Here is a 57,671-nt window from a genome sequence, read left to right on the forward strand (position 1 = left end):
AGGCCCGGTTGGAACTGCACAGGATTCATGGCCATTGCGCATCACCTCGGTATCCAAGATGGCGCTATCGTCCGCCGAGGGCGTCGCAGATCATGCGACAGGCGGCTGAGGGTCGGGGCTAATCAGGTCAAGCCATGAGATGATCCCGCGCATCGCGGCGTCGGGTGCAAGCCGAAACGCATCGGTAAGGCTTCGTGCGAGGTGCAGAACTGAACCGTTCTTTCCAGCATCGGGCAGCTCTAAGAGCTTTGCGTGAAAACGACCGGTGGGCGCCGATGTATCGATTTTAAGCATCCCGATTGACTTCCGCCTCCCGGCAGCTGTCTTCCAAAAAACGCTCACGCCAGTCCTTGCTGACACCATCTGTCTGCCGCATGGTCATCGGGACGGTGATAGCGCTCTTGGGGTTTGGCTGGATGCCCATCGCCCTGAGGACAGACGTCACCGTACTAAACTCAGGCTCGAGTAGATCTTCGTAGAAAATTCGTATTGGATCGGTTCCAGTGATACCAAAGACGCTCTCCCAAAAACCCTTCTGTTCTTCGACCGAACGCAGGCAGGCCTTGATATGCTCGTAGTCATAGTCAACAGCAGGCGCGTCGGGTACGCCACCGAACCATATTCGTGAGCGCTGAGCCCTCGAATACGATATGGCTTGACCCACTTCATCCCTACGCGTCAGATAGACAACGTAGTTGGGTGCTATCTGTTGTAGAAATTCGGGAAATTTTTTGGAAATCTCGTAGTAGTTCGAAGCAAACATCTTGTATCCGAACATGCCATTGGGGGACGTGCGAAGCCTTTGCACATCCGACCAATAAGCTCCCACTTGACTTGAAGGGATATGACCATCTTTGTCCGGTCTATATCCCAGCCTCTGGAACAGGTCGCCCATAATCCGAAAATTAAGGTACTCCATCGGCGCACCCAGCAAGCCAGTTTGCCAAAGTCGAATTGCACAAAAGGTGCTACCCGACCGGGGCAGTGTAGCTAGCATGTATGTGCCTATAGGAGCGCGGCCGAAGCAGTTAAAATCCGCATCCGCGTCATATAGCGTACGGATAACGTGACGACCGCGTGACCTCTTCACTATTTCAACCGTTCCAGCATCCAACTCGCAATCCTCCATGCTGCGCAAGCATGTCTATGGAACTGGGGTAGCATAAGTCAAACATGGTATGGGCTGAGTTGACAACTTCGGTGAAGTTGTAAAATGCCGTTTGAACTCTTGCCATGCCCAAGTATTGGCATTTTCTATTTGCGCTTGACTGAGGCTAGCCTTCGCATCCTGCGCCTGAGATTTTACTAGGTCCAAATACTGGCCAGTCGCACCGAACTCCAATAGACGATTTGCCCTGTAGACCGTGAAAGGCGATCCAATGATTGGCAAATTTACCAGTCTGCCCGCGCCTCCATGGCCGACGCTCTCCGACGGGATGGTCAATAACTGAACTACCCGCCAGTCGCCTCGGGCAAATGCCTGCTTCATATACAGTTCGGCCTTCCCTCTATACAACGCCGATTCCTTATTCGAGGAGGTCGACCACTGGCCCTCTACGTAGCATATCTGCGCGTCCTTATCTCCCGCGCTGGCAGCCTCTACGGTCGCATCGCCATATCGAGCTTGCAAAACCTGCGGATCCTTGCTGCAGGCGACCAAATTCGACTGAGTGCCTGTCAATTGAATTTTCGCATCAAGCTGTTTTTTTCGATTGGCGCATTCCTGCGGATCTGCTTTACCGTAGGCTTTCGAGTTGCAGATGGTGACGTCGTTGTTCAACCGCTCGACTTCCACACCTGATTCCAGGCATCGCTTCGCTTCATAGAAAAGCTGGCTGTACACGCCTCGTTGAAACTCAGATGTCCCGGCCTGAGATGACCCAACCACCATTACGGCGCTTATGCCAGATTGTCGATCCTTGCTCGATGCTGAGTCCGCGCTCGCTGGAGTCGTCATAACTATCGTCGATATAGCGATGATCAGATTCAACTTATTCACTGTAGTGAGCATTTTTTTGCTCCATTTCCAATCATGGTTTTGGAAGGAAGACTCGTATTTGCTTATAGGCCCGCGCATTTTGCACCGTTGTCACTTTTGTAGGCGGCTTCTGCCTGCACTCCGAGTGCCTGTGCGCTGGATTCGTTGGCGCTCTTTATTGCGTCTGATTCGCCAGCGACATCATGATTTTGGTGATACCACTCATGCGCTAGAGTTCTTACCATGTCTGCGACGGTGGTGTAGCTCGCCATATATATGTCGGTTCTTAGCGGTGTTTGGTCAACATATGTACTCGCACCTATGATCAACCAACTACCTCCTCCAGGGGGGATTTCACTAACCGGCGGTGGTGTGTCAGTTGTGGTGGTGAGGTGCTTCGCTGGCAAGCCCGTACTATAGTCGGAAGTCCATCCGTAATCAGATGTAAAATTCGTTTGAAACCCCGATTTTGGCAAAATATTCCCATAAATTTTCGCGCAGTTTTCGAGATGGGTTTGTTCCTGTATGCCTGGAGCGGCGGGACCGCCGCCGCCGCCATCACTTGGCGGCGGAGCTGAATCAGGAGGTGGGGACGATGGTGGCGGCGCAGAGGAAGATGGTGGCTGACTTGACGGCGGCGGGCTCGCTGTCACGTGGCATGAATACGCACCGCAGGACCCATGACTACTCGGCTGCGAGCTGCCGCCGGTCATGTAGTTTGATCCCATGACTAATTCAATCTCGTGGGGCGTCAGTGCTCGCATAGGTTGATGTTGCTTGCAGGCGTTCAAGCCCGGCTCACTCGTACATAAATCGTCAGGCGCCATTTGCATCAGCGATGCGTCTTTAGCATTCGCAGCATTTGGCGTCGAGCTCCCCATTCGAACAACCAGCTTTTGATTGATGGGCTGCGCGTAGGTGTATAGCGCAAACGTTGTTAGTCCTGCTCCCGAAAATGCGCGAATGACGGACGGCGAGAGGCATCGAAATCCCATGTCAGGTCTCCTGATGGTCATTAAATATCAAGCCATATCCAAAGCGATTGCAGACGTAGCTCCAAATTCAGATTTAAAGCATCACATTGAATGTGCGTTTGGGCAATTGCTAAAATGCAAACCGATCCCGACAAGCTGAGCCATGAGATTTACCGGATCCTTGTGGTGCATTTTCAAAAACGGGACAGCATGGATCGCCGGAATCGACCGGGGCCAGAATCGAGGCGAACATCGCCGTACACTCCGGCGCAGCCACCAAAGTCTGAGAACACGATGAGTGGCGCAAAACGGAAAGAGACACGAAGAGAAGCGATCGGCGGGCCGCACGCGGCGAACGTCCACGACTTCCTGTCGGCAAAACGACATCCCTGACATCAACGGTTCCCCCAGGTGGCTGGATGATCTAGGTCAGCATCATGGCGCGGCGCTTTGACATTCTCGTTTCAGGCGGCGCGTCGTTGTCAACAAGCAAGTTTTTGCGGCGACGTCTTTGCTTACCCAGCCGCGTTCACTCCGCGGTACGCCGTGGTCCCGGTGCGCGGATGGCGCCGCAAACGAAAACATTGAATGCTTCCTGTGCTTCGCCGGCGAAATGGTGAATGTCCTTCAGACCCGAATGATCCGTGGCACAGAGTCGCGTCTCTCTACGGTTCTGCAGTCTCAACTTCTCCGCAACTTCTCGAGCGAAATGGTTGATCTGGGACTTCCCTGAAAGTACTTTGGTCTGGCAGCTAAGCTGCCCTTGCGAGCTCGGCGACGCCCAGGCAAGCGCGAAAGACAGCGGTCGACGGCAGACTAGACTGAGAGGATGAGGGGAGGCCCGATGAAGCTGATGGAAATGACACGGCACGTTCATCAGTTGGACGCCGCTCAGACGATTTACGTGAAGAAGCCATGGACTCCGGACTCTGAGGCGGAAGTGAGGCTGGAAGAGCCTGGAGAGCTGTTGCCATCGAACCTGGTGCGAGACGGTTACGAGTACTTCCTAGAAGTCGATATCGCACACGACGTCGTTCCGGCACTGTCCCGTGACGAGCCCTCATACGCCACTGGAGCAGTGGTGCATCAGGCTGATCAGCTACGCCGAGAACGATGCCTAGTTAGATAACCTGGCGGTGTCCGCTCCCGACGGCGGATTTAACCGATCGGCGCAACACATTGCCGATAGCGTTCGGCACGTGTTTCGTAGCTTAGTGTTTTCCTCGGACGTTCATTCAACTGTCGAGCCACTACATCGAGTTTGGCTTGTGACACGTTCGAGAGACTCGGGACTCGCTAGTGGACTGCGCGCTGCTCGCGCAGGCTCGACCGCATCGCGCGCCAGCGGGCATATTGCGGTGCCTTTGCGGCGTCCGAGTCTTCCAGGCCAAGCAGCCAAAAGCGGAACCAGTCCAGGTTGCGCGCGTACACGGCGAGCTTGTGTCGAGGCTGGAACTTGTTGTGCGGCTCGTTGGGAAAGACATAGAGGTCCGCGCGATTGCTCCGCATCAGCGGGATGGCGTAGTCGAGTCCGTGCATGTATTCCTGCTCAGGAAACTGCATGAGTATCGGGGTGTGGATTTTTCCTAGGTTCAAGGTCGGCGAGATCTTCTGCCACTGCGCCGGCGTTTCGTCAGGAGTACCCAGTTGCCAGTTCGTTCGCAGCAACGAGAGGAACGGTTCACCGATGTTGCTGCCCAGCAGGTAGTACATCGATGACGTGGTGGGCGACGCCATCGACGCCGCTGCTACCACATCGGAATGGATGAGTGTCCACATCGTCACCTCGCTACCGAAGCTGAGCCCGCCCATCCCGATCTTCGTCCTGTCGATCCTGCCTTCCGAAGCGAGCTCCTCGACCGCGCTCTCGACCGCCGACTGCCCCAGCTCATAGCGTTCCTCGGCATTGGCCGAGAACCAAGGCGCGTTGATGCAAAGGGTGGAGATGCCCTGCTCCGCCATCGTGGCCAACGGCCACTCGTCGCCCGATCCTCCCCGCACGAAGCCGACGCATCGGTAGTAGGTGACGAATAACGGCGGCGGCATGTTGCCCACTCGGCGCGCCGAATAGAGCTGGCCGGTGAACGTCGTGCCTTTCGCGTCGGTCCAGCGCAGCAGTTGCGCTGGAATCTTGGAGAGGTCCTGGGCCAGCACATTGTTAGGATCGAACAGCACCTGCCGCGCGCCCGTCTGCAGGTCGACCCGTTCCAGCCGTGGCGGCCGGTTGGCTTCGGCCGTCACGCAGGCCAGCGCCGCGGACGATACGCCGCAGGTGCCCGGCCCCCAGCGCCCTTCCCCGCCAAACAGGCCGCTGGACGTAGCCACCGGATACACCGCACCCGTGTCGACGTTCCAGCGATAGATCGACTGGGCGAAGCCCTTGTCGTAGGGCGTCACGGTGAAAATCACCTCGTCGCTCCCGGGGCGCCACTGCACACCGCTGATCTCCTTGCCGGTGCACGCCTCCACCACGCATGTCGCCAGGCGGCGTGTACCGCGCGCCGGCAACATCGCCAGTTCGATCCGCGGCTGGCCCGGCGTTGCCTCCGTGCGCGTCAGCAGCGCTATGCGCCCGCTCTCGCGGTCACGCGCGAGTTTCCAAATATGACGCACCTGCTTGGCGAGATCCGACGCCGCCAGCACCGCAGGTGGTCTTTCGGATGGCGTGAGATCCCGCACCACTCCGCTCGCCAGATCGATCGCCGTCCAGCGATCGGGCACATCGGCCGTCAGGTCGACCCGGTTGAACATGAGGCCCAGCCGCTGCGTTGCCAACCGCCCCTCGGTATCGCCGGACCGGAACAGGGGCTGCCCGAGAGGCGTGGCGCGATCGACGCGAATGCCGCGGTCGTACTCGGCCTGCTCTGCCGCGATTACCTCTTCGCGGGTCGGCCCGACGCTGTACTTCAGCACCTTGCCGTCATCGCTCAACGAGAAGTCGCGTACGTCGGCCCCGCCTCCGGTCAGGCGTTCGGCGACCGCGCCGTCCACCGTTGCGCGCCACACATCGATCCGACCGTCCAGGCGGGCGCGGTAGTAGATTTCGCGTCCGTCCGGCGACCAGACCGCCATGGCCGGCAAATCGACGCCGGCCGAATCGCGCAGGGGAACACCGCCATCGCTCACGCGCCGCGGCGGCGACGATCCATCCATCCGCTGGACGTACCAAGCGGTGTCATAGGTGTTGCGGTCGATCGATGCTCGCATCACCCGGAACGCGACCCGCTCACCGTTCGGCGACACCACGGGACTGCTGAAGTCCGCTATCTCCACCATCTGCCGCGGCGACACCGCGAATGCGGGAGAGACGGCGGCAGGCGCGCCCAACAACACGCCCACGCACACGACACGCCGGACGATCGCGTGGAAAGAAACGAACCTCATGACCTCGCTCCTGTATCGGTAGGGCAATGCAATGCCTGGTTCATGGCGCGGCATCACCAATGCTCCGAAACGGAGAGGCTGAGATAGCGACCGATCGCCGAATAGTTCGTCGAGTCGAACGGCGCATACGTCCGCGAGGTGACGGCGTACAGAGGCGGCGCCCGATCGAGGGCGTTCTGCATCGACAGCTCCAGCGCCAGATCGGACCATGCGTCTTTGCGCGCGCCGGTGTCGTAGCGCAGCGTGGCGTCGAAGGTGGTGAACGAGGCGCCCTTCCTGCCGCGCGCGGTGTCGGTCACGCCGCTCTTGTGGTTGCCGAACAGCGAGGCCGTGAAGCCGCCCTGCTGCCACACCGCACCGATCCGGCTGTTGAGCCTAGCGGGATAGAACAACGTGCCCGCGAGATCGTAGGCCGGCTGCGCCGACGACAACTGTTGCGTGCTGTGCAGCCAGCTCGTCGAGCCGCGCACCGTCAGCCGACCCGCAGCCAGGTCGAACCGGTACGACCCCGACGCGTCCAGCCCTTTGGCCCGTTGCCGCGAGGTGTTCATGAACAGGTTGGGCGCGATCGCCACCACCTTGGCCGGGTCGTAGGCCGCTCCGGTGGCATTGGTGAAGCGGAAGGTCCGAAGCAATTCCGCCAGCTCGGCCGCGGAGGGCGCAACACGGATGAACGATGCAAAGGCCGGGTTGCTCAGTGCCTGGGCCGGTACCAGCGGCTGCACGACACGGTCGGTGTAGCCCACGTCGAACCAGGTCAGCTCCGCCTCCAGGCCATCTAGGGCCTCGGGATGGAACGCGAGCGAGGCACTCCGGGTTCGCGCCCGTTCCGGATGCAGGTCGGGGTTGCCGCCCGTGAGGTAGAGCACTGTCGCGCCGCGCGCGTAGCCGGTGCCACCCAGCGCCGCCGCGGGGAACAGATAGGCATCGCGCGTCAGGTATTGCTGCAACAGCGTAGGCACCTTGAATGACTTGCCCCAGGACGTCTTCACCGTGAAGTCCGCGTTGGGGCTGTAAATCAGGCCCAGCTTGGGCGTGGTGACCCCGCCGAAGCTGTCGTAGTGCTCAGCCCGGAACGCGCCGGTCAGAGCCAACCGTTGCACGCCGAAGACGCCCTGCTCCGGACCGATCAGCGGCAGGTTGAGCTCGGCATATCCAAAGCGGCTGCCGACTTCCCCGTCGACCTGCGTGTAGCCGCTGATCAGGTTCCGGTACAGGAAGGCGTTGCTCCTATAGCCGGCACCGACCGCGAGGCGCGCATCGCCACCGGCCAGCGAGAACAACGGCCCCTCGGCGCCGATCTCGTAGGCCCGGCTTCGATTGCGATAGCCAGTACGCGAGAGCCTCGACATCCCGGTGGTCGGCGTCACCACCGCGTAGTGGACATCGGTGTTTTCCCGGCCCCAGGTGCCGCCGATCGACGCGGTCCAGTCGCCGGGTAGGAACAGATCGAGGCTGGGCGCAATCAACGAGGTGACCGTCTTCGGCGCGTTGTGCTCGTAGTTGGTCGCATACGCCAAGTCCGTGGCGATCTCACGCTCAGTCCTGAACGTATCCAGCCGAAACTCGCCAATATCCCCCAACGCCTGGTGCGCGCTGAGCAGGCCGCTTCGCAGCTCGCCCGCCTGATACAGCGTGGACGGGGCATACATGTTCTTCGCGTACCCACGCTGGCTCGCGTAGATCGGATCGTTGTCGCTCTGCTTCCATGTCGCGATCAGCCCACCGGTGGACCAGGTGGTGCCGCCCGTGGCGGTGTATTCGCGGGTGGTCAAGCCGCCGTCCGTGGCGCTGCCATAGCGGGCCCCGACCGTCACACCGTCGAAGTCGCGACGCAGGATCACATTGCCCACGCCACCCACCGCATCGGAGCCATAGATGGCCGATGCGCCGTCGGCGACGATCTCGATGCGATCCACCGCCTCAACCGGAATGGCACTGATGTCCACCATCTGGGTGAACCCACCGTAGGACATCCGCCGGCCGTTGAGCAGGGTCAGCGATGCATCCTGGCCGAGGCCGCGCAGGTTCAGGCCCGAACCTCCGGTGATGTTCTGGTTGCCCTGCCCGCCTCCCGTGGCGCCCGCGGCGATGCCGGGGTTCTGACCGCCCGAGAAGTTCTGCGGCACGCTGCGGATCACCTCGCCGAGGTCCGCGAAGCCTTCCTGCTGGATCTGCTCGCTGCCGATCGTGATGACCGGCGATGGCGTAGTGCCGCCGCGGATACGTGTGCCGGTGACGGTCACGGTCGAAAGCTCCGACACCGCCGGCGCTGCGGGTTTGTCGGTCGATTTTTTCGGTGGCGTCTTGGCCGGCGCCTTGGTCACCGGCGCCCTACCCTCCGTGGTCGTGTCTGTCGTGGCGTTCTGGGCCACGGCCCACTCGCTCGCGCCGGGGGCGGCGACGAGCAAGGCGATGGAAATGGCGTTGCGTAAAGTGCTTGTCTTCATGCTGCGTCCTTTGCTTTCCCCTGGGTTGGCCCGCTTTGCGTGACGGTCCGGCGGTGTTCCGGAGCTGGCACGGTCGTCGGGCGAGATCTGTCTCGCGTCTGGCTTGCACAGGCGGAGGCACGGCATCGCCGGCCAAAAAAATCTACTCAATCGATCAAGCCGATTGCGGCAATGACGCCACAATGTTACTTATACAGTAACAGACAGAACGAAGGCAAGACTGCATGCTGGCTTTACGATTCACATCCCAGTGGCACTCCTTTGGACGACGCCCGCCTCATCTTTGCCAACCGCTTGCGCGCAGCCCGACTGGCGGCGGGCCTGACCCAGGAAGCACTGGGTGTAGCTACTGGGATCTTGGCTGAAGTGGCACGCACGCGGATCAACCGCTACGAGCGCGGAGTCAACGAGTGCGACCTGCGCACCGCAAAGAAACTCGCAGACGTGCTCGGAATGCCACTCGCTGCGCTGTATGCGGATACAGACGAGATTGCAGAGGTGATCGTTGCGTTCGCAAAGCTACCGCGCGCGGAGCAGCGGACAGTAGTGAACGAGCTAAAAGCGCGCGCTAAGAAGCGATAGGCTGCCACCGCTGAAGTGGCACACGCGGATCAATCGCTACGAACGCGGTGTCAACGAATATGACCTGCGCACCGTGCGTGCAAAACGCCGTTCAACTGCCCACCTTCGCTTGCAAAACTGACCATGGCCGGCGAGCACGCTGCCCATTATCGCCATCGCGTTGCCCATTCCTGACGTCGAGCCCAACTACCATCGTCAGTCTCATCGAACCGGACATGTAGATCTCCCGCATCCGGCTCTCGGACAAAAGATCACGCCTTCGTCCACGGCACGTCACGCCCAAGTGCGGAAAGACGCACGAGACCGAAGTACCCGTAAAGATGCGAGAGTGGATAGCTCCCGCCCTTGCGTCGCCTCACCTTGTGCTTGTGGCGCAACCGCCAGCGTAACCGCGCAGCGGTGTGACGCGCATCACCGAAGGCTTCAACGATTTCGTTACCTCCACCGTTGCTCCGGTTGCTTCCGGCTGGAGCGGTGGCCGGGTGGGATTTGCACCCACTGGAAAAGCGCCGCCTTTTCACGGCGCACGCCACCAGCTGCCGTTCGTTAGAGGCGGGCCGGATCGAGCGCGCCAAGTCCATCACTCACCGAACCCTGTCCTCTCGTCATCGCGTGGTTGACGTGGACTAAGTGAACCTGACCCCGCTCCCGGATCCAGATCATCGAGCTGACGGGCGAGTCGATGCGCAAGAAAACCCCGCACACCACCCTCACCGAGGAAGACAAACCCGACCGAGAAATCTAGACTGCAATCCCCACGCCCAACCGGCCGCTGTTACTGACTTCCCATGTTCCTGATCGGTGGCTTCTCATGGGCGGAATATCCACAGATGGACTGCGCGCACCTGATTTTCGAGGTTGAAGGCGTAGAACAATGGCGCCTGCAGCGCCGGCTGCCGTCCCATCATCGTGTCGGTTCCTGCTCGATCGATGAGGTGACAGTGGACCAGCTTTACGACGCCACATCAACCGAGGTTTTCAACAGAATCGGCCAAGAGTCGACTATCCTGCCTCAGGATCGCTCTACCACCTCGCGTACGAAAGATGCGATTGCAGTCTTTGCACGTTGCGCCGAAGTCGGCGAATACACGAGGCGAGCGTTGGGATCTGCGCCGGCTTCCGGATTGTCGAATGCGTGGTGCGTCTGTGTATAGAGTTCGAAGCGCACATCATTGCCTGCACCATCCATCTCAGCGATGACAGCAGCAATCGTCTCCATCGGAGACACTTGATCCTGTGTGCCCTGCAGGATCAGAACCGGTGCATTGATGCGAGTGTTCATTTCCTTTGAGGCGGTCTTCAGCAGGGCTGAGCACAAAATGATCCCGGCGATATCGGCGCCACTGCGGCCATAATCCAACGCCACCATTCCACCGGCGCTGTACCCGAGACACACCAACGGCGTGCCGAAAGGAATCTCTGACCGCAGTCGATCCACACAAGCGGCGAGCGCGGTGACCCCGTGGGCTCGGCGGTCGATCAACCGCTTCACCAACGGTCCGACCTGATCTGGGCGGTCTGGGCTGAAGCCATCTCCGTACAGGTCAGCGATCAACGCTACGCATCCCAATGCAACGAGGTGTTCCGCATGAGCGCGGGCCAGAGCGCTCTGTCCGCGCCAATCCGGCAACACGACAATAGCGGCCTTCACTTCCAGATTCGGGGCTTTCAAGAGCAGGCCGCGATAAGCCTGACCATCGGCTGTGTATTCAAATCCAGTTTCAATCATGCCGCTCATAGCTGACTTCCTCGTCGCATTGAATTCGTGTCAGGCGGTATCGATCTGCTGAAAGCTCAATGACCGAAATGGGTCGACCTCCGCGCATCGCGGCTTGCCCGGGCGTCATTAGGTCAGCATGGGCTACCTTCGTCGAAAGCGGACATCGAACCAAAAAGTGATCTCGCCGTGTTCATATCAGCTGTGTCTTAAGGTTCGAACCGCACTTAGCGCAGTGTGTACGGAAAGGTCCCGAGTTGAAGGGTAGGCCTAGCGGGGCGTTCCACTGCAGATTTATGGCCGCCCCGCACTTCTGGCAAATAATTCGCTTGAGAAAGATAGGAGCGATAAGAAGCCACCAACCGAAGAAAGCGATAATGAACCAGTTGGATAGTTCGATCATGATTGCGCCAAAGACAAGAGCAACGCCCCCGGTCCACATCCAGGTCAACGCGTTTTTCGTAAATGTTGTCACTCGCTAGCCCCTGTGCTGTCCGCTATGGGTCGGCGGATTCAACTGCTCAATGCAACACACTGACGACTGCAAGGGCAGCAGAAATGTTGCATCGACCGGTTGAGACCGCCGTCGAAAGCGGCCACCCACCCTATCCTAGATAACATGGGCGAATCACTTATTCATCTGGGCTGGCGGATTGTTCACTGCGTCCTTGGGTGGCTCTCGATGGTGCGGTCAATCAATGACCGCGATCGCATCAACCTCGATCAAGTAGCCGGGGGACAGCGACGTTACGCCGAGTATCACGTCTGCTGGCTTGTGATCTCCAAACAGTGTTTTCCTGGCTTCTTCGATAATTGGCAAGCATTCGTCACGTTCGTAATTGACGACGTAAATTGTGATTCTTGCGACTTCCTTGGGTTCGGCGCCGGCAGCAGCAAGTGCACGGCCGAGATTGGCGTACACCTGGCGCGCCTGAGCCGCGAGATCACCATGGCCAACAAGATTGCCGTTGATGTCTTCGGGCTCCTGGCCCGCGACAAATACCAGCTTGCTTCCCGTCGCAACGACGACCTGCGTGTACGTTTGCTGAGGCGGCAGATTACTGGGATTGATGCATTTGAGCGTCATTGATCTCGTCTCCTGGCAGCGGCGGGAACCGGGTAGCCATCTAACGTCTTTGATCTAAGGTGTCCACACGACTTTTACGAACTTTCGAGCAAGGACGAATGCTAGATGATGAAGCTGCTGCTGCGGGAACTCGACCGACGTGATGCCCAACTCCGATCAGCATGGCGATCACGCTGGAACCTGCAAAGGTTCGACTAATCAAGAGTTCCCTTCCACGCCAAAATTTGTCCCTGACTCCTTGTTTCACGATCAGATGCGGCCGCCACGATCGACGAATTCCCAGACCTTCGATATCACCACCGATCCCTCGCCGACGGCCGAAGCAACGCGCTTGACCGATCCGCTGCGCACGTCGCCCACCGCAAAGATGCCCGGCAGCGAGGCGGCGAAGGGCGAGCTTGCGCCTGCCGCCTCGCCGGTGAGCACGAAGCCCTTGTCGTCCAGCTTGACCAGATCCGTCAGCCAGTCGGTATTGGGGGCGGCACCGACCATGATGAAGAGAGCCCGGGTCGGCACCGTTTCTTCGCTGCCGCCCGCGGTGTTGCGGATCGTCACGGCCTCCAGGTGGTCGCTGCCGTGCAGCGCGCTGACTTCGGCGCCGTATTCGATCGTGATCGTCGGCTCCGCTTCGAGCCGGCTCGACAGGTAACTCGACATCGATGCCGCCAACGATCGACCGCGCACCAGTAGGCGCACCCGGCTCGCCGTTCGGCTGAGGAACATCGCCGCCTGGCCGGCCGAATTGCCGCCGCCAATGATGATCGCCTCCGTCCCCTTGCTGTAGCGGGCCTCGATTTCGGTCGCCGCGTAGTAAACACCGGCACCCTCGAACTCGATCAGCCGCTCGATCGGCAGACGGCGATATTGCACGCCGGTCGCTACCACCACCGCCCTGGCCCGGATCCGCTTGCCGTTATCGAAAGTCGCGCAGAAGCTGCCGTCCCCCAGCACCTCCAGCCGCGCGACCCGGCGCGGCATGGCGAAGCGCGTGCCGAACTTCATCGCCTGAACTTGGCCGCGCCACACCAGATCGGCACCGGAAATACCGGTGGGAAATCCCATGTAGTTTTCGATCCGGCTCGACGTACCCGCCTGGCCGCCAATCGCGATGTCCTCGGTCACCAGCGCGCAAAGCCCCTCAGCGCCCGCGTAGACCCCGGCCGCCACGCCCGCCGGCCCGCCGCCGACGATCAACACGTCGAAATCCTCGTCGTCGACCAGATCGAGGTTGAGCCCGAGCAGACGCGCGACCCTGTCCGGCGTGGGATCGACGACGATCGTGTCCCGACCGAAAATGACCGCGGGACGACCGGGCGCCAGCGCACACGTGACGGCCACGGCGTTCGCCTCGGCGCTGCCAAGCTCGAACGAGCTGTAGGGAATGCGATTGCGCGTGGCGAATTCGGCGATGCAACGGACATCGCGGTCGAGCTCCTCGCCGATCAGCACCAGGGCACTGTCGCGTTGCTCGATCTGCCGGCGGCGGCGCGCAGAGAAAACGGTGATGATGATGTCCGACATCTCGGGAATCTGTGACATCAGCGTCAGCATCGTGGCACGCGGCACCTCGATCACGGTCGTATCCCGCACGGCGCGCAGCGGCATGGAGAAGGTGCCGCCGTTGAGGAACGATATCTCGCCCATGAACTGGGTCGGCCCCAGCGTCGACGGCAGATGACGCTCATCGGTGTAGGCGTTGACGACCTCGATTTCGCCATCGACGACATAGACGAAGCGATCGGCCAGTTGCCCCGGGCGCGCGACATAGGTGCCGGCCGCGTAGACTACTTCCGTACCCGCCTCACGCAACGCGGCAACGTGCGCAGGGGCCAGCGGGGTACGCTGCATGACTCGCAAATCGTCGCCGATCGATTCCATGGAATTCCGCCTTTGCGATGCGTTCCAGCACGTCGCCAACCGAATGGACGGCTCCCGGGGAAATCACATGGGGGCGATCATAACGCTGCCGATGGGGATGACGCTCGGCAGCTTCTGGCTCTTGATCAGACTTCTCTGAAAAGAGCGGGCCACGATGAGCCGCCGTTCTACCCGAAGCCCCTGTGCAACGGTGAGCCGGGGGCGACAGGCCGCTCGCCAGTCAATGAACCTGGGCCTTTTCGCCCAAAGTGCACTCCGCATTCTGGCTCCAGTTCTGGTCGCAGCTCGTCGACCTGTTTCCCAAGCCTTCAACCCGCCATAGCGCGCTGATCCAGTTCAAGCTGTGGCTGACCTCATTCCCTCCCCTTTGACGCCCCTGTTTTGGACCCCCGTTTTGGTATGCGGGCGGCGGCCACACGGAACGTGACGCGCTGTCCACCACGGGCAAACGCACTCGCTCGGCACCGCCCGACACGGTATACAGCCGCTCTTCGCCCACGCCGGTTTGCGAACCGCGCGCCTGCGCTAGCCTCTGCGATTCCACCTGGCGGATGATCGCGCGCACTGCCCTCGCGTCGTTGAAGATGGCATCGCCCAGCACCCTAGCTCACAACTGCTGGATCAACTGGGTGTGCCGGCATGAATTCGTGGGGAAACCTCGGGGTCAGATTGAGGTGGCCCGGATTTTTCGGGCACGTTAATTAAGCACTCATGGCCTCGTCGTCGACAACCATCAGTGTTCGATATTCGAGCATCGTTTCAAGAAGACCGAAGACTCGCTGTCAGAACTGTTCGCCCCGACAATCACGTAATTCGTTCTTAAGAACGGGATCTGAAGAACGGAATCAAATTCGCGCCCTTGGTGAAATTATCTAAACCTGGCCCCGCTCTAGCGCGCAATCAGGCCGCGTGCAGTTCTTCGCGAATCAGCTTGCGAAGGGTTTCCAGCGTCACCGGCTCGCCCTGCAGGCTGGCGCGCAGGGCGCGGTTGATCTCGGTTTGGTAACCCGTGCCATCGATGGCGGCGCGGGCGCGGAATCCAGCAATCACGTCGTCGTCCAGCATGATTGAGATGCGTGTTTTGCCCGTGGCAGCTGCCGCTTGCAGCTTTGCCAGGTGCGGCACATCCTTCGCACGCTTGGCCTTGCTGAAATCGTACTCAGTCTTCATAGCTCGCCTTCTCCCGTGCCGCGGCCTTGCGGGCCGCCAGCGGCAAGATCACCGCTGTGGTGCTGCACCAGGCCGGTAGGGACCGGCGCGCGCCGCGGAATGATCAATAGATTCGAAGCGGGCTGTGGAGATGAAACTTACATAGCTTGGTATCCGAGTCTGCGGAGAACCTGTTGTAAGCGAGGAAATGGCTCTGACTCGCTTAGCTACTGCTTGGGGATTTAAGTGAACCTGACCCCGTTACGTTCCACGAATCGGCGCAGCGCTGTACTGCCAGCAGGGCTTCTTCGCACGCTTCGTCGGCCAGGTTGAACCAGTGCTGCACGAAGTACATGCGCAACATCCGCTCCAGCCCCACCGGCGGACGACCTCTGCCTGCCTTCGGATAGTGCGGTTCGATCACGGCACACAACGCTGACCACGGCACGATTTGCTCCATCGTCGACAGAAACACATCTCGACGTGTCGCCAGGCGATGTTGCTCGAAACCTTCGCCTTGATCTGCCGCCATCGCCAATGTCTGCTGCTTCATCGTATCGATCCCCGCTCGATTGTCAGTGCGGGACTATTTTCGCAGGCGTGGGAGACTTTTTTCAGCGTTGCCTTAGGCGGCTCATCGTCCGTCGCCGTCCACCAGCATCCGTTTCAGTACGCCGTCCTTGAGGACGTAGTGGTGCATCAATGCGACGGCGGCATGAAGGCCAGCGAGGACCATGATGGTCCAGGCCGTGATGTCATGGAGATTGCCGAGCGTATGGGCCAGCGTGGCATCCCTGACCGTCGAGAACCGGAGGGGGAAAAGCCAGAAGAACTGGAAGGATTCCGCTTGCGCCCATCGCCATGCGAAGCCCAGCACGATCTGCACCACCAGCAGGAGGTAAAGCGCGTAGTGCATCGCCTTCGCCGCCCAGGCCTGCAAACCCGCCCCCACGGCAGGCAGGCGCCTGCCGCGCGCGGCGCGCCAGCCCAGACGCATGGCGATCACCACGGCCAGCACGATGCCCAGAGAGATGTGAAGGGAATGGAGCTGCGTCTTGAGCGGCGCTCCGCGGGGCAGGAAATCCCAGATTTCAGCCAGCGCGAACAGCGCGACCACGAGCAGCGCGGTCAGCCAATGCAAGGCGATCGTGGTCCGGTCGTAGCGGGGTCCGGCGCCGCAGACATCTACAATGTTGGTCATAGTGAAAACTAGCTCCTAGTCGGTGGGCTCCGCCTGTCGCCATTCGGCGACGGCCTGGGCGGTCGCAGTGTAAAGCCCCGTCCGCGCCCCCCGGGGGTTGAGAATCAGTCCGATGACGTGCCGCCGCCCAAGCTCCCGGACGTGGCCTGCATGCACCTACCATCCGCGCGCGCACGGATCGTGCGGGTCCAGCGCACGCTCGGGAGTCATGCTGCTACGCAAAAGGATATTGCGTTGGGTGTCCTGGAGGACTTGGTTGTCGCTCAGTGTCTGGGTATCGTAGAAAGTCATGGCCGTCCTCGGCTTGGGTTTTCAGGCAACAGAACTCCGTCGTCGCAGGGCGTGCCTGCGATCGCCGATGTGCAAGGCAGGACTGCCGATCGACAGCGCCTGGCGAACGTCGTCCTTCATGCCTGGGACAGCGATAGCGCGCAAGGAAAAGCGCAAGGGTCAGGTCTAGCTTTACAGCACTTGATTGCCTTCTGCCGCTGCGTTGGATGCTACGAAGCTAGACCCCATGCTTCCGCTTTTTCATCGCTACTGATAGGTGGATAGCTGCCGCACGATGAGCAACCGCGCAGGCAGCGCGAGGTAAGTGGCATGCTCCTCGCGCACATCGGGTTTCGTGGCGTACGGTGGCCGATGCCACTGCGGATCCGCTTGCGCGCTGGAGACAACAATCCAGCGGATTTCGTCCTCCTGCGGAGGGCGAGTGGCTTTTCTCTGCTTGGCCAGAGAAAAGTCACCAAAAGAGAGGCCACCCTCCTCGGCGCTTGCCGGGCTGCGCCCGACAAGTCCGTGAGCCGCGGCCGGGCTTTTCGACAGGACTCCTGTCCTGGCGAAAAGGCGCCGGCATCGATGCCGACGCCCCTGCGGGCCTGTCGTCCGCGACTCACCGCCTCACAAGGGAATGAAGATCAAGATCAACCCACCCGCACCGGCACCGGCACGCCCAAACAGACTCCAACACGACGCTACAAAGATAGCCCCCATTCTTGCCTGTCCCACCCCGCTACTGGTAGGTGGGCAGCTGCCGCACGATGGGCACCCGCGCGGGCCGTGCGTGGTAGGTGGCCCACTCTTCGCGCACACCGGGTTTTGTCGCGTGCGGTGGCTGCAGGTCCTGCGCATTCACGTCGCGCATGATGTCGCGCAGCGTCTCCACGTCGCGGACGATGGCGTCGCCCATGATCGACAATGTGACGTCGGATAACTCGGCGTGATCGCTGCAGGTCACCACATTGCCAAGGGCCCGCAGGCTGCTCAGCAGCAGGTTGATCTCGTCGATCTGATTCAGGCTGACGCCGACGAGGAGGCGGTTACCGGCCTCATCCATCACCGGCCCGGCGACCTCCGGTTCCGCGGCTTGCGTGCAAGCCTTCGCGTCCGCATCGGCCTCGCCTGCTGCCGCCGTTTCACCACGCATTGCCGGCCAGGAGAGTTCGCGCAGCACCTGAGCGACCTGCTCCTGCAGCAGCTGCAGGCAGATCGCCACGTCGCCCGGTCGAATCTCCGAGAAACACTCCGCCGCCTCGTCCGCCATGCGCGGCCGCGCCAGGTTGGCCAGAAACTCCACATACTCGCGCAGCTGCTTCAGCCGCAGCTGGCTGTCCTCCGGCAGGAAATAGCCGGTCGTTTCCAGATCATCCGAATCGATCGTCGACATGCTCGCCTCCTCGTACCATGAAGTACCCGTGCACGCCACGACGACGGACGGGAAGTCGGGAGGTTAGAAACCGCTACAAGCCGGCGGGCGTATTCCCCTTGCGGGTGTTGTATTAGCCGCCCTCCCGACGCAGGCATCGCGTCGGTCTCGCGCCCGCAGCAACATGGGCACAAAAAACCCACCGGTTTGACGGAGGTGGGGACCGCTTGTAGAGGAGTTTCTACGCTCCTTGGATTTGAGTCTGCTACTGCAGTGGAGGGGTGTCAAGACAGGTTTTGTCTCTATCGTCGTCATCCATGACAGGGTGGAAAACCTCACCCCGTTTTTGATTGCCGTTGCTGTTGCTGTTGCTGTTGCTGTTGCTGTTGCTGTTGCTGTTGCTGTTGCTGTTGCTGTTGCTGTTGCTGTTGCTGTTGCTGTTGCTGTTGCTGTTGCTGTTGCTGTTGCTGTTGCTGTTGCTGTTGCCTTTGATCTTCAACCCCTTGTGAGGCGGTGAGTCGTGGACGACAGGCCCGCAGGGGAGTCGACACGATGTCGACTCCTTTTCGCCAGCACATGGATGTGCTGTCGAAAAGCCCGGCCGCGGCTCACGGACTTGCCGGGCGCAGCCCGGCAAGCGCCGAGGAGGGTGGCCTTCTCTTTGGTGACTTTCTCTTGGCCATTCAAGAGAAAGCCACTCGCGCGCCGAAGGCGCACGAAAGCTCTTGCTGCAACCAAACCTCAGCTCACTGGATCGCCAGCACGAAGGTGAGTGAACCCGACTCCGTTCCCGTTCCCGTTCCCAGGGAAATGACTCCGAGCCGCTTAGCTGGTTCACTTCCCCGATGGAATTAAGTGAACCTGACCCCCGCTTTTGGGGAAATCACATGAGGGCGATCATAACGCTGCCGATGGGGATGACGAAGCCATGAGCGCTTAATCAACGTGTCCAAAAAAGCCGGGCCATCTCATGGCGTCCCCTTTACGCGTTAATGGACGGCACACCTTGATAATCAACAGATCGCCTCCCCTTTGAAGCCACCGCCCGGTATTTAATACCATTCCAAATAATGCAGGGCATTACCTACAATGATGCCGCCTCGCAACGACAGACTGATTAATCCAATGATGCGATGATTTACCTGCCTGAAAACCGACCCAGCTCGGTGATCCACGGCAAAGCAAAAAAGCGCGGGCCGCATGGGCTGGAACCCACACGACCCGCTGACCACAACCAACTAAGAGAGAGTTGATCATGGCTACGACAAAGCATACGGCATGCACCCATTCCCGTGCTGCCACCCCCACTCCCCTCCCGCTCCTGATCGGCCGCGCCACGGCCAAGCCCGGCCACGAACCAACGGCAGCCGGACACGCGCCCAAATCGCTCGCCGCCGCGTAGGCCACCCCGCGCCCGATCACGCACTGCCGCGCGCACCCGCGCAAGGCGCGCGCGGCCACGCCCAGGAGCACCACCATGGAAAGCAAACACAACGCTCCGTCCGGCAGCGACAGCATCCGCCTGCCCGACGACAGCTACGACGAACTGCTACAGATCCGCGACCAGCTGCTGCTGCACGCCCGCTGCATCACGCCCATCACCCACCAGGAGGACGACGCCATCCTCGAACTCACCCGCAACATGCTCGCCGACTGTTTCCAGCAGCTCGCCCTCCGCCTCGCCCGCGCTCTGGAAGCCACCGCCATGGCCGAACCCGACGATTGACTCCGCTTCAATCCACCCGAGCCTGCACGCGGCAACAACGAGACGCCCGGCGAGCGCTTCGCCGGGTGTTCCCGCCCCGGCGACGGGGGTGCCGTGCAAGACCGCGCTGAAGGTGTTGGGCTAAACAAGGGGCAGGGTCGACTTTCTGAAGGTGCACTCTGCCCCCTTTTCCAACTTTGTGAGATGCCCGCTATGGGTGACAAGCGACCTTCAGTCGGATGGTCAGCCGGTTGGCGATGCCGGTCAAGTTGTGTGGCGAGATTGGTCAGCTGCGCTGGCAGCGCCGTTGACGCAGCAACGATCAAGCAAGATGCGGAAATATTTGATCGACCCAACCATCGCTTTTTGGGCCTGGCGTCCACCAAGTTGCCAAACGAACCATGTACGGCTTCCAAAAGCGCAGCTGAGCAGAACGCAACAAGCGCAGATAAGCGGTGTCATTCCGCAATCTGTTCCAGGCATCGCCTGAAAAATTTGATAGAACGAAATCTATAGCAAGAATTGCGTCCATGGGTGGAAACGGCAGCCTTGGCGCAGGCAGCATCAAACTCATACCAAAAATATCGTCCAAGCCCGCGAGCGCCTTCCCCCCGTGTTGAAAATGATACAAGGGATGCGCCTCCGTCTTGTTGTCTCCCTCTTGCCCGATGTGACGATCAAAGTGCCACGCGCAGATATAGCCTTTCTCAGGGCTCGATATTTCCAGATCAAGGATAAGATCGATCAATTCGTCATCATCACCAGATGGTAGACATGAGCCCTTCAGCGAAAGATTGAACTTCACGTCGAGGCCGCTTCCGCAGTCCCTCGGCAAAACGCCTTGTGGTACGGCAACACTGAAGATTAAGTCAGGAACCTCGTAACACCATTCATTGTCCCTGCCGAACCGTTCTACTTCATTAGCTGCCGACGTTAGAACTTCGGGATTACGAAAGACGCCTCCAGAGCGATCTCGAAGTATCGATGAGAGCGATATTAAATCAGAAGAAATTCGCTTCCGGATCAGCTGATGGTTGTTGACCTTAGACATCAGCCGCCCTTCTTAAGAAGATCAAACCGGGCGTGGTCGCTCGGATGAATCTTCCAGCGATCCTTGTTCACACGCTCAAGCGCGGCGGCGGCCGAGACGTAGTAGGTATCGTTCCAAGAGCGAACGTTTGATTTCGTCACTCGTAGTCCATCAATCGGGTCGAGAGGTCTTGACGTCGCAACGCAGACCGCAAAAAATTTTGAACTGTATCCGTCCACAATTGCCGTTGCGGGCACGAGCGACGCATCAAAGATCGTATTCAGTATATGCACTCTCTCGCTAGCAGCTAAGCGACGCAAATTTCTCTGCCCATCCCCTAAACACGTCCACCAGTTCTCTACGTCGTACCACCACCAGCGTCGCCAACCCTGAAAGAATGGACCCTTGTATTGAGCATCTTCAATCTGAGTAAGGAAGCGATTCCATTCCTCGGTACACCCAGCGTAATCGACACCCAGGCGAGCTGCCAGCAACATTTCGTCCACCAGGAGTCCGGAGCGATTTATGAGGCTAGTGAGCAATAGACGGCTGATCGCATGTTTAGATCGCTTCGCCACGGCCTCGACGCACTCTCCGAAAAAATCAGCGTACGTCGCTGTACCTATACATGCAGTCCTTTGAAGCGCTCTAGCGAGCTGCTCGACATCATTAACATCGCTGAGTGCACGGTAACCCACCGCGAGCGCGAACATTTCCAGACCAACGACACCTGACCTTTTGACTACGTCCTCATCTTTTCCGTACACGGCATCAAACAGGTCATGCGAAGTATCATCCCCGTAGTACGATGTCACGAATTTCTCGTCAATCGACCAGAGCACAATAGGGAATGATGGAATCACGCCCTCCACCATGCGCGTTCGAATTTCCTGCGCTAAGGTTGGTCCTCGATATGGAACTCGCTCACCATGTTCATCCGCCTCCATGTCTAGGCGAAGGTCGATGAGAAGGCCGAACGAATCGCCCTTTGGCGTACGTGAGGCCGCTGAGCTCACCTCATCTAACTGCTTTTCTAGGCCACTAGGGGACTGGCGAGTAAAGATCACATTGATACCATCACCAAGCTTATCCAACAGGAGCTGGATTGATGATGTGTCACGCTGGTCGTCAATGCAAAGATAATTAGTACCTGGCATTTCCGATCTCCTCGTCAGCCGCCTCGGGAATTTCAACTCGGAAACACGTCGTATACCCATCTGGCGCGCTCGTCACCGTGATTTCTCCACCTGCAGCGTCCACTATATCGCGGACGATCTTTAGGCCCAGGCCAGTGCCGACAAGCTTCTCGTGGTCAGCAGCTAGTGCGGCAGAAGGACGACTAGTGGTAAAGAAAGCGTCAAACACATGCTCTTTATTCTCAGCAGCGATACCGTCGCCGTTATCCGAAAAATCGATGTAGACGAACCCGTCTTGACGTCCCGCCGAAATGAAAATACGGCCCTTGGCTTTCGCCCGGTGAATGGCCTTCAATGCATTGGTGAACAAATTTAAGAAGATGGAGGCCCACTCGGACCTGTGCATCGGCCTGGTAAACAGGTCATACCCCGAAAACGTGGTTTGAACTACAACGTTCTGCCTCTGAAGAGTCGGGTTGACGACATTCGCAAATTCAGCGACTAGGTCGCGAATTTCATGCACCTCGAGCGTACGATGTGCGTTCTGCGTAACGGCGTCGTCAAAGTACCGAACGTAGCTCTGAAGGAGCGCCATATTCTCTGTTATCGTGGGCATATCGACCAAGCCCTCTTTTGACAGAAGCGCCGCGCTCAGCGTCGCGAGAGCATGCCGAACCTCGTGGGTAAATTCGCCTATCGTCAGTCCTAGACTTGCGAGGACTCGCAGCATGCCGACTTCTTCGAGAAGTTCTTGAGCCCGACGGCCGAGACCCTCGATCTCCTCAATCGCCGCTTGCATCGATGCAGCCTTGTCGTTGGCACTAGGAGTGGCGTCCCCGCCATCAATCTCACCTGTACTAGCTCCGTCGTCGTCACTGGTGGAGGAACCTGCATAGTCCCCGAGAAACTCCTTGATCAGACCAACCGCGTCGGCAGCTTGCTCGCGCGGCGAAGGACCTTCATCTGCGCTTGCTGATCTAGTCCTCTTGCCAGGTGCACTTTTATCGGAGGCGAAGACCTTTCTCTTTCGCGCCCGCGCAATCTCTATAACGCCAGACATTAGTGCTCGATACACAAAATCCTGAAGCCTTTCGAAGGCTAGGTTCTCGACCAGACCCTCACGACTGGCCGTTTCCTCGAATCGATCACCGTCGACATCCACAATCTCGACAAAACCGAGGAAGTTCGTGTTGTGGTGCGGCGGCAGTACCTCACGAAGTGCGCTAGATCGTTGCAGGCCGAGCCAATCGTCATAGCTCTCCCCGTAGGGCAAGACTCGAAAACCGTTCCTATAAACGCGGATGCCGCCACGCTTATTCAGAACTTCCCGGACCGTGGACCGCGTACCTGAGGGGAGCTCGTCCTGAATGAAGTACTTTGCTTCGAAGCGGACACCCTTCAAGAGGTCATAGGAAGGCGAGCTATCCTCATACTTCGCGCGCAGCTTCGGCTCTAAGTCAATTACTTCTCGATCGAGAACTAGATTCGCCCTTTCGGATTTCAGCGTGATGGTCACGTTACCATCGTCATCAACCTCTCCACGCAGGGTCGCAAGCGCGTGCGCAAGAATCGACTGTTCTTCGTTGGCGAGGAGAACTAGGTCATCGTCCTTGTCCATGTAAAAGGCGACTCGAAACCCTGGGTCCACCTCATCTTCGCCGGGCTTTTTCCGAGCCAGCGGGAAAGGCTGGAGTAGCTCAGATACGTAGCGAAACGCTCGCCGAATCTGGGCTTCGCTCCACGAATCCCTGAGGTCTCCGATAAGCAACGTCGTACCGTGCATCGGTACTGGTGGAAAGGCCTCAATGCTGTTCGTAATCAGGAGGAGGTCGGCACCACGCTCGAATGCACCCCAGTCGATCGCAACCTGAAGACTGTGATCCGAGCCCGCAACTTGCGTTCGAACAGTTAGACGATTTCCCAATCGCTGGGACGCAAAGCGGCCGATCCCCTTTCGACCAGCTCGCTGCCTTCTATAGCGAGACGACACAGGCGACGACTGCTTACTCTGCGTCGATATACGCATGAACCCATCGATCAACTCCTCCCTCGACATCCCATGCCCATTATCGAGAATCTCGATGCTTCCCCCTGGGCGGGAAGTCTCGCGAAATATTAGATCAACGGTATCCGCATCAGCGTCGAACGCATTCTTGACAAGTTCAGAAACAGCGGTCTCTTGCTTCGCGACCAGCTCCAAGCCGAGGCGAGAAATATGACTCGCATCCACTGAGAACCTGACCTTATTAGGATCGAGCCGCGATAATTTACTCGCCAGTTCGAGCACCCGTCCATAGTCAAGCTCTTCCAGTTCGAGCTGATCGGCGAGGGCTTGCTTCAGACTCTCAGCTTCATGCATGCGGTACTCCGAGCTCAATTACAAGTGAGGAAACTAACCGTCAAGCGAATCCATTTGACTTCCTGGCGAGCGGCGGCGCTTTTTACGCGCCACGCTGATGCCCTCTCGGATCACAAGAAGCGCTTCGCTGGCACCTACATCAGATCCAAATATAAAAGTGTCTGCAGCAGACCGTGCACCATCCTCATCGCCATCCAACAACATTCGATTCATCCGACTAAAAGCGAATGTCACGTCCTTTGGAGCATGATCATCTCTAACAAAAACGGGCAACTCCCTGAACTCACTCGGCTCTAGCTTCAGCGCTCCCGAGCCACGCACCCGTCCAGTAAGCTCGGCTGTAAGCTGAGCAACACTGGTTTGCAATGAAATTGCTATGAGTTTTGATCGCAATCGGTAGCTCGATCTTGCGCGAAGATCGATGCGGTAGTACGAGTTGGTACAGTTCACCCCCGCGATGTTCACGATCGCCCTCGGATTGAAATGCGTCATGAAGACGCCAAGGAGATCAGGTACGCGGCAATCATCGGGATGAAACCAATGACGCCTTTTCTTGAACGTCGCATTGTCTGCAATTCGCTTTTCCGGGTACGCATCAAGCATTGCCTGGACGGATTGTGTAATCCGACGCGGATTGAGCATCAGGCAAGGCACATCTCGATGCAAAAAAGACTTCAGCTCTCGGGCATCAATTAGTACTCCTTTGACCCATTTGCTCTTTGGAGCAATGGGGCTCAAGTTCATCTGCGTTACAGCCGCGCGCGCCCAGTCACTCGGTCGACGCACAAAGAAAGGTGTATCCCCTGTAACCAGACCAATGGTTACATCCGCAAAGTGTCGCAATGGCTCCGCTCGAAACTCTGTCGTGAGTCGCGCTAGGGCCTGATAGGCAGCTGCTGACGCGATGCGCCCAGCAGTAGCCGGCTGATTAACCTCTTGCTGCTCCCAGCGATCGATAGCTTCGGGAATCTCGCCCGAGAGATCACACTCATCCCAACCGATAACAGAACTTCCCTTGGCAGAAGGCAGCAAGTAACCCTCTGCAAGCAGTACAACCGTGGACTCCTCCGTGCCCTCACTAACAAACAGCCGCTCGGCAACGGAAATGGCCAGAGACCGCGCAAACTTGCTTTTCAGCCACGCGTGCAGAATTTTTGCGTAATGAGAGGATGTAAAACTCCCCGGAAGTATCCAAGCCATTCTCCCGCCCTGCCGGAGAAAGGTCGCTCCATGAATCACAAAGTAGGCCCACAGGCTTGGTTTCCCCCGCAGAATCCCTCCGTGCTCTCCCAGCGACCAGTTCTTTATGGATTCCTTCTGTGCATCAGAGAATCTTTCACTAGCGATATAAGGCGGATTCCCAACTACCGAATCAAATCCGCGAATCGGGAATTCCGAATGGCCGAGCGCCATGAAATCCTTCTTCAGAAAATGCGTTCCCTTTTCAGCGCCGGGGAAGCGCTCGGCTAGGTGGAGAAAGGCCTCGCTGTCGATATCACAGCCGTAGATATTATCTAGGGGATTGGGGTGGCCCGAGATGGACAGAACACTCGCTGCGGCCTCTAGAAAGCCGCAACCTCCGAATGAGGGCTCAAGCACTTTGTCGGAAGCTCGGGAAATGGCCCACGAGCACAACAGCTCTGCGACATCAACACGCGTGTAAAACGCACCCAACGTCTTCCTAGCGACTAGCGAGATCGTCCCGAGCGTGTTTTGATCAGACGGAAGAGTCATATTCGGATTGTAGTTAGGCGAGGCGCGTCTGAGCATGCCTTATCGCCCGGATCAATTGGAACCGGCGACAGGCGTCCTATTCCGCAGGGGACCCCTACGGTCCCGCATGAGCACGCGTCAATAGTTATGACACGGCTCAGCCGCACCCTGCACCTTCAACCGCACTTCGAATACCCACAATTCAAACACGTCTGACACCCATCCATCAGCACCAGCGCCCGCGTATTGCACTTCTGGCACAGCGTGGCGCCGGGCGGGAAGCCGTTGGATTCGGTGTCGCTGGACGTTTTCGCGGCTGAAGCCGCTCCCACAGGGGCCGCGGTTACATCAGCCTTTTTTTTTGCCCCGGCCTGCTCGTACGCAGCGCGCTTCTCGGCGATCAGCTTACGGGTCGCCTCGTCCATTTCCGGGTCGTGGATCATGCCGATGTTCTTCATGTGCTGCTCGATCACCGCGCCGATCTCGGCGACGATGCTGGGCATGTAGACGCCGCCGGACTTGAAGTAGCCGCCGCGGGGGTCGAACACGGCTTTCAGCTCTTCCACGATGAAGGTGACGTCGCCGCCCTTGCGGAACACGGCGGAGAGGATGCGGGTGAGCGCCACGATCCACTGGAAGTGGTCCATGTTTTTCGAGTTGATGAAGATCTCGAACGGGCGGCGCTGCTCGTGCGGGGTGCCGGCGTTGAGCACGATGTCGTTGATGGTGACGTACAACGCATGCTCGAACAGCGGCGATTTGACCTTGAAGGTGGAGCCGACCAGGGTCTCGGGACGCTCCACGCTCTCGTGCATCTGGATCACTTCGGCCTGCCGCGGCTCTTTCGGCGCGGCGGCGGTGACCGGGTTGGCGGCAACCTTGTCTTCGGGTTTGACCACGTTGTAGCCGGTGATCTTCTTGTCGATCTTGATCGCCATGGTGTTCGCTTCTTCTTAAAGTGTTGATGCCGGAGTGGACGCGGCGTGGTGCGAAAAACATGCGGCCCGGCGCACGGCCGGGCCGCATGCGGTGTCGCTTACTTCCGTTTTGCAGCGGCCTTCTTGCCGGCAGCCTTTTTCATCGCTGGCTTGGCCGACTTGACGCTCGCCTTCTTGCTGGCAGTGGACCTCTTTGCCGTCTTGGCGACGGCTTTCTTGCTGGCGGACTTCTTTGCTGCCGCCTTCTTCGGTGCGGCCTTCTTGCTGGCCGACTTTTTGCTGCTGACCTTCTTTGCGACCTTGGCGGCTTTCTTCTTCACCACCTTGGCGACTTTCTTGGCGACCTTCTTCACCGCTTTCTTGGCGGCGGAGGCCTTCTTGGCGACTTTCTTGACCGCCTTCTTCACGGTTTTCTTGGCGGCTGCCTTCTTCGGTGCCGCTTTCTTGGCCGGTGCCTTCTTGGCCACCTTCTTGGCGGCGGCCTTCTTCACGGCTTTCTTGGCGGCAGCCTTTTTCTTGGGCGCGGCCTTTTTGGCAGCAGCCTTTTTCGGTGCAGCTTTCTTGGCCGCAGCCTTCTTCGGCGCGGCTTTCTTTGCAGCGGCCTTCTTCGGCGCCGCCTTCTTGGCCGCAGCCTTCTTAGCTACCGGCTTGTTCGCCACAGGCGCAGCCACCGGCGCGGCCGGCGCGACCGGTACGTCGGGCAGCACAGGCAAGACGACGGCCGGTGCGTCGGCGGCCGGTGCAGCGCTGTTGTTCATTTCAGTTTCGTTGTCGATGGACATGCTGATGTTCCCCTCCGATGGACCGCTTGAGTTGCCGCACGCCAGTGGCGTGCGATGGTCAGAACTTGTCGTGAGCCTTGGTTGCAAACTGCGACGAGGCTCAAAACTTGCCGTAATACCCTTCCTTCAAGGCATCGAAGAGGTTGGCGGCGGAGTGCATTTCGCCGTCGTATTCCACCTGCTCATTGCCTTTCAGTTCGACAACACTACCGTCCTCCAGCTCGAAGCGGTAGAGGGTGCTTTCAAGATCGGATTCCTTGACCAGCACGCCCTGGAATGCGGCGGGGTTGAAGCGGAACGTAGTGCATCCTTTCAGGCCTTGTTTGTAGGCGTAGAAATAGATGTCCTTGAAGTCTTCGTAGGGGTAATCGGTGGGTACGTTCGCGGTCTTGGAGATCGAGGAGTCGATCCACTTCTGCGAGGCGGCCTGGATGTCGACGTGCTCTTTCGGGCCGATGTCGTCGGCGGAAACGAAGTAGTCGGGCAGCTTGTTGGCGGCCTCGTCGGTGAACACCTTGGCGTCGGCGTTGATCAGGGCGCGGTAGGCGAGCAGCTCGAAGCTGAGCACCTCGACCTTCTCCTTCGATTTCTTGCCTTCGCGGATCACGTTGCGCGAGTAGCTGTGCGCAAAGCTGGGCTCGATGCCGTTGCTGGCGTTGTTGGCCAGCGACAGCGAGATCGTGCCGGTGGGCGCGATCGAGCTGTGGTGGGTGAAGCGCGCGCCGGTCTCGGCCAGCTCGGCGACCAGGTTAGGCGCCACGCTGGCGATGCGCTGCATGTAGCGCGAGTACTTCGCGTGCAGCACGCGGCCGGGGATGCTGTCGCCGACCTTGTAGCCGTCGGCGACCATTTCCGGGCGCTTGCGCAGCATGTCGCCGGTGACGGTGAAGTCGCGCAGCAGGATCGGCGCGGCACCCTTCTCCTTGGCCAGATCCAGCGCCATTTCCCAGCCGGCCACGGCCATCTCGCGCGAGACTTCCTCGGTGAACGCGACGGCCTCTTCGCTGCCGTAGCGGTGCTTGAGCATGGTGACGGTGGAACCGAGGCCGAGGAAGCCCATGCCGTGGCGGCGCTTGGACATGATCTCGTTGCGCTGCTGCTCCAGCGGCAGGCCGTTGATCTCGACCACATTATCGAGCATGCGGGTGAACACCTTTACCACCTCGCGGTACTCGTCCCAGTCGAAGCGCGCCTTGGGGCCGAACGGATCGCGCACGAAGGTGGTCAGGTTGATCGAGCCGAGCAGGCAGGAGCCGTAGGGCGGCAAGGGCTGCTCGCCGCATTGCCCGGTGACCAGGCCGTTGAAGATCACCGCGTTGTGATCGGGCTGGGTGGTATCGAATACCGCCTCTTCGCCGACGTATTCGATGCTGGCGATCTTCGAGGCAAACCGTTGCGTCTTGCGCAACGCCTTCCCTTCACGCCAATCGAGGTATCGCTGCGTCTTGATGGGCAGCAAAAAGCCGACCTCGTTCATGAAACGCTCGCGCGATTCGCCGTCGATGATCAACTCATGATCGGCGGAACAGGCGAATTCACGCACGCCGCCATGACCGTCGGGCAGCTCACGCATGCCCGCGGCGCGGCGCTTCTTGACTCGGCAGAACACGCCGAGGTTGGCCAGCAGCATCTGCACGTCCTTGAGCAGGTCGGGCTGGCTGGAGGCCAGGCGCACCGAGCAGCTCTGGCTGCGACTGGAGACGTTGACCGTCCCATCGCACTGGAACAGCGCGCGCAGATAGCTCTTTACGCAAGCCTCGCTTCCACGCCAGACCACCTCGGGGACGCGCAGCTTGGTGGTGGCGCTGAAACCGTAATGTTCCAGCAACCGGGCCAACAGCACGGAACGGATGAATACGTGGTTACGCTCCGGCACCGCCACCGGCGACACCTTGTACTGGCGCAGATCCCCTTGGCCCGTATGGGCGATCAGCGTGTTGATGTAGGTGGCAACGCGGTCGGCCAGGGCACGTTCCTCACCCCACAGGCTGACGATGGCCGCCTGCTGGTCCTTGCCGCGATTGGTGAAGTGACCGTCGCCGGCGATCAAGCCCAGGAGCAGGCCAAGGTCATCGCTGCCTTGCTGGCCGAATTGACCCTTGCCGGACTGCACCAGCATCCGGTCGCCGACCTTCAGATCGCGCAATTTGATCTTGCCGCGCTCGACGTAGAAGTCGTGCCATTCGGTGGCCTTGATCTCGTAGCCATCCTCGGTTGTCACGCGATAGACCGGCGCACGCGGGGCCGTCATGAAGGCCGGCTTCGCCGGTCGCGTTTCCACACCGCGACCTTCCAGCTCCAGCGAGCGGCGATCGACCGAAACCTCCAGCGGCGCGCGATTGGCCTGCAGCTCGCCGATCGGCACCATGCCGTATTGGGTTGCCAGCCGCGTGTCGGCAGTGACGCACGGGTTGGTCGCGCGGATGTGCTCGCACCACCAGTTGTTGTTCATCTCGTTGACTTTGTCGATCAGGATGAAACCGGGCTCGGCGTAGTCGTACGTCGAGACCATGATCATGTCCCACAGGTGCCGCGCCCGGATGTGGCTGTAGATCTTGCAGGCGACCAGGCCGTCTTCGCGATCGACGTAGTTCTCGTGGGTGGGCCATTCGCGCCAGACCACCTTGGTCGGATCGTCGACGTCGATCTCGTCCTTTTCCTTGACGTGCACCGGGAACACCAGCGGCCAGTCCTGGTCGTGCTCGACCGCTTCCATGAAGCCGTCGGTGATCAGCAGCGACAGGTTGAACTGGCGCAGCCGGCCGTCCTCGCGCTTGGCGCGGATGAATTCCTTGGCGTCCGGATGGCTGATGTCGAACGTGCCCATCTGCGCGCCGCGGCGACCGCCGGCGGAGGACACGGTGAAGCACATCTTGTCGTAGATATCCATGAACGACAGCGGGCCGCTGGTGTACGCGCCGGCGCCGGACACGTACGCGCCGCGCGGGCGCAGCGTGGAGAATTCGTAGCCGATGCCGCAATTGTGGATGACCAGCAGGCCCGCGTTGCCAGCCAGATAGTTGTTGTGCTTCGCGACGGTGAAGTCGTAGAAGGTTTCCGGCAGGTCGAGGCCACGCTCGATCGACTCGACGGGGCGCAGGCAGCGTGCGAAGTCGATCAGTGGCTGCAGCGCCGGGAACCGTTGCGCCCAGCGATCGAGCCAGACGCGGCTGACCTGCGGCGCGACGTGGTAGCCGTGATAGAAGCCAAGCCGCTGGCGCTCGCCGTGACCCAGCGTGCCGGCGAGCTCGGTCAATGCGTTCGAGAGATCCGCCGGCAGCACGTAACGGTCGTACTGACCGGACTGGCTGGCATGCTCCGCGATGCGCCCGCGCTTGCCGCTGTCGGCCATGTAGCGCGCGACGACGGCGAGAAACGCCGAATCGGAGATCTTCAGCATGGCGCCGCCGCTGTCGCGAATGTCCCAGCCGTTGTACTGATGGCTGCGCGGCTTGCGCCGGGTCAGGCTGGCGTGCACGCCGAACAAGCCGAGCAGCGCCTTCAGCTCGCCGGCGAAGTCGGCGTTCTGGGTGGCGATGGTGGCACTGCCGTGCTCGCGGCTGACGGTGCCGTCGGTGTCGATCAGGCCGGCCAGGAACGGCAGGAAATGCTGCTGCGGATGCTGCGCGATCCATGCCGGTACACGCAGATGAGCGGTCTTCGCCCCGATCTGGTGGTCGATCAATTCGGCAGCGCGGCTCGCCGCGAAACTCGATACGGTGTAATCCCAGACCGGCGTGCCGTTCGGCGTGGTGTTGGCGGCCACCTGCGCGCGGGTGGCGCAGAATCCGGCAAAGAACGCGGCGTAGCGTTCGACCACCGCACGCTCGGCCGCGCGGATCTTGAACACCAGGCGACGACCAAGCTGCTGCGCACGCTGCTGCCACGCGCTGCGGCTGGGCCGGTAGGCGTGATGCTTTTCGTAGGCGCTGCCATCGCCCAGATGCGCGCCCGCGAACCACGCCTCGAGCATGGTGGCGTCGTCCGCCTGCCAGGCGAAGCTGTGCTGCACCAGCGCATCGCTGGCGACGACTTCGTCGGCACGCACATAGCGCTGGACATTGTCGCGATACACCAGCACCGGATGGCGCACCGAGGTGGTCAACGCCACCCCGTTCGCAACGATCCGAATGTTGTCCGCGCGCGCCACGTGCGTGGTCAGATGCTGCTCGATCGCCTGCATCTCGAACCGGCGCGCATCGCGGTCGTAGCTGAGAATCTGGGCATGCCGCTCGGCTACCGCCTGATCGGCGGTGACCAGGCCACGGTCGGTGACCACCCAGGTGCCCGGCGCAACGCACCCCGCCTTCAACGTAAGCCCGGCCTCGTGCACCTTCTCCAGGATGTCGTCCATCGAGTCGCGGATGGTGCCGGAGACGGTGCAGTTGATGGTGGAGGTGGCCGGCTTGTGCGCCAGCGCACCGGCGTTGGAGGTGATGCGGCCGGCGGGGATCGCACCGCGGCGCAGCGCCCACAGGAAACGCTCGTACCAGTGGCCGCGCAGTTCGTCGCTGGCTTCCACGTCGGACAGCGCGCGCGCCACGCGCTGGTAGGTACCGTCGATGGTGAGATCGACCGGCTCGCCGGACTTCGCCTTCAGGCGATATTTCTTGTCCCAGATGTCGTACGACGCGGGTTGTAGTGGGATGTCCACGACGGCATCACGACCTGTGGCTGAATGGGTGGCTGGTGCACGCACTGTGCTCATCGGCTTCCTGACCTTTCGGTGTGGCCTTGCGGCCCCCGTTGATTTTTATTTGATTAACGACGTCTTGTTTACGCTGGTGTTTTTCACACTACGTCCGCAGCAGCCAACAGGTCGTGAGGATTGCCCTCCAGACCTTGCGCCACTTGCTTCCTTCGACAACGACTCCCCCTCAAGAGTGCGATGGTCGACACCAGCACTGGTCTTGGCGCTGGCACTTGAACACAAGATGTTGTGGTTGCTATCGGATAGGCAAGTTAACCCTCGCGAGGTTGGAAGTAAAGTACCTGCGGCAGCATTTGAGAGAATGGAACCGCCGCGCCGGAACTCGGTCGAACCAGCGCCGCTTTCATCGCTATCCAGGATCCATGAGGAGCATTCCATGTCGCAGCAGCACCCCCGCCTCCTGCACTGGCTGACCGGCCTGCTGGCCGCTGCCGTCATCGCCATCGCGCCGGTCGCCGGCCGTGCCGCCACCTTGCCCGCGGCGGTCGGCGGCCAGCCGATGCCGTCGCTGGCGCCGATGCTGACGCGGGTGACTCCGGCGGTGGTGAACATCTCCACCAAGACCCGGGTGCAGGTGCGCGACGCGTATTTCGACGACCCGATGGTGCGCCAGTTCTTCGGCTTGCCGGCGACGCCGCGCGAACGGGTCGAGCAGAGCCTGGGCTCGGGCGTGATCGTGGATGCGGCCAAGGGCTACGTGCTGACCAACAACCACGTGGTCGGCGGCGCCGACGACATCAGCGTGACCTTGCAGGATGGGCGTACCTTCAAGGGCAAGCTGATCGGCACCGACCCGGGCACCGACGTGGCGGTGGTGCAGATCCCCGCCAACAACCTGCAGGCGGTGCCGCTGGCCGATTCGTCGCGCTTGCAGGTGGGCGATTACGTGGTCGCGGTGGGCGATCCGTTCGGGCTGGGCCAGACGGTGACCGCGGGCATCGTCTCCGCATTGGGCCGTTCAGGGCTAGGCGACACTGGCTACCAGAACTTCATCCAGACCGATGCCTCGATCAACCCCGGCAACTCCGGCGGCGCGCTGGTCAACCTGCGCGGCGAACTGGTCGGCATCAACACGATGATCTTCTCGCCGTCGGGCGGCAACGTCGGCATCGGCTTCGCGATCCCTACAGCGATCACCAACGAGGTGATGGCGCAGCTGATCGCGCACGGCAAGGTGCAGCGCGGCAGCCTGGGCTTGCAGACGCAGACGATCACGCCGCGCATCGCGCAGCTGCTGAAGCTCAAGGACGACAACGGCGTGGTGGTGACCGGGGTCAGCGAGGGCTCGGCCGCGGCCCACGCCGGCCTGCAGCCGGGCGACGTGCTGACCACGCTCAACGGCAAGCCGCTGCGCAGCGAGCAGGAGCTGCGCAATGCCGAGGGCCTGCTGCCGCTGGGCAGCGCGGTGCAACTGGGCGTGCTGCGCGATGGCCGCACCCGCGAGGTCAGCGCCACGCTCCGCGCGGAAAAACTCGCCAGCATCGACGGCGGCCAGCTCGATCCGCGCCTCGCCGGCGTGCGCTTCAGCGACCTGAGCGAGAGCCAGCGCAGCCAGGGTCTCTACGGCGTGGCGATCAGCGCGGTGCAACCGGGCAGCCGCGCCGCGCGCGCCGGCCTGAGCACCGACGACCTGGTGATCGGCGTGGGCAACCAGCGCATCACCAGCCTGCGCATGTTGCGCGGGCTGGCCAACGTGCACCTGCGCCAGCTGGTGCTGGTCGTGGCCGATGCCGACGGCAGCCGCTACGTGGTGATCAACTAGGGAGCCATCGGACATGCTTCCGCCCGCCACCCGGATGCTGTGAGGGATGCTGTGGGAGCGACTTCCGTCGCGACGGCGCGGCAGCGGCCCGCGGCAGCGCGGCGTTGCAACGGCTCGGCGCTCAACCGAGCGTGGCAGCGGCACTGCCGCGCCGTCACGACGGAAGTCGCTCCCACAAAGCAAGCCGCAGCCCGGGCCGGCGAAACCGTGTCACCGGTCGCCGGCCGGCCGTGTCACGGCGCACAGCCTGATGCATGCCTTCGCGCAAACGCATGAAAATGCTTGATGTCCTGCATCCGGACCGATGAAATACCTTCGCCAGTTCACCTTGTATGCGCCTACAAGGCGGCATACTTGCGCCCACACAACCACTCATATCATGCCGGGGCTTCCCATCATCATGTCCGTCCGCATTACCCGTCTGCTGTCAGTCGCCCTGATCGGGGCCTGCTTCATCACCGCACCGGCATTCGCCAGAAGCCACCCCAAGGCCAAGGCCAGTGCGCCTTCGAAAGGCCCCACCCTGATCTGGCGCGGCGATGTCACAACCGCCAACGGCGTCGTGGACGAGGTGGCGCAGGCATGGGAGAAGACCGGACACGGCCATATCGAACTGCAGCCGTTCAACACGGCCTCGGGCATCGATGCGGTGGCCAGCGGCGCCGCGGATCTGGCCGGCAGCGCGCGCCCCGGCGACGGCAGCGCGGAGAACGCGAACCTCACGTTCACCCCGGTGGCCTGGGACGGGCTGGTGATCATCACCCAGTCGTCCAACCCGATCAGCGGGCTTACGCTGAAGCAGGTGCACGACATCTATTACGGCAAGATCCACAACTGGAGCGAGGTCGGCGGCAACAACGCGCCGATCGACGTGTACGCGGTGGCCAGCCCCGGTGACGGCGTGGAATACAGCTTGCGCAGCCTGCTGTTCGGTCGCGGCAACCAGCCGGTCGCCGCGCCGCGGCTGTACGTCAACACGCGCAAGCTGGAAGAAGGCATCGCGCTCAACCCGAACGGTTTCGGCGTCGCCACGCTCGCCGGCATCAGCGGCAATCCGAAGATCAAGGCGATCCCGATCAACGGCAAGCGGGCCACCGTGGCCAACATCGCCGACGGCAGCTACCCCTTGTTCATTCCGCTTTATCTGGTGACCAACTCGAACAGCCCGAAGGCCGCCGCGGCGCAGTCCTTCGTCGATTTCCTGCAGACCGATCCGGCCAAGGCCGCGCTGCGCAGGCACGCGATATTGCCGTATCAGGACGGCAGCGCGCTGGCCGCGATGGACAGCTCGCGCCGCAGCAACATCCTCGCCGAAGTCGGCGCCCGCGCCAGCCACATCACGCCGGTTTCGGCGCCGGGCGCAACGTATGCGGCCCGCGTCGCGGCAGCCCCGACCTCGCCCGATACGCTGGCAGCGAAGATGGCGCTGGAAAACCGCCGCGCCGAGGCGAAGGAAACCGCCCGGCTCACCCGGGTCAGCGGCAGCGTGGACAACGTCACCGTCAGCAGCGTGGACTATGCCAGCGGCAGCGCCACCACGGTCAGCCGGACCCGCGGCAAGGATTTCGGCAAGGTGACCGCGGACGTCAGCCAGGCCGGTCCGAGGATCTACAAGGTGAGCAAGGGCGACACCCTGTCGTCGATCGCCAAGCGGCATACCGTCGACGTGATCCAGCTGCGCCAGTGGAACCACCTGAAGAACGACCAGATCAAGCTCGGCCAGATACTGCGCGTCAGCAACAGCAGCGGCTGAGCCTTCCGGGCTGCCCGTGCCGACACTCCTCGCCCTGACGCTGGACCTGGACGATACGTTGTGGCCCGTGCTGCCGGCGCTGCAGCGCGCCGACCAGGCGGTGGATGTCTGGTTGCGGCAGCACCATCCCGATGTCGCCCGCGCGTGGCCGATCGCGGCCATGCGCGAGTTGCGCGAGCAGGTCGCCGCCGACCGGCTGGACCTGGCGCATGACTTCACCTCGCAGCGCCGGCTCACCCTGCAGCATGCGTTCGCCGCCTGCGGCATCGCCGCGGCGCCGGTCGATGCGCTGTGGGAAATCTACTTCGCCGCGCGCAACAGCGTGGAGCTGTATCCGGACAGCCTGCCCGCGCTGCGGCGGATCACTGCGCGCTGGCCGCTGGCGAGCCTGACCAACGGCAATGCCGACCTGCAGCGCATCGGCATCCGCGCGCATTTCGCCCATCACATCTGCGCGCGCGACAGCGGCGTGGCCAAGCCCGATCCGCGGATCTTCCTAGCTGCCGCCGAGCGGCTGGGCGTGGCGCCCGACCGGATCCTGCACGTCGGCGACGATCCGGAAATGGATGTGGCCGGCGCGCGCAATGCCGGCCTGCGCACCGCCTGGATCAACCGCGACGGCCAGCCGTGGCCGGCCGAGCTGGGCGCGCCGCCCGAACTGGATCTGCGCGACATGACCGCGCTGGCCGACTGGCTCGATGCGCAGCATCCGGCCGTCGGCACACCGCCCGGCACATAGGCAAGCGGCGGGCAAAGCGCGCATCATCGCGGACTGATCGCCACGAGTCCGGCGCGCTCCATGCCGCCCCAAGCCAGAAGGATTTCGCATGTCCGCCTTGATCGAACGCCAGCCCGGCGCCCGCCACAGCATCGCCATCGAGACCACCGATACCGCGCATTACGCGGCGACGCGCCGGCGGCTCAGCGCGGCGCAGCGGCGCTGGCTGAGCGACAGCGGTTTCGCGGCGAGCGCGGGCAGCTTCGCGCTGCTGTCCGATCCCGCCGGCAAGCTGGTGCGCGTGCTGGCCGGCGTCGATCCGCATGATCCGCTGACCGCACTGGCCGCGCTGCCGTGCAGCCTGCCCGAGGCGACCTACCACCTCGCCGCCGAAAGCGTGCTGACCGATACGGCGCTGGCCGCGCTGGGCTGGGCGCTGGGCGCGTATCAGTTCAACCGCTATCGCCAGCCCAAGCGCGCACCGGCCCGGCTCGCCGTGTCCGCTGCCGAACTGCAGCAGCTGGCGCCGGTGGTGCAGGCGACCGCGCAGGTGCGCGACCTGGTCAACACGCCGACCGAGGAGATGGGCCCGCGGCAACTGGCCGAGACGATCAAGCAGCTCGGCAAGGCGCACAAGGCGAAGGTGCGCGAGTGGGTCGGCGACGACTTGCTCGAGGCCAACTTTCCGACCATCCATGCGGTCGGCCGCGCCAGCCATCGCGCGCCGCGGCTGGTCGAGCTGGGCTGGGGCAAGTCCGATCATCCGAAACTGGTGGTGATCGGCAAGGGCGTGTGCTTCGACACGGGCGGGCTGGACCTGAAATCGTCCGACGGCATGCGCTGGATGAAGAAGGACATGGGCGGCGCCGCGCATGCGATCGCGCTGGCCGGCCTGATCATGCAGGCCAAGCTGCCGGTACGGCTGACCTTGCTGGTTCCGGCGGTGGAGAATGCCGTCGCCGGCAATGCAATGCGCCCCGGCGAAGTGATCACCACCCGCGCCGGCCACACCGTCGAGATCGACAACACCGATGCCGAGGGCCGGCTGGTGCTGTGTGACGCGCTGGCCTACGCCGCCGAACAGCAGCCCGAGCTGATCGTCGATTTCGCCACCCTCACCGGTGCCGCCAGAGTGGCGCTGGGACCGGATCTGCCCGCGCTGTTCGCCAACGACGACGGCATCGCCGCCGCCGTGCTGGCCGCCGGCCGCACGGTCAACGACCCGCTGTGGCAGCTGCCGCTGTGGCGACCGTACCGGCGGATGCTCGATTCGTATCTGGCCGACTTCGCCAATGCCGGCGCGTCGCGCCACGCCGGGGCGATCACCGCGGCGCTGTATCTGGAACGCTTCGTGCCCGACGGCATGCCATGGCTGCATCTGGACACCTACGCCTGGAACGACAGCGATCGTCCCGGCCGGCCGCGCGGCGGCGAGGCGATGGGCTTGCGCGCGCTGTTCGCGTTCCTGCAGCAGCGCTATCGCGGCTGAGCCGCGCTCGCGCCAGGCGCTGCCGGACAAGATCGAGCCGAAACGTTGCAGGCGTCGTCGCCATGCGCGCAGGCCGGGCGCGTCGCGCAAGTCGCAAGAAAACACGGCGTCCGTCAAGAAAAAACGGTACCGAACCGCTGTTTTTTTTAACGATCCCGTGTGATGCTGCAAACCGATCTGCATTTTCCTCCAACTGCATCAACCCACCTCCGCATCAGGCCCATTGCCATTGGAGGAATGGCGGATCGCCGCGTTTGCAGTCGCGGTAGCTCACACGAAACCGGATCATGGTGGCAGGCGTGCCCTAGAGAGATGGCCGCATTGAAGCGCTCGTTTGGATGTGTATGTCGAGAAGCGCTGCTGCCATGGAGTCCGGGACCATCCATCAAGATCGGGGAGAATTTCATGCATCGTGTATTGCCTCACAACCGGCTGGCGCTGGCATTGTCCAGCGCACTTTTCGCCACCTTGTCACTAGGGTCTGCCGCGGCACATGCGCAAGACCAGGCAGCCGGCACCACGACCGCGACAGGAAACAAAGCTCCGGCGGCCGATCAGGCCCAGCCGGAAGCGGCGACGCCGAACAAGGCAAAAACCTTGAAGGCCGTCGTCGTCACCGGCTCGCTGATCCGGCGCGTCGACGCCGAGACGTCCAGTCCGGTGGTCATGGTGGACCGCGCAGCCATCTCTAATTCCGGCAAGCCGACTCTGGGCGACGTGCTGCAGCAGCTGCCCAGCATTTCCGGCAACGCCACCAATCCGCAGAACAACAGCAATGGCGGCGGCGTCGCCAGCCCGTTGCTGGAAGGCGGCGATGGTGCTTCGCGCATTTCCCTGCGCGGCCTGGGCACCAACCGCACGCTGGTGTTGATCGACGGCCAGCGCATGGCCAATGCCGATGTCAACATGATCCCGCAGTCCATGATCCAGCGCGTCGACGTGCTCCCCGAAGGCGCCTCGACGGTGTACGGCTCGGATGCGATCGCCGGCGTGGTCAACTTCATCCTGCGCAAGGACTACGCGGGCGCTGAAGCCAGCATCAACGATGGCATTTCCAGCCATGGCGACGGCCAGCGGCACGGCATCAGCCTGACCGCCGGCGCGAACGGCGACAACTACAACATCGTCGGCGGCCTCGATTACAACAAGTACGATGCGGTGCTGGCCACCCAGCGCAAGTTCTCCGCCCATCAGCTCTATCTTTCCAGCGGCGTGATCAGTCCGGCCGGTTCCAGCACCATCCCGACCGGCAAGATCCAGGTGCCGGCGTCGATCGCCAACCAGTACGGCTGCACGATCCGTTCAAACGGAACCGCCTACATCACGCTGGCACAGGGCAACGGATCGAGCCAGAGCGACTACCGCTGCGACCGCGGCAACCCGGATGCGTACAATTACAACGCGTACAACTACATCCAGACCGCGCAGCAGCGCATCGACGCCTTCGTGCTCGGCAGCTACAAGCTGAACGACAACATGACGTTCTTCGCGGATGCGTTCTTCAACCACACCCAGTCGAGCGGTCAGGACGCGCCCGCGCCGACCGGAGTCGGCGACGGTTGGCACGTCCTCTCCAGCAACCCGATCAACCCGTTCGGCATCACGTTCAGCGCCAATCCCATCCCGGGCGATCCGAACAGCGGCTACGGCTTCAATACCCGCCTGACCGGACTCGGTACCCGTCTGCACACGTACACCACCAAGAACTTCCAGATCAACACCGGCGTGCGCGGCAATTTCGGCCAGAGCAGCTGGAACTGGGATGCCTCGATCGACTACGGCTATAGCAATCGCCGGCAGCGCGATTACAACGAAGTCAACATCGCCGACTTCCAGGCGGCGATCGACAGCGGCGTGAACATCTTCGACCAGGCCAACCAGTCGGCCGCGTTGAGAGCCGGCGTGGACAGGCCGGAATATGTATTCACCAATGCCACGAAGCAGGTCCAGTTGGACGCCAACGGCGAATTGTGGGATCTGCCGGCAGGCGCCATGCAACTGGCCGTCGGCGCCCTTTACCGCCAGCAGTCGATGAATTATACGGTCTCCCCCGACGCCGTCCTCAACCTCGCCACCGGCAATTGCCAGGTGCTGCAGGAAGCCTGCGGTTCGCCCGGTCGCGGCAGCGACAACGTCAAGGAGCTCTACGCCGAATCGCTGATCCCGCTGCTCTCGGAGCAACCGTGGGCGTATTCGTTGAATGTCGACCTGGGCGTACGCGCTTCCGACTACAGCACCACCGGCACCACCACCAACAAGAAGATCGCCGTCGAATGGCGGCCGGTCGCCGACCTGCTGCTGCGCGGCACGGTGACCCAGGTATTCCGCGCGCCCAATCTGGATGAACTCCACGACGGCGTGACCCTGGTCCAGCCGACCTTGAACGATCCCTGCGTCGGCCTCACGGCGGCTCAGCTCGCGCAACACACCGCCGCCTGCCAGTACGTTCCGGTCAACTGGACGGGCAACTCGCCTGCGCAGGTCAACACTTATTACTCGGGCGCCGCCACGGTCGGCAAATCGCTGAAGCCGGAACATGGCAAGTCGATCGATTTCGGCCTGGTCTACAACCCCGGCTGGCTGCCGGGCGTGTCCACCAGCGTCGACTTCTGGCACGTCTATTTGAGCGATCTGCTGACACCGATTGCGGCGTCGACGGTGGTCAATGCCTGCTACGCCAACAACAGCAGCCCGTATTGCTCGTTGATCAACCGCTACGACACCACCACCCAGCAGCCGGGTCAGGTGAACGTCATCGACACGCCGGTGGTCAACCTGGGCAATCTCAGCACCAGCGGCATCGACTTCACGCTGGACTACAAGATCCCGCATTTCGACCTGGGCAGCTTCAACCCCGGCAATTTCAAGGCGGGCTTCGCCACCACCTATCTGGCCAACTACAAGAACGACGCCACTCCCGGCCAGCCCGGCGCGCAAACGATCAATTACGCCGGCACCTTCTCCCCGCAGTTCGGCAACCTCTCGCGCTGGCGTGGCGCGCTCACGCTCAACTGGGAGCTGGGCAACTGGAGCGCCCAGTGGCAGACGCGCTACATCAACCATCTGACCAACCTGAATGCGGACGCCGTCTACAGCGGAGTGAATATACCGATGGCCTCGGTGCTGTATCACTCGATCCAGCTCGGCTATGCGATCCCGTCGTGGCATACCAGGATCGACGTCGGCGTGGACAACATCACCGACAAGGTCCCGCCGCTGGTGTACCAGAACGGCCTGAACTACAACGTGGACACGGCCACCTACGACACGCTCGGACGCTATTACTGGGCACGCGCCACGTTCAAGTTCTGATCTGCCGACCACGCCGTAAAGTGTGAAGCTAGCCCGGAGGGCCGCGAGATACTCTCGCGGCCCTCTTGCATAATGGGGCACCGGACAATCGATCGAGAAGGCATGCCTACCCCAACCGGCGGTTTCGCCAACGCCATGGCCACGGCCTACCGCGCCGGCCAGATGGAACAAGTCATCGCCCTCGCGGCGCAGGCACCGGAAACCGGCAGTGCAGACGAAGGCATCATGCTGTGGCTGGGCCTGGCGCAACAGACGACCCATCGCTACGACGACGCCGCAGCGACGTTTCGCCGGTTGTCGCAGATGCGGCCGGAGGTTTCCGCGTACTGGAACAATCTGGGCCTTGCCTGCCGGCAGTCGGGCGATGCGGCGGCATCCGAACAGGCCTTCCTGACGGCGCGGTCGCTGGCGCCGGGCGATGCCGAGGTGCTGTACAACCTGGGACTGCTCTACATCCAGCAGCGGCGCTGGCTGCTGGCGCGGTTGACCCTGCTGGATGCCGTGGATCTTTCGCCGCATTTCATCGAGGCCCGGTTGCAGGCTGCCCATGCCTGCTACATATGCGGCGACAACAACAGCCAGGAGGCCATGCTGGCCGGCGCCATCGACTGGCCGCCGCAACCCGCCGAGCAGGCCCTGATCCTGGCCGCGATGCTGGCCGTGCAGGGCGATCCGGACGCAGCGCTGCGCACGCTGGCCCAGGCGGAGCTGCCGCCCGAGCCCGAGGCCGGCATCATGCGACTGCGCCTCGCCGCACAACGGATCGCGCTGCACGAGAGAAGCAACCAAGTCGAACTCGCAAGGGACGAACTGCAGCAGCTGCCGCTGAGCGCGATCGACAGGCTGCCGCCGGAAGCGCCGTGCGCCCGCGCCGAAGGCTGGAGCACCCATGCCGCCCTGGCCATGCGCGCCGCCGACCATGCAGCTGCCGCGGCACTGTACCGGCAGGTGCTCGCCGTGGCGACCGACGACCAGAGCCGTGCCAGTGCCGCCTTCGGCCTGGCCGCGGCCTGCAACAGGCAAGGCCATCGGGATGAAGCGTGGCAAGCTCTGCTGGCCGCGCATGCGGCACAACTGGATATCGCGCGGGACGTGGTACCGGAACTGCTGGCGGCGGACAGCCAGCCATTGCAGATGACGGGTCGCATCGTCAGCCGCGCCGCGTACGCCAGCTGGAGGCGACTGTCTTCGCCCGATGGCAGGAAAAGCCCGGTCTTCGTGGTCGGCTTTCCGCGATCGGGCACCACGTTGCTGGAGCAGATGCTCGATGCCCATCCGGATTTTCAGTCCATGGACGAGCGCGCCTTCATCCATGCGCTGACCGAACGCATGGAGCTGGTCGGCCAGCACTACCCCGCCGATCTCGCGACCCTGACCCAGACGGAAGCCGATCAGCTGCGCGCCGTCTACTTCCGGATGGTCGATCGCGTGCTGCCCGGGCTCGGGCAGCATCGGCTCGTGGACAAGAATCCGCTCAACATGCTGTGCCTGCCGATGATCATGCGGCTGTTTCCGCAGGCGCGCATCGTCCTGTGCCTGCGCCATCCGTGCGATGTGCTGCTCAGCTGCTTCATGCAGCCGTTCCGCTCCCCGGCCTTCATGGTGTTGTGTTCGTCGCTGCAGCGCCTGGCACGCGGTTATGTGCAGGCCTTCGAGCAGTGGTATCGGCACGTCGAGGTGTTCGCGCCACACGTGCTGGAGTGGCGCTACGAATCGGTCGTCAGCCAATTCGACGACCACGTCGCGCGCCTGGGGCAGTTCCTCGAAGTCGCCGACGCCTCGCCGATGGCACGCTTCGCCGAACACGCGCAAGGCAAACGATTCATCAGCACGCCAAGCTATGCCCAGGTCACCCAGGGCATCAACCGCCACGCCGTCAACCGCTGGCATGCCTATCGCGAACAGTTCGAGCCCGTGCTGCCCATCCTGCGCCCGCTGATCGACCGCCTCGGTTACACCGAATAAAAGACAGCGCACTAAATGGGCGACAACATCATCACAGAGCAGGAGGGAAACGAGATGGTCGATACCAGCCGTCGCAACAGCATCAAATGGATGCTGACCAGCGCCGCGGCCGCGCCGCTTGCGCTGCGGGCCACGACGGACACGGGCTGCATCGATCATGGCCGGCAGAGTCCCGCATGGGGCCGCGGAACCGAAGGGCAGCGAAAGGCGGACCTGGGCAACGGGACGTATCTCAATCCTATCGTTACCGGCGACCACCCGGATCCGAGCATCCTCAAGGATGGCGGCGACTACTACATGACGTTTTCGTCGCTGTTCGCCTATCCGGGCCTGATCATCTGGCACTCCACCGACCTGGTGAACTGGACGCCGCTGGGGCCGTCCCTGCACAAGCAGCTCGGCAGCATCTGGGCGGTCGACCTGTGCAAGCACGGCAATCGCTACTTCATTTACCTCCCCGCCAATCCCGGCGGCAAGGGCTGGTCGATCTTCGCGATCTGGGCCGACCGGATCGAGGGGCCATGGAGCGAGCCCATCGACCTCGAGATCAGCGGCTGCATCGACCCGGGCCATGCCGTCGGCGAAGACGGCAAGCGCTACCTCTTCGTCAACGGCATCCGCCGGATCCGGCTGAAGGACGATGGCCTGGCCACGGACGGGCCGCTGGAACCGGCCTACAGCCCGTGGCGGTATCCCGATGACTGGGTGGTGGAAGCCTTCTCGCCGGAAGGGCCGAAGCTGCTGCGGCATGACGGCTGGTTCTACCTGATCACGGCGGTCGGCGGCACCGCGGGTCCGCCGACCGGACACATGGTGATCGCAGCCCGCTCCAGATCCATCCATGGCCCGTGGGAACACTGCCCGCACAATCCGCTGGTACGCACCACCAGCGCCGAGGAGCCATGGTGGTCGCGCGGACACGCCTCGCTGGTGGAAGGGCCTGCAGGCGACTGGTGGATGGTGTATCACGGCTACGAAAACGGCTTCCGCACGCTGGGCCGGCAGACGCTGCTCGAACCCATCGAGTGGACCGACGACGGCTGGTTCCGCGCCATCGGAGGCGATCTGTCGAAAGCGCTGCCCAAGCCCCGCGGCGGTCGCCCCACGCCGGCCCGCGTCGCGCTGTCGGACGATTTCCGCAAGAACAGGTTCGGGGTCCAGTGGTGCTTCCACGATCCGGTGCCGGACGAGATGCGCCGCGCCGCGTATGAGCGACACGGCCTGCGCATCGCGGCCAAGGGAAGCTCGCCCGCCGACAGTTCGCCGCTGGTGTGCACGGTGGGCGATCGTGGGTATGTCGCCGAGGTCACGATCGACCTGGCCGGCAAGGCCGAAGGCGGGCTGCTGCTGTTCTACGACGCGAAGGCCTTCGTCGGCGTCGGCTTCACGCCCGACCACATGAAGACCTTCGAGTATGCGGGCGAACAGCTGTGGGCGCGACAGTCGATGCAGACCTCCAGCGTCCGCATCAGGCTGACCAACGACCGCAACGTGGTGACCTATCACTACTCGCACGACGGCGGAGAAACCTGGGTCCTCCACGGACTGCGGATGGAAGTCTCGGGCATCCATCACAATGTCTTCGGCAGTTTCCTCAGCCTCAAGCTGGGCATCTACGGCGCCGACGAGGGAAGCATCCTCGTTCGCGATTTCAGCTATCGCGCGCTGGAAGCCTAGGCCCAGGCATCGCCCAAAAACGAAGGCAGCGCCGGAGCGCTGCCTTCGTTGACCGTCACGCGATGAAACTCAATGCACGACCGGTGCGGCGGCCGGCGGCGCCACCGCCGCCGTGGCGGAGAACCTGCCGCCATACGGCAACACTTCGGCGGCCAGCTTCGGATCGGCCTTGACCAGGCCTACCGCGTCGAACAGGATGTGCGCGGTTTCGTTGAGCTGCACGTCCTTCGCCTTCTTCGCATCGCTTTCCTGCTTGAGCTCGCTCTTCAGGCTGCGCTCGTTCGCGTTGAGGCCGTCGTCCAGGCGGCTCTGCTCGTCGCTCAGCAAGGCGTCGGTACCGTCGATGGCCTTGTGCCGCGCGCGGAAATCGGACTGGATCGCATCCTGCTGCTTGCGCTCGGCCTCGCGCGAGGCGAAATTCAGCGAGATCGAGGTCTTGGCGCGCATGGCCTTGTATTGCGCCAGCTCGTCGAGCATCAGTTTCCAGGAGGGCGATTTCGCCACGCGTTGGTCATGCATCTGCAGCAGCTGCGGCAGATAGGCATTGAGGTTCGCCACCGGCTGGTAGTCGGCCGGCGGAATCTGCGTCCACTTCAACGCGTTGTCGTAGGTCGACTCGCCGAAGTCCTTGTCGTCACCGTTCTTCGGGAAAGCGATGTCCGGCGTCACACCCTTCAGCTGGGTGGAGCCGCCGTTGATGCGGAAGAATTCCTGGATGGTCATCTTCAGCTCGCCGAGCTGCGGCTTCTCGCTGTCGTTCTGCGAAAAACGGTCCAGATCGACCAGGTTCTGCACGGTGCCCTTGCCGAACGTCGGCTCGCCGACGACCAGGCCGCGGTGGTAGTCCTGGATCGCCGCGGAGAAGATCTCCGACGCCGATGCCGTACCGCGGTTGACCAGCACCGCCAGCGGACCGCTCCATGCCATGCCCGGGTCGTCGTCGCCCTGTACCTCGACCTGGCCCTTGGAGTCGCGCACCTGGACCACCGGCCCCTTGTCGATGAACAGGCCGGTCAGCGAATTGGCCTCGGCCAGCGAGCCGCCGCCGTTGTTGCGAAGATCGACCACGATACCTTGCACGCCGGCGGTCTTGAGCTCGCCGAGCAGCTTGGCCACGTCGCGGGTGGCGCTCTTGAAGTTCTTGTCGCCCTCGCTGCGCGCACCGAAGTCGGAGTAGAACGAGGGCAGCTCGATCACGCCGATCTTGCGGGTGACGTCGCCGTCCTTGATGTCGATGATCTTCTTCTTCGCCGCCGAATCCTCGATGCTGACTTTCTTGCGCACCAGGGTGACGATCTCGTGCTTGCCGTCCAGACCGGCATCGGCCGGCAGGATCTCCAGCCGCACGGTGGTGTCTTTCTTGCCGCGGATGCGATTGACCACATCGTCCAGCCGCCAGCCGATCACGTCGGTGAGCGGACCGCTGTCGCCCTGCCCCACCGCGACGATGCGGTCGCCGGGCTTGAGCTTGCCGGACTTGATCGCCGGACCGCCTGGCACCAGGGTGAAGATCACCGTGTAATCGTCGCGTGCCTGCAGCTGGGCGCCAATGCCTTCCAGCGACAGCTTCATCTGGATGTCGAAGTTTTCCGCCGCACGCGGGCCAAGGTAATCGGTATGCGGGTCGGTGGTTTCGGCGTACGCAGTCATGAATGTCTGGAACGCGTCCTCGCCGTCGAGCTGCTTGACCCGCTCGATGTAGCCGGCATAACGCTTGTCCAGCGTCTTGCGGATGTCGTCGTCGTTCTTGCCGGCCAGCTTCAGGCGCAACCAGTCGTTCTTGGTGCGCTGGCGCCATAGCGTGTCCAGCTCGGCCTGGTCTTTGGGCCAGTCGGCATGGTCGCGGTCGAACGTATAGTTTTCGTCGACGGAAAAATCGAAACCCTTCTTGAGCATGCCGCGCGCATAAGTCATGCGTTCCACCGCACGCTGCACGTACAGGTTGAATATCGAGAACGGCGCGGACAGGTCCTGATTCCAGATCGCGTCATCGAGTTCGGTCTTCAGCGGCGCGAACTTCGCCATGTCGGCCTGGGTGAAGAACACCTTCTCGCTGTCGAGCAGCTTGAAGTAGGCCTTGAAGATGCGCGCCGACATCGCATCGTCGAGCGGCTGCGCGTCGTAGTGGAAGCGGGTCAGGAAGCGCGCCGACAGTTGCGCGGCCTGCGCCTCGCTGGTGGTGGGGGTGAGCGGCCAGGTGGCCGCCTTGCGGCCTGTGCTGCCGGCACCGAGATCGGCCGCCGACTGCGCGGAGGCGCAGGTCGCGGTGACTAGGGCAAGCAACAGGAGCAGTGCAGGACGAAATTTCATGAAGGCTCTCAGGCTGACTCGGTGACACCGGCTGCATGGGCTTGCAGGTCGGCGTGATAGGACGAACGCACCAGCGGACCGGAGGCGACGTGATGGAAACCCATCGCCTCACCGGCTTCGCGCAGCGCCTCGAATTCTTCGGGAGTCCAGTAGCGCACCACGGGGTGATGGTGGGGTGTGGGCTGCAAGTATTGGCCTATGGTGATCATCTCGACGTCATGGGAGCGTAAATCGCCCATGGTCTCGATCACCTGATCCCAGGTTTCGCCCAGGCCCAGCATGATGCCGGACTTGGTCGGCACCTCGGGATGCTGCGCCTTGAAGCGCTTGAGCAGGTCCAGCGACCACTGGTAGTCGGCGCCCGGACGCACTTCGCGGTATAGGTGCGGCACGGTTTCCAGATTGTGGTTGAACACGTCCGGCGGGAAGTCCTTGAGCACTTCGAGCGCGCGCTCCATGCGGCCCTTGCCGCGGAAATCGGGCGTGAGGATCTCGATCTTGATGTTCGGGCTGGCATGGCGCGTGGCGCGGATGCATGCCGCGAAATGTTCGGCGCCGCCGTCGCGCAGATCGTCGCGGTCGACCGAGGTGATCACCACGTACTTCAGCCGCATGTCGCGGATCGTTTCGGCCAGCCGCGCCGGCTCCAGCGGATCCGGCGCGACCGGGCGGCCATGCGCCACATCGCAGAACGAGCAGCGGCGCGTGCATACCTCGCCGAGAATCATGAACGTCGCGGTGCCCTTGCTGAAACATTCGTGGATGTTCGGGCACGACGCCTCTTCGCATACCGTGACCAGCGCGTTCTCGCGCAGGCGCGCCTTCAGCTGCTGCACGGCGTTGCCTTGCGGCAGGCGTACGCGGATCCACGACGGCTTGCGCAGCATCGGCACGGCGGTATCGAAGCCGGCGCGATTCAGCGCGATCTTGTCGTTGCCGATCTGCTTTTCGCCGGCAGGCGCACCGCTGACGACGGTGACCGGGATGACCTTGGAGGAAGAGGTGGAGATTTCGCTCATGTAGACAGCTCAGACCGCTGCACGAGCGGGGAGTTCGGGTAAGACGGGGGCAGCTGGCTCGGCGGCAAAGCCGAACTGGCGGCAGAACTCCTCCACCAGCACGTCCTCGACCGTTGCCAGCTGCGACGGACCGCCCAAGTCTAGCAGCTGTGTGACCGCCAAACCCTTGTAACCGCAAGGGTTGATGCGATGAAACGGCTCCAGGTCCATGGCCACGTTGAAGGCCAGCCCGTGGAAGCTGCAGCCGCGCCGCACGCGCAACCCCAGCGCGGCGACCTTGGCATCCGCCACGTATACGCCGGGCGCGCCCTCGCGCCGCGCCGCCACGACGTTCCAGTGCGCCAGTGTGTCGATCAGCGACTGCTCGATCCGATTGACCAGCTCGCGCACGCCGACACCGGCCCGGCGCAGGTCGATCAGCGGATAGCCGACGATCTGGCCAGGGCCGTGATACGTCACCTGGCCGCCGCGGTCGACCGGCACCACCGGGATATCGCCCGGTGCCAGCACGTGCTCCATCTTGCCAGCCTGGCCGAGGGTGAACACCGGATCGTGTTCCAGCAGCCACAGCTCATCGGCCGTATTGGCGGTGCGGTTGTCGGTGAACGCGCTCATCGCCTTCCAGGTCGCCGCATATGGCTGGCGACCAAGGCGGCGAATTTTCAGCGGCAACGACATACAGCTTGACCTTCAGGAAATGTCTGGATCGATCTGTGGGAGCGACTTCAGTCGCGATGCTTCCGGTTTTTGCCGAAAAGCGATCGCGACTGAAGTCGCTCCCACTATTGTTTTTCCGCAAGCGGTCACAACGTGTAACGGATATCCGGGCTCGCGCGCAGTGCGGCGTGGGCCGCTTCGTACTGTTCGCGGGTGTCGCAGCGAAAGCTCACCGTGACCGAGACGAAGTTGCCGGCGCCGGAATGCCGGTGCCGCACGCTCTCGTGCAGCACGTGCAGGCCGGCACGCTCCAGCAGTTGCGGCACGTGGGTCGGCAGGTTCGCGCTGGCGCTGCCGACCGCGGTGATCTCGAACTCGCCGGGGAACTGGAAGCCCTTGCCGTCCTGCTTCGCCTTGCTGAAATCGATCGGTTGCATTATTTCGCGTCCGTGCTCTTCGCCGGCGCCTCCGCAACGGCCTTCTTGTCGCTGTGGAACCACAGCATGATGCTGTCCCACAGACGCGAGAAGAAGCCGCCCTGCGGTGCATCGTTCAAGGCGATCAGCGGCACGCTCTGCACCGGCTGGCCGACCAGCGTGATGCGCAGCGTGCCAACCTGCTGACCTTTCTTGAATGGCGCGATCAGCGTGGCCGGAATGTCCATGGTGGCTTTCAGCTGGTCGTATTCTCCGCGCTTGACGGTGACCAGCACGCTGTCGGCGACGCCCAGCGGCAACTGGTTCGCCTCGCCTTTCCACAGCCGCGGCGTGGCCAGTGGCTTGCTGGCATCGTACAGCTTGTGGGTCTCGTAGAAACGGAAGCCGTAGTTGAGCAGCGCCATCGCCGAATCGGCACGCGCCTTTTCGCTGCTGGCACCCATCACGATCGCGATCATGCGCTCCTCGCCCTGCTTGGCCGAGGCGGCCAGGCAGTAGCCGGCTGCCTGCGTGTGGCCTGTCTTGATGCCGTCCACGCTCGGATCGCGCCACAGCAAGGTATTGCGGTTGCCCTGCTTGATGCCATTCCATTCGAACTGCTTGATCGCGGAGATCGCATAGTCCTCGGGGAAATCGTGGATCAGCGCACGCGACAGGATCGCGATGTCGTGTGCGGTGGTGTAGTGATTGGCGATCGGGTAGCCGGAAGCGTTCTCGAAGTTCGAGTTCGCCATGCCGAGCTGCTTGGCATACGCGTTCATCAAGCCGGCGAAAGCCTGTTCGGAACCCGCGGCGTGCTCGGCCAGCGCGATCGCGGCGTCGTTGCCGGACTGGATGATCATGCCCTTCAGCAAGTCCTGCAGCGGCACCTGGCTGTTGAGCTTGAGGAAGCTGGTGGAGCCATCGGTGGCACCGCCGCCGGAGCGCCAGGCGTGCTCGCTGATGGTGACCGGATCGGTCATGTGGATCTTGCCGTTGGCGACTTCGGCCGATACCACGTAATCGGTCATGATCTTGGTGATCGAGGCGGGCTCGACACGCAGGTCCGGCTCCTTGCTGGCGAGGATCTGGCCAGTGGCGTAGTCCATCAGCACCCACGCCTTGCCGTCGACATCCGGCGGCGGCGGCACCGGCGCCTCGGGCACCACCGGGCGCGGCACCGGCGATGGATGCGGCGGCGTCTGGGCAATGGCGACACCAGCCAGCAACACGGTGGCGGCGAACGGAATCAGGCTACGGCGGAGAAAGTTCATCGGGTTGTTCAGTCCAGTCTCTGAAATATCGGCAAAAAACCTGCCGAGTGATTAAAAAGGGGTACACAAATCCCGCTCAGTCTACCGCGACCTGAGGCCGCGGCAGCCCCATGCCTTCGATCCGGGCGCTGACCTGATCGGCGCGATCCACGTCCGCCAGCGGCCCGACCCGAACCCGCCGCACGCGGCGGCCGTTGACGTCGGCGTTCATTACCTGCACGTCGCCGAGATTGGCCTGGCGCAGGCGCTGGGCGAGCCGCTCGGCATTGTCCGCATCCGAGAACGCGCCCACCTGCAAGTAGATGCCCGGGTGTGCGGATGGGACCACAGCTGCCGGCGGCAGTTCCTGCGCAGGATGGGCCGGATCGATGCCGCGCACCTCGACCAACCCTGTGCCCTTGGGCCAGATGCCGATTTTCACCGCGGCCGCGTAGGAGAGGTCGATCACCCGGTTCTGGTGGAACGGGCCGCGATCGTTGACTCGCACGATCACGCTCTTGCCGTTCTCGAGATTGGTGACCCGCGCATAGCTGGGCAGCGGCAGCGTGGTGCTGGCGGCGCTGAACCCGTACATGTCGTAGGTTTCCAGGCTGGAGGTCTTGTAGCCGTGGAACTTGTTGCCGTAGAACGAGGCGATGCCGCGCTCGTCGTAGCCGCGCGCGCTGGGCAGCACGTTGTACGTATGTCCCAGCACGGTATACGGCGACTTGTTGCCGTACAGCGAACGCGGCTCGACCTTCGGCACTGGCTCGACCAGCTTGCTCACGTCCGGCACGTCGTCCGGCACGCTGTCGCTGCCATCGCGGTAGCGGCTGTCCTGCGACTTGCTGAGATCGTCGCGAAAACCGTCGCCGCCGGCGCCACCTGTCCGACCCGGCCGCTGCCGATCGCCCTCGCCATGGTAAGGCTTCGTTCGCGCGCCGCCGCAGCCGGCCAGCAACATCGTCATGGCCAGCAGCAGCAGCAGCGCCGCGGCCGCCAGCCTCATGGCGCAGCATCCGCCTGCGCCACGCCGGCGGCGATGGCAGTCGCCAGCTGATCGACCGCCATCGCATAGAGCGGGCTGCGGTTGTAGCGCGTGATCACATAGAAATTCTGGAAGGTGAACCAGTACTCCGGTCCGCTCGGACCGACCAGCGTCTGCAGACTGGTGGGTTGCGCCGGCGACAGCGCTTGCAGCGGCGCGTAGCCCCACGCCTCGAGCTGCTCCAGCGGCCACTGCGGATTGGCGTCCTGCACCGCGATCGGCCGCGCCGCCGCATCCGGCTGCGCCCGCGCCGCCACCGGACCGCCATCGACCCAGCCGTGCTGCGCGAAGTAGTTGGCAACGCTGGCGAAGATGTCCGGCAGCGAGTTCTGCAGGTCGATGCGACCGTCGCCATCGGCATCGACGCCGAAGTCGCGGATGCTGTCGGGCATGAACTGGCCCCAGCCCTGCGCGCCGGCATAGGAGCCTGTCAGCGTGTCCAGCGGGCCGGCCAGATGGCTGTCCGGGAGTTCCAGCAGGACCTTCAGCTCGTTGCGAAAAAATGTCGCCCGCGGCGGGTAGTACAAACCCAGGGTGACCAGCGCGTCGAGCACCTTGTACTTGCCGGTGATGCGGCCGTAATTGGTTTCCACGCCGACGATCGCCACGATGTACTGCGGGGCCACGCCGTACTGCTTGCCGATCTGCTCCAGCAGCGCGCGGTGTTGGCGATAGAACGCGATGCCGTCGCTGATACGCAGGTCGGTCAGGAAGATCGGCCGGTAATCCTTCCACGGCTTGCTCTCGGCCGGGCGGTTGATTGCATCGAGGATGCTTTGCTGCATCTGCGCGCCATCCAGCAAGCTGTTCAGCGCCCGCGGATCCTTGCCGGTCTCGCTCGCCACTTCGCGCACCAGCTCGGCCTGACCGGGATGGGTCGCCGCCAGCGCCGGCGCAGCCACCCAGAACAAGCCGAGGATGGCGAGAAAACGGGCCGCGCGCGGCGCAGGAGTGGCAGTCATGTGCAGGCTTCGCTCGCAGAAAACGATGTCATCGAAAGCCTAACACGCACGCCGGGGCAACTTCGGGCCGAACGCGGGCGGCGCAATGGCTGTGTTCACAGGTGCATCTTGCGATTGGCATGGATCGACATCAACACACCGAAACCGACCAGCAGCGACACCGCCGAGGTACCGCCGTAACTGATCATCGGCATCGGCACGCCGACCACCGGCAGCATCCCGGCGACCATGCCGCCGTTGACGAACACGTAGACGAAGAAACTCATGCCGATCGCACCGGCGAGCAGGCGCGAGTAGGTGTCGCGCGCCTCCATCGCGATCCACAGGCAGCGGCCGATGATGAATGCATACAGCGCGAACAAGGCGCATACGCCGACCAGCCCGAACTCCTCGGAAAACACCGCGAAGATGAAGTCGGTGGTGTGTTCGGGCAGGAAGTCCAGCCGCGACTGCGTGCTGTGCTGCCAGCCTTTGCCGAAGATGCCGCCGGAACCCACCGCGATTTGCGACTGGATGATGTGCCAGCCATTGCCCAGCGGATCGGATTCCGGATTGAGCAAGGTCAGCACGCGGTCGCGCTGGTATTGATGCAGGAAGTGCCAGCCGACCGGAATCATGCCGCCCACCGCACCGATCAGCAGGCCGATCCGCCACCATGCCATGCCCGACAGAAACAGCGCGAACGCGCCGGCGGCGCTGACCAGCAGCGCCGTGCCGAGATCCGGCTGTTTGGCGATCAGCGCGGCCGGTATCGCGATCAGCAGTCCGACCATGGCGATGTCCTTCCAGCGCGGCGGCAACTGGCGCGGGTGCAGGTACCAGGCAACCATCATCGGCATCGTCAGCTTGAGCAGTTCGGACGGCTGAAAGCGCATCACGCCCAGGTTCAGCCAGCGGTTCGCACCGCGTCCTTCGCCGAGCACCGCCACCACCACCAGCAATGCGGTGCTGCCGGCATACAGCCATGGCGTCCAGTTGCGCAACGTCGACGGCGGGATGCGCGAGATCAGCAGCAACAACACGCCGCCCAGCACGAAGCGCGCGGCCTGGCCGCCGACCAGCGCGAGACTTTCATCGCCGGCGCTGTACAGCGTGATCAGGCCGACCGTCGCCAGCGCGAACAGGCCAAGGGCCAGCGGAAGATCGACCCGCGGCCGGGTCATGATGCGGCGCAGGAAGCGGCGCAGACGCACTTGCATGGTCCCGATCATGGCGTCGCTCCGTCGCCGCTGGATGGTTCCGCCGGCAGGTCTTCGACCGGCACGGTGGCATTGCTCGACGGCGTCGCCGGCGTGGGCAACGGTGTATCCACCGGTTGCGCGCCGCCCTTGGCGACCACCCAGGCATCAAAGATCTTGCGCACGATGGGACCTGCATCCGAGGCGCCCCATGCCCCCGCTTCGAGGACGACGGCGGCGGCGATCTGCGGGTCGTCCGCGGGCGTGTAGGCCTCGAACCATGCGCGATGGCGCGTCGCCAGATAAGCCGTGTTCTTGTTGGTGTTATAGGCGTTCGACGTACGCGAGAAACGCTCGGCGGTGCCGCTCTTGCCGGCGATCAGATACGGGAAGCCGTCGTTCAGCCTCGCGTCCTTGCCGGTACCGCCGGTAATCACCGCCCGCATGCCCTCGTTGATCACGTCCCAGTTGGAAGCCTTGCTGATCAGCGACGGGCCCGTGGGTGGATTGGCCAGTGGCAGCGGTTGTGCATCGGCCGCCCCCTTGGTGGCCATCACCAGCCGCGGCTGATAAGGCACGCCACGTCCGGCCAGGGTGGCCACGGCATGACCAATCTGCAACGGAGTCACCGCCCAGTAGCCCTGCCCGATGCCGGCGATCACGGTTTCGCCGGGAAACCAGCCGAACTTGCTGTGCCGGGCCTTCCACTCGCGCGAGGGCAGCACGCCTTCGGATTCGCCGAGCAGGTCGATGCCGGTCTTGCCTCCGAAGCCGAAGCGGCTCATCCAGGCGCTCAGCCGGTCGATGCCCAGATCCAGCGCCAGCTTGTAGAAGTAGGTATTGGTCGACTTCTCGATCGCACGCACCATGTCGACCGTGCCGTCGCCGCCGCGGGTGTCGTCGCGATAGCAGCGCGTCTGCCCGGGCAGGCAGAACTGCCCCGTGGACAGCACCGTATCCCCGGGGCGACGCACGCCGTACTCGAGTCCGCCCAGCGCAAGAAACGGTTTCACCGTGGAACCCGGTGGATAGACGCCCTTCAGCACGCGGTCGACCAGCGGCTTGTCCGGATCGTTGATCAACCCGCTGTAATCGGCCTGACTGATGCCGTTGACGAACAGGTTGGGATCGAACGTGGGCACGCTGACCATCGCCAGCACCTGGCCGTTGCGCGGATCGATCGCCACGGCGGCGCCTGGTCGACCGGCGAAAGCGGCTTCGGCGGCCTTTTGCATGCGTGCGTCGATGCTCAGGTAAAGATTCTTGCCGGGTATCGGCGGATGCGTCTGCAACACGCGCTGGGTGCGCCCATCGGCATTCACCTCCACCAGCTCGTAGCCCGGGGTGCCGTGCAGCACATCCTCGTAGGACCGCTCGATGCCGCTGCGGCCGACATGGCTGGTGCCCTTGTAGCGCGCCGGATCAAGCCGATCGAGGTCGTCGGCGTCGATGCGGCTGACATAGCCCACCACATGCGCGAACAGTCCGCCCAGCGGATAGCGCCGGGTCAGGTAAGGCACCACGTCCACCCCTGGAAAACGCCAGCGGTTCACCGCGAAGCGGTCGATCTCATCCTCGGTCAGGCGCATCTTCAGCGGCACGCTTTCGAAGCGCCGGCTCTGCGCGAGCTGCTTCTTGAACGCGTCCAGATCGTCCTGACTCAGCGGCACCACGTTGCCCAGCCTGGCCAGCAGGGCCGGCATGTCCTTGACCTGCTCGGGCACCACCTCCAGCCGGAACGCCGGCACATTGTCGGCCAGCAGGACGCCGTTGCGGTCGTAGATCAACCCGCGGGCCGGAGGAATCACCCGCGGCTTGACGCTGTTGCTGGTCGAGCGGGCGACAAACTCGTTGTGGCGCGTCACCTGCAGCACCATGTAGCGGCTGACCAGCAGGCAAAGACCGAGCAGCAGCAGCACGAAACCCATCACCGCGCGACGCCGGAACAGTTCGCTTTCGCCGCGCGGGTCCTTGATCGATCGCCGGATCTTCATGTCACTGGATCATGTCTTATTGAATCCGCAGACGCGCGCGCAGGTCGTCGAGCAGCAAGAACAGGAACGGCCACAGCACCGCACCGACGAACGGCGCGATCCACCAGCTGGCCGGCGGCAGCGACGCCCCGGCGAGCACGCGTATGATCAGCACCAGGATGCGGTCGTTCAACAGCAACGCCAGCACCGCGAGGGTCTGCTGCCACATCGGGAAGAAACGCAGCCGCGAACGGAAGCGCAGTGCGATGAAGACCAGCGCGCAAAGGCGCAAGGCCTGCTCGCCCAGCACCACGCCGTTGAAAAGGTCCGCACCCAGCCCGACCAAGAATGCCAGACCCAGATTGACCCGGTCCTCCGACTCCAGCGACCAGTACAGCAGGACCAGTGCAGGCCAGTACGGCTTGAACGGCTCCAGCACAGCGGGCAGCGGCACCAGCATCGAGAGCAGAGCAAACACCAGCGTGCCGACGAACCACCACAGGCTCAGGCGCTGCTTGTTCATTGGGGCACCCCGCCGGCGGCAGGCGGTGCCGACCGGACCGAGGATGTCGTCGCCGGCGCTGCGCCACCGCTCGGCATCAGTTCGCGAGGTGGTCCCATCGGCTTGACCGGCGCCGGCGGCCCGTCCGGTTCGGCCTGATCGTGCAGCAGCAACACATCTTCGCTGCGGTCGATATCCGCCGCGGGCCGTGCCAGCGCCACCTGGAACATGCCGGTGGCTGCCGGCGCCACCGAAACGATCTCGCCCACCGGGAAGCCGGGCGGAAAGCGGCCGCCGATACCGGAGGTAAGCAGCTTGTCGCCCGCGCGCACGTCGGCCGCCAGGGGAATAGTGGGCAACGCGAGCTGATCGCCGTCGCGCGAGCCGTAAGCCACCGTGCGCAAGCCCGAGCGCTCGATCACCACCGGAACGGCGTGTGCCGGATCGGTGATCAGCATCACCACCGAAGTCGTCGGCAACACCTCTTTGACCTGACCCATCACGCCATGCGCATCGATCACCGGCTGACCTGGCTTTACGCCGTCGCGGGCACCCATGTTCAAGGTCAGCCGGTATCGGTAAGCGCCCAGATCCACTCCGATCACGCGTGCCAGCTGCACGTTGAGATCCAGGCTGTGCTGGGTATCGAGCAGCTCCTTCAGCCGCTGATTCTGCTCGGCGACCGCGGCCATCCGGTTCAACTTGGCATTGGCCAGCAGGAGGTCTTCGCGCAGCCGCTGGTTCTGCTCGGTCAGCCGCTGGCGGTCGGCGAACGCCACGCTCATGGTGCGCACGCCCTCGGCCGGCAAACCGGCAAGCCGATATACCGGTTCCACCACCGCCGACGCAGCGTAGCGCAGGCGCCACAGCCAACCGTTGCGATGGTCGAGCACCATCAGCACCACGGCCAGTGCGAGATAGACCATCAGCCGCAGCGTGCCGGCCGCATTGCCGGCGAACAGAGGCGAGGATTCGTCGCGCGTGCGCGCCATGGCCGCCCCTGCCTAGCGTGGGTTATTCGGGTGCGAAGAAGTCGCTGCCGTGCTGATCGATCAGCTCCAGCGCCTTGCCGCCACCGCGCGCCACGCAGGTCAGCGGATCGTCCGCCACCTGCACATGCAGGCCGGTCTCCTCCGAGATCAGCCGATCCAGGTCACGCAGCAATGCGCCGCCGCCGGTCAGCACGATGCCACGCTCGGCCACGTCGGAGCACAGCTCCGGCGGAGTCTGCTCCAGTGCCGACTTGACCGCCGCCACG

At 62.6% G+C, this 57,671-nt stretch carries 40 protein-coding genes and 2 pseudogenes (1 of these 42 running past the window's edge); 11 read left to right on the forward strand and 31 right to left on the reverse strand.

Translation table 11 applies throughout. The annotated features are described in order from the left end of the window. Positions 1-286: 286 nt before the first annotated feature. From ACFPPB_RS16780 to ACFPPB_RS16800, 5 genes and pseudogenes are all read right to left on the reverse strand, one after another. On the reverse strand, positions 287-1,129 hold the full coding sequence (locus ACFPPB_RS16780; RefSeq protein WP_377329259.1) for a Stf0 family sulfotransferase: 843 nt from the start codon (positions 1,127-1,129) through the stop codon (positions 287-289). Between the two features lie 15 nt (positions 1,130-1,144). After that, entirely contained in the window at positions 1,145-2,011 is an 867-nt protein-coding gene (locus tag ACFPPB_RS16785; RefSeq protein ID WP_377329180.1) for a hypothetical protein, read from the reverse strand. Between the two features lie 2,099 nt (positions 2,012-4,110). Continuing rightward, positions 4,111-4,236: pseudogene (locus ACFPPB_RS16790) on the reverse strand (IS30 family transposase); the annotation flags it as partial. Positions 4,237-4,248: 12 nt separating this feature from the next. Beyond that, positions 4,249-6,336, reverse strand: a complete 2,088-nt coding sequence (locus tag ACFPPB_RS16795; protein ID WP_377329182.1) for an Atxe2 family lasso peptide isopeptidase — start codon at positions 6,334-6,336, stop codon at positions 4,249-4,251. 53 nt (positions 6,337-6,389) lie between these two features. Beyond that, on the reverse strand, positions 6,390-8,747 hold the full coding sequence (locus ACFPPB_RS16800) for a TonB-dependent receptor plug domain-containing protein (protein WP_377329184.1): 2,358 nt from the start codon (positions 8,745-8,747) through the stop codon (positions 6,390-6,392). 300 nt (positions 8,748-9,047) lie between these two features. Here ACFPPB_RS16800 and ACFPPB_RS16805 point away from each other — a divergent pair, with 300 nt between their 5' ends. Next, complete coding sequence (locus ACFPPB_RS16805; protein ID WP_072762590.1) at positions 9,048-9,368, forward strand: helix-turn-helix domain-containing protein; 321 nt, start codon at positions 9,048-9,050, stop codon at positions 9,366-9,368. A gap of 1,012 nt (positions 9,369-10,380) precedes the next feature. Here the strand turns inward: ACFPPB_RS16805 and ACFPPB_RS16810 are convergent. The 3 genes from ACFPPB_RS16810 to ACFPPB_RS16820 form a co-directional block, all read right to left on the reverse strand. Continuing rightward, on the reverse strand, positions 10,381-11,106 hold the full coding sequence (locus ACFPPB_RS16810) for a dienelactone hydrolase family protein (RefSeq protein ID WP_377329186.1): 726 nt from the start codon (positions 11,104-11,106) through the stop codon (positions 10,381-10,383). Positions 11,107-11,776: 670 nt separating this feature from the next. Continuing rightward, entirely contained in the window at positions 11,777-12,172 is a 396-nt protein-coding gene (locus tag ACFPPB_RS16815; RefSeq protein WP_377329188.1) for a RidA family protein, read from the reverse strand. 249 nt (positions 12,173-12,421) lie between these two features. After that, positions 12,422-14,050, reverse strand: a complete 1,629-nt coding sequence (locus ACFPPB_RS16820; protein ID WP_377329190.1) for an FAD-dependent oxidoreductase — start codon at positions 14,048-14,050, stop codon at positions 12,422-12,424. Here ACFPPB_RS16820 and ACFPPB_RS16825 point away from each other — a divergent pair. Then, positions 14,049-14,189: a hypothetical protein gene (locus tag ACFPPB_RS16825; RefSeq protein WP_377329192.1), complete on the forward strand. Its 141-nt coding sequence runs from the start codon at positions 14,049-14,051 to the stop codon at positions 14,187-14,189. The genes ACFPPB_RS16820 and ACFPPB_RS16825 overlap by 2 nt on opposite strands. Before the next feature lie 761 nt (positions 14,190-14,950). Here ACFPPB_RS16825 and ACFPPB_RS16830 read toward each other — a convergent pair. The 4 genes and pseudogenes from ACFPPB_RS16830 to ACFPPB_RS16845 form a co-directional block, all read right to left on the reverse strand. Beyond that, entirely contained in the window at positions 14,951-15,220 is a 270-nt protein-coding gene (locus ACFPPB_RS16830; RefSeq protein WP_377329194.1) for a BrnA antitoxin family protein, read from the reverse strand. A 277-nt stretch (positions 15,221-15,497) separates the two neighbouring features. Then, positions 15,498-15,752, reverse strand: a pseudogene (locus ACFPPB_RS16835) (transposase); the annotation flags it as partial. Positions 15,753-15,833: 81 nt separating this feature from the next. Further along, complete coding sequence (locus tag ACFPPB_RS16840) at positions 15,834-16,400, reverse strand: cytochrome b (RefSeq protein WP_377329196.1); 567 nt, start codon at positions 16,398-16,400, stop codon at positions 15,834-15,836. A gap of 1,012 nt (positions 16,401-17,412) precedes the next feature. Continuing rightward, positions 17,413-18,066, reverse strand: coding sequence for an XAC0095 family protein (locus ACFPPB_RS16845; RefSeq protein ID WP_377329198.1), 654 nt, complete (start codon positions 18,064-18,066; stop codon positions 17,413-17,415). 329 nt (positions 18,067-18,395) lie between these two features. On the opposite strand from ACFPPB_RS16845, the gene ACFPPB_RS16850 reads away from it, so the two are divergent. Together ACFPPB_RS16850 and ACFPPB_RS16855 are read left to right on the forward strand one after the other, a co-directional pair. Further along, entirely contained in the window at positions 18,396-18,554 is a 159-nt protein-coding gene (locus tag ACFPPB_RS16850) for a hypothetical protein (protein WP_377329200.1), read from the forward strand. 968 nt (positions 18,555-19,522) lie between these two features. Continuing rightward, positions 19,523-19,771 carry an XAC0095 family protein gene (locus tag ACFPPB_RS16855; RefSeq protein ID WP_377329202.1) on the forward strand — a complete coding sequence of 83 codons (249 nt, stop codon included), beginning with the start codon at positions 19,523-19,525 and terminating at the stop codon, positions 19,769-19,771. Between the two features lie 301 nt (positions 19,772-20,072). Here the strand turns inward: ACFPPB_RS16855 and ACFPPB_RS16860 are convergent, their stop codons facing one another. The 7 genes from ACFPPB_RS16860 to ACFPPB_RS16890 all read right to left on the reverse strand — a co-directional run bounded on the left by ACFPPB_RS16860 (position 20,073) and on the right by ACFPPB_RS16890 (position 32,362). Further along, positions 20,073-20,801 carry a hypothetical protein gene (locus tag ACFPPB_RS16860; protein ID WP_377329204.1) on the reverse strand — a complete coding sequence of 243 codons (729 nt, stop codon included), beginning with the start codon at positions 20,799-20,801 and terminating at the stop codon, positions 20,073-20,075. Beyond that, positions 20,801-21,937 (reverse strand): hypothetical protein, encoded by a 1,137-nt coding sequence (locus ACFPPB_RS16865; RefSeq protein ID WP_377329206.1) that lies wholly within the window; start codon positions 21,935-21,937, stop codon positions 20,801-20,803. Before ACFPPB_RS16865 ends, ACFPPB_RS16860 begins: the two co-directional genes overlap by 1 nt. Then, positions 21,924-24,275 (reverse strand): sensor histidine kinase, encoded by a 2,352-nt coding sequence (locus ACFPPB_RS16870; RefSeq protein ID WP_377329208.1) that lies wholly within the window; start codon positions 24,273-24,275, stop codon positions 21,924-21,926. The genes ACFPPB_RS16865 and ACFPPB_RS16870 overlap by 14 nt, the downstream gene beginning before the upstream one ends. A 33-nt stretch (positions 24,276-24,308) precedes the next feature. Continuing rightward, positions 24,309-26,045, reverse strand: a complete 1,737-nt coding sequence (locus tag ACFPPB_RS16875; protein WP_377329210.1) for an Eco57I restriction-modification methylase domain-containing protein — start codon at positions 26,043-26,045, stop codon at positions 24,309-24,311. Positions 26,046-26,164: 119 nt separating this feature from the next. Then, positions 26,165-26,926 (reverse strand): TSCPD domain-containing protein, encoded by a 762-nt coding sequence (locus ACFPPB_RS16880; RefSeq protein WP_377329212.1) that lies wholly within the window; start codon positions 26,924-26,926, stop codon positions 26,165-26,167. 98 nt (positions 26,927-27,024) lie between these two features. Next, positions 27,025-27,585 (reverse strand): hypothetical protein, encoded by a 561-nt coding sequence (locus ACFPPB_RS16885; RefSeq protein ID WP_377329214.1) that lies wholly within the window; start codon positions 27,583-27,585, stop codon positions 27,025-27,027. 223 nt (positions 27,586-27,808) lie between these two features. Beyond that, complete coding sequence (locus ACFPPB_RS16890; protein WP_377329216.1) at positions 27,809-32,362, reverse strand: LAGLIDADG family homing endonuclease; 4,554 nt, start codon at positions 32,360-32,362, stop codon at positions 27,809-27,811. A 433-nt stretch (positions 32,363-32,795) separates the two neighbouring features. Here ACFPPB_RS16890 and ACFPPB_RS16895 point away from each other — a divergent pair, with 433 nt between their 5' ends. The 7 genes from ACFPPB_RS16895 (at position 32,796) to ACFPPB_RS16925 (ending at position 45,095) form a co-directional block, all read left to right on the forward strand. Beyond that, entirely contained in the window at positions 32,796-34,181 is a 1,386-nt protein-coding gene (locus ACFPPB_RS16895) for a Do family serine endopeptidase (protein ID WP_377329218.1), read from the forward strand. Between the two features lie 400 nt (positions 34,182-34,581). After that, positions 34,582-35,934, forward strand: a complete 1,353-nt coding sequence (locus ACFPPB_RS16900) for a LysM peptidoglycan-binding domain-containing protein (protein ID WP_377329220.1) — start codon at positions 34,582-34,584, stop codon at positions 35,932-35,934. 10 nt (positions 35,935-35,944) lie between these two features. Next, the gene (locus ACFPPB_RS16905; RefSeq protein WP_377329261.1) at positions 35,945-36,673 is read left to right on the forward strand and encodes an HAD family hydrolase; all 729 of its coding nucleotides are present in this window, start codon (positions 35,945-35,947) and stop codon (positions 36,671-36,673) included. Positions 36,674-36,761: 88 nt separating this feature from the next. Beyond that, positions 36,762-38,141, forward strand: a complete 1,380-nt coding sequence (locus ACFPPB_RS16910) for a leucyl aminopeptidase family protein (protein WP_377329222.1) — start codon at positions 36,762-36,764, stop codon at positions 38,139-38,141. 405 nt (positions 38,142-38,546) lie between these two features. Beyond that, the gene (locus tag ACFPPB_RS16915) at positions 38,547-41,453 is read left to right on the forward strand and encodes a TonB-dependent receptor plug domain-containing protein (protein ID WP_377329224.1); all 2,907 of its coding nucleotides are present in this window, start codon (positions 38,547-38,549) and stop codon (positions 41,451-41,453) included. A 102-nt stretch (positions 41,454-41,555) separates the two neighbouring features. After that, on the forward strand, positions 41,556-43,418 hold the full coding sequence (locus tag ACFPPB_RS16920; protein ID WP_377329226.1) for a tetratricopeptide repeat-containing sulfotransferase family protein: 1,863 nt from the start codon (positions 41,556-41,558) through the stop codon (positions 43,416-43,418). A gap of 54 nt (positions 43,419-43,472) precedes the next feature. Continuing rightward, positions 43,473-45,095: a family 43 glycosylhydrolase gene (locus tag ACFPPB_RS16925; RefSeq protein WP_377329228.1), complete on the forward strand. Its 1,623-nt coding sequence runs from the start codon at positions 43,473-43,475 to the stop codon at positions 45,093-45,095. A 69-nt stretch (positions 45,096-45,164) separates the two neighbouring features. Here the strand turns inward: ACFPPB_RS16925 and ACFPPB_RS16930 are convergent, their stop codons facing one another. The 12 genes from ACFPPB_RS16930 to ACFPPB_RS16985 all read right to left on the reverse strand — a co-directional run. Beyond that, positions 45,165-47,405 (reverse strand): carboxy terminal-processing peptidase, encoded by a 2,241-nt coding sequence (locus ACFPPB_RS16930; RefSeq protein WP_377329230.1) that lies wholly within the window; start codon positions 47,403-47,405, stop codon positions 45,165-45,167. Positions 47,406-47,413: 8 nt separating this feature from the next. Further along, positions 47,414-48,424 (reverse strand): lipoyl synthase, encoded by a 1,011-nt coding sequence (gene lipA / locus ACFPPB_RS16935; protein WP_377329232.1) that lies wholly within the window; start codon positions 48,422-48,424, stop codon positions 47,414-47,416. Positions 48,425-48,433: 9 nt separating this feature from the next. Further along, entirely contained in the window at positions 48,434-49,102 is a 669-nt protein-coding gene (gene lipB / locus ACFPPB_RS16940; protein ID WP_377329234.1) for a lipoyl(octanoyl) transferase LipB, read from the reverse strand. A 125-nt stretch (positions 49,103-49,227) separates the two neighbouring features. Beyond that, positions 49,228-49,518, reverse strand: a complete 291-nt coding sequence (locus ACFPPB_RS16945) for a DUF493 family protein (protein ID WP_377329236.1) — start codon at positions 49,516-49,518, stop codon at positions 49,228-49,230. Further along, on the reverse strand, positions 49,518-50,771 hold the full coding sequence (locus tag ACFPPB_RS16950) for a D-alanyl-D-alanine carboxypeptidase family protein (protein ID WP_377329238.1): 1,254 nt from the start codon (positions 50,769-50,771) through the stop codon (positions 49,518-49,520). The genes ACFPPB_RS16945 and ACFPPB_RS16950 overlap by 1 nt, the downstream gene beginning before the upstream one ends. A 76-nt stretch (positions 50,772-50,847) precedes the next feature. Further along, entirely contained in the window at positions 50,848-51,759 is a 912-nt protein-coding gene (locus ACFPPB_RS16955) for a septal ring lytic transglycosylase RlpA family protein (protein WP_377329239.1), read from the reverse strand. Next, entirely contained in the window at positions 51,756-52,760 is a 1,005-nt protein-coding gene (gene mltB / locus ACFPPB_RS16960) for a lytic murein transglycosylase B (RefSeq protein ID WP_377329241.1), read from the reverse strand. The genes ACFPPB_RS16955 and mltB overlap by 4 nt, the downstream gene beginning before the upstream one ends. Positions 52,761-52,855: 95 nt before the next feature. Next, entirely contained in the window at positions 52,856-53,971 is a 1,116-nt protein-coding gene (gene rodA / locus ACFPPB_RS16965) for a rod shape-determining protein RodA (RefSeq protein WP_377329243.1), read from the reverse strand. Continuing rightward, positions 53,968-55,932, reverse strand: a complete 1,965-nt coding sequence (gene mrdA / locus ACFPPB_RS16970; protein WP_377329245.1) for a penicillin-binding protein 2 — start codon at positions 55,930-55,932, stop codon at positions 53,968-53,970. Before mrdA ends, rodA begins: the two co-directional genes overlap by 4 nt. A gap of 16 nt (positions 55,933-55,948) precedes the next feature. Then, the gene (mreD, locus tag ACFPPB_RS16975) at positions 55,949-56,434 is read right to left on the reverse strand and encodes a rod shape-determining protein MreD (RefSeq protein ID WP_377329247.1); all 486 of its coding nucleotides are present in this window, start codon (positions 56,432-56,434) and stop codon (positions 55,949-55,951) included. Beyond that, positions 56,431-57,405, reverse strand: a complete 975-nt coding sequence (gene mreC, locus ACFPPB_RS16980) for a rod shape-determining protein MreC (RefSeq protein WP_377329249.1) — start codon at positions 57,403-57,405, stop codon at positions 56,431-56,433. The genes mreD and mreC overlap by 4 nt, the downstream gene beginning before the upstream one ends. A 22-nt stretch (positions 57,406-57,427) precedes the next feature. Next, positions 57,428-57,671 carry the final stretch of a rod shape-determining protein gene (locus ACFPPB_RS16985; RefSeq protein WP_072762547.1) on the reverse strand. Its footprint extends 803 nt past the window's final position, so 244 of the gene's 1,047 nt are visible here — the last part of the coding sequence; the start codon falls outside the window, past its right edge; the stop codon is at positions 57,428-57,430.

Source organism: Rhodanobacter terrae (genome assembly GCF_042657005.1).
Taxonomy (GTDB): Bacteria; Pseudomonadota; Gammaproteobacteria; order Xanthomonadales; family Rhodanobacteraceae; genus Rhodanobacter; species Rhodanobacter terrae.

Bases quoted from the DNA above. Each gene is read 5' to 3' on its own strand.
- mltB (WP_377329241.1), bottom strand. From the start codon at position 52,760: ATGACTGCCACTCCTGCGCCGCGCGCGGCCCGTTTTCTCGCCATCCTC.
- rodA (WP_377329243.1), bottom strand. From the start codon at position 53,971: ATGATCGGGACCATGCAAGTGCGTCTGCGCCGCTTCCTGCGCCGCATC.
- ACFPPB_RS16845 (WP_377329198.1), bottom strand. From the start codon at position 18,066: ATGTCGACGATCGATTCGGATGATCTGGAAACGACCGGCTATTTCCTG.
- ACFPPB_RS16880 (WP_377329212.1), bottom strand. From the start codon at position 26,926: ATGGCGATCAAGATCGACAAGAAGATCACCGGCTACAACGTGGTCAAA.
- ACFPPB_RS16810 (WP_377329186.1), bottom strand. From the start codon at position 11,106: ATGAGCGGCATGATTGAAACTGGATTTGAATACACAGCCGATGGTCAG.
- ACFPPB_RS16910 (WP_377329222.1), top strand. From the start codon at position 36,762: ATGTCCGCCTTGATCGAACGCCAGCCCGGCGCCCGCCACAGCATCGCC.
- ACFPPB_RS16860 (WP_377329204.1), bottom strand. From the start codon at position 20,801: ATGTCTAAGGTCAACAACCATCAGCTGATCCGGAAGCGAATTTCTTCT.
- ACFPPB_RS16815 (WP_377329188.1), bottom strand. From the start codon at position 12,172: ATGACGCTCAAATGCATCAATCCCAGTAATCTGCCGCCTCAGCAAACG.
- ACFPPB_RS16955 (WP_377329239.1), bottom strand. From the start codon at position 51,759: ATGAGGCTGGCGGCCGCGGCGCTGCTGCTGCTGCTGGCCATGACGATG.
- ACFPPB_RS16895 (WP_377329218.1), top strand. From the start codon at position 32,796: ATGTCGCAGCAGCACCCCCGCCTCCTGCACTGGCTGACCGGCCTGCTG.
- ACFPPB_RS16780 (WP_377329259.1), bottom strand. From the start codon at position 1,129: ATGGAGGATTGCGAGTTGGATGCTGGAACGGTTGAAATAGTGAAGAGG.
- ACFPPB_RS16870 (WP_377329208.1), bottom strand. From the start codon at position 24,275: ATGCATGAAGCTGAGAGTCTGAAGCAAGCCCTCGCCGATCAGCTCGAA.
- ACFPPB_RS16875 (WP_377329210.1), bottom strand. From the start codon at position 26,045: ATGCTCAGACGCGCCTCGCCTAACTACAATCCGAATATGACTCTTCCG.
- ACFPPB_RS16945 (WP_377329236.1), bottom strand. From the start codon at position 49,518: ATGCAACCGATCGATTTCAGCAAGGCGAAGCAGGACGGCAAGGGCTTC.
- mreC (WP_377329249.1), bottom strand. From the start codon at position 57,405: ATGGCGCGCACGCGCGACGAATCCTCGCCTCTGTTCGCCGGCAATGCG.
- ACFPPB_RS16820 (WP_377329190.1), bottom strand. From the start codon at position 14,050: ATGGAATCGATCGGCGACGATTTGCGAGTCATGCAGCGTACCCCGCTG.
- ACFPPB_RS16930 (WP_377329230.1), bottom strand. From the start codon at position 47,405: ATGAAATTTCGTCCTGCACTGCTCCTGTTGCTTGCCCTAGTCACCGCG.
- ACFPPB_RS16795 (WP_377329182.1), bottom strand. From the start codon at position 6,336: ATGAGGTTCGTTTCTTTCCACGCGATCGTCCGGCGTGTCGTGTGCGTG.
- mrdA (WP_377329245.1), bottom strand. From the start codon at position 55,932: ATGAAGATCCGGCGATCGATCAAGGACCCGCGCGGCGAAAGCGAACTG.
- ACFPPB_RS16785 (WP_377329180.1), bottom strand. From the start codon at position 2,011: ATGCTCACTACAGTGAATAAGTTGAATCTGATCATCGCTATATCGACG.
- ACFPPB_RS16900 (WP_377329220.1), top strand. From the start codon at position 34,582: ATGTCCGTCCGCATTACCCGTCTGCTGTCAGTCGCCCTGATCGGGGCC.
- lipA (WP_377329232.1), bottom strand. From the start codon at position 48,424: ATGAGCGAAATCTCCACCTCTTCCTCCAAGGTCATCCCGGTCACCGTC.
- ACFPPB_RS16950 (WP_377329238.1), bottom strand. From the start codon at position 50,771: ATGAACTTTCTCCGCCGTAGCCTGATTCCGTTCGCCGCCACCGTGTTG.
- ACFPPB_RS16915 (WP_377329224.1), top strand. From the start codon at position 38,547: ATGCATCGTGTATTGCCTCACAACCGGCTGGCGCTGGCATTGTCCAGC.
- ACFPPB_RS16925 (WP_377329228.1), top strand. From the start codon at position 43,473: ATGGTCGATACCAGCCGTCGCAACAGCATCAAATGGATGCTGACCAGC.
- ACFPPB_RS16865 (WP_377329206.1), bottom strand. From the start codon at position 21,937: ATGCCAGGTACTAATTATCTTTGCATTGACGACCAGCGTGACACATCA.
- lipB (WP_377329234.1), bottom strand. From the start codon at position 49,102: ATGTCGTTGCCGCTGAAAATTCGCCGCCTTGGTCGCCAGCCATATGCG.
- ACFPPB_RS16830 (WP_377329194.1), bottom strand. From the start codon at position 15,220: ATGAAGACTGAGTACGATTTCAGCAAGGCCAAGCGTGCGAAGGATGTG.
- ACFPPB_RS16855 (WP_377329202.1), top strand. From the start codon at position 19,523: ATGGAAAGCAAACACAACGCTCCGTCCGGCAGCGACAGCATCCGCCTG.
- ACFPPB_RS16840 (WP_377329196.1), bottom strand. From the start codon at position 16,400: ATGACCAACATTGTAGATGTCTGCGGCGCCGGACCCCGCTACGACCGG.
- mreD (WP_377329247.1), bottom strand. From the start codon at position 56,434: ATGAACAAGCAGCGCCTGAGCCTGTGGTGGTTCGTCGGCACGCTGGTG.
- ACFPPB_RS16920 (WP_377329226.1), top strand. From the start codon at position 41,556: ATGCCTACCCCAACCGGCGGTTTCGCCAACGCCATGGCCACGGCCTAC.
- ACFPPB_RS16825 (WP_377329192.1), top strand. From the start codon at position 14,049: ATGGAATTCCGCCTTTGCGATGCGTTCCAGCACGTCGCCAACCGAATG.